The organism is Bradyrhizobium sp. CSA207 (assembly GCF_029051685.1).
GTDB lineage: Bacteria > Pseudomonadota > Alphaproteobacteria > Rhizobiales > Xanthobacteraceae > Bradyrhizobium.
This window is the reverse complement of sequence record NZ_JAACFT010000044.1, coordinates 1-55,523: the sequence shown is the minus strand read 5'-3', so window position 1 is coordinate 55,523 and position 55,523 is coordinate 1. Positions and strand designations below refer to the sequence as shown.

56 protein-coding genes and 2 pseudogenes (1 of these 58 running past the window's edge) are annotated in these 55,523 nt (G+C 63.4%); 29 read left to right on the top strand and 29 right to left on the bottom strand.

Going from position 1 to position 55,523, the window contains the following annotated elements:
- A protein-coding gene (locus GWG65_RS35085; protein ID WP_275199990.1) for a MoxR family ATPase crosses the window boundary here: on the bottom strand, positions 1-504 show its 5' portion. Its footprint begins 495 nt before the window's first position; the window shows 504 of its 999 coding nt (coding positions 1-504); it begins with the start codon at positions 502-504; the stop codon falls past the left edge of the window.
- Between the two features lie 284 nt (positions 505-788).
- Between GWG65_RS35085 and GWG65_RS35080 the strand changes: the two genes are divergently transcribed.
- Genes GWG65_RS35080 through GWG65_RS35060 form a run of 5 tightly spaced genes read left to right on the top strand, consistent with a single transcriptional unit; the run spans position 789 to position 4,362 of the window.
- Positions 789-1,400: a DUF1285 domain-containing protein gene (locus GWG65_RS35080; protein ID WP_275199989.1), complete on the top strand. Its 612-nt coding sequence runs from the start codon at positions 789-791 to the stop codon at positions 1,398-1,400.
- Positions 1,397-2,068 carry a CoA pyrophosphatase gene (locus GWG65_RS35075; RefSeq protein ID WP_275199988.1) on the top strand — a complete coding sequence of 224 codons (672 nt, stop codon included), beginning with the start codon at positions 1,397-1,399 and terminating at the stop codon, positions 2,066-2,068. Before GWG65_RS35080 ends, GWG65_RS35075 begins: the two co-directional genes overlap by 4 nt.
- The gene (locus GWG65_RS35070) at positions 2,065-2,328 is read left to right on the top strand and encodes a DUF6111 family protein (protein WP_275199987.1); all 264 of its coding nucleotides are present in this window, start codon (positions 2,065-2,067) and stop codon (positions 2,326-2,328) included. The genes GWG65_RS35075 and GWG65_RS35070 overlap by 4 nt, the downstream gene beginning before the upstream one ends.
- Positions 2,329-2,338: 10 nt before the next feature.
- Positions 2,339-3,595 (top strand): CCA tRNA nucleotidyltransferase, encoded by a 1,257-nt coding sequence (locus GWG65_RS35065; protein ID WP_275199986.1) that lies wholly within the window; start codon positions 2,339-2,341, stop codon positions 3,593-3,595.
- Positions 3,592-4,362 (top strand): TSUP family transporter, encoded by a 771-nt coding sequence (locus tag GWG65_RS35060; RefSeq protein WP_275199985.1) that lies wholly within the window; start codon positions 3,592-3,594, stop codon positions 4,360-4,362. The genes GWG65_RS35065 and GWG65_RS35060 overlap by 4 nt, the downstream gene beginning before the upstream one ends.
- Positions 4,363-4,512: 150 nt before the next feature.
- Here GWG65_RS35060 and GWG65_RS35055 read toward each other — a convergent pair whose 3' ends face one another.
- Positions 4,513-6,867 carry a tetratricopeptide repeat protein gene (locus GWG65_RS35055; protein ID WP_342760700.1) on the bottom strand — a complete coding sequence of 785 codons (2,355 nt, stop codon included), beginning with the start codon at positions 6,865-6,867 and terminating at the stop codon, positions 4,513-4,515.
- Between the two features lie 316 nt (positions 6,868-7,183).
- Here GWG65_RS35055 and GWG65_RS35050 point away from each other — a divergent pair, with 316 nt between their 5' ends.
- From GWG65_RS35050 to GWG65_RS35030, 5 genes are all read left to right on the top strand, one after another.
- Positions 7,184-7,555: a hypothetical protein gene (locus GWG65_RS35050; protein ID WP_275199984.1), complete on the top strand. Its 372-nt coding sequence runs from the start codon at positions 7,184-7,186 to the stop codon at positions 7,553-7,555.
- Between the two features lie 212 nt (positions 7,556-7,767).
- A complete protein-coding gene (locus GWG65_RS35045) occupies positions 7,768-10,200 on the top strand; it encodes an arylsulfatase (protein WP_275199995.1) in 2,433 nt (810 codons plus the stop codon).
- A gap of 46 nt (positions 10,201-10,246) precedes the next feature.
- Entirely contained in the window at positions 10,247-11,812 is a 1,566-nt protein-coding gene (locus GWG65_RS35040) for a DUF1254 domain-containing protein (protein WP_275199983.1), read from the top strand.
- Between the two features lie 113 nt (positions 11,813-11,925).
- A complete protein-coding gene (locus GWG65_RS35035; protein WP_275199982.1) occupies positions 11,926-12,282 on the top strand; it encodes a hypothetical protein in 357 nt (118 codons plus the stop codon).
- A gap of 81 nt (positions 12,283-12,363) precedes the next feature.
- Positions 12,364-12,618: a helix-turn-helix domain-containing protein gene (locus GWG65_RS35030; protein WP_275199981.1), complete on the top strand. Its 255-nt coding sequence runs from the start codon at positions 12,364-12,366 to the stop codon at positions 12,616-12,618.
- 102 nt (positions 12,619-12,720) lie between these two features.
- Here GWG65_RS35030 and GWG65_RS35025 read toward each other — a convergent pair whose 3' ends face one another.
- The 3 genes from GWG65_RS35025 to GWG65_RS35015 all read right to left on the bottom strand — a co-directional run bounded on the left by GWG65_RS35025 (position 12,721) and on the right by GWG65_RS35015 (position 14,695).
- Positions 12,721-12,951: a DUF3551 domain-containing protein gene (locus GWG65_RS35025; RefSeq protein ID WP_275199980.1), complete on the bottom strand. Its 231-nt coding sequence runs from the start codon at positions 12,949-12,951 to the stop codon at positions 12,721-12,723.
- Between the two features lie 365 nt (positions 12,952-13,316).
- Positions 13,317-13,526 (bottom strand): DUF2158 domain-containing protein, encoded by a 210-nt coding sequence (locus tag GWG65_RS35020; RefSeq protein WP_275199979.1) that lies wholly within the window; start codon positions 13,524-13,526, stop codon positions 13,317-13,319.
- Between the two features lie 113 nt (positions 13,527-13,639).
- Positions 13,640-14,695 (bottom strand): hypothetical protein, encoded by a 1,056-nt coding sequence (locus tag GWG65_RS35015; protein WP_275199978.1) that lies wholly within the window; start codon positions 14,693-14,695, stop codon positions 13,640-13,642.
- Positions 14,696-15,055: 360 nt separating this feature from the next.
- Here GWG65_RS35015 and GWG65_RS35010 point away from each other — a divergent pair, with 360 nt between their 5' ends.
- The gene (locus GWG65_RS35010; protein ID WP_275199977.1) at positions 15,056-15,475 is read left to right on the top strand and encodes an ABC transporter substrate binding protein; all 420 of its coding nucleotides are present in this window, start codon (positions 15,056-15,058) and stop codon (positions 15,473-15,475) included.
- Positions 15,476-15,644: 169 nt separating this feature from the next.
- Here GWG65_RS35010 and GWG65_RS35005 read toward each other — a convergent pair whose 3' ends face one another.
- A complete protein-coding gene (locus GWG65_RS35005; RefSeq protein ID WP_275199976.1) occupies positions 15,645-15,863 on the bottom strand; it encodes a hypothetical protein in 219 nt (72 codons plus the stop codon).
- 306 nt (positions 15,864-16,169) lie between these two features.
- Between GWG65_RS35005 and GWG65_RS35000 the strand changes: the two genes are divergently transcribed.
- From GWG65_RS35000 to GWG65_RS34985, 4 genes and pseudogenes are all read left to right on the top strand, one after another.
- Complete coding sequence (locus tag GWG65_RS35000) at positions 16,170-16,679, top strand: DUF2867 domain-containing protein (RefSeq protein WP_275199975.1); 510 nt, start codon at positions 16,170-16,172, stop codon at positions 16,677-16,679.
- Between the two features lie 148 nt (positions 16,680-16,827).
- Positions 16,828-17,317: pseudogene (locus GWG65_RS34995) on the top strand (SOS response-associated peptidase family protein); the annotation flags it as partial.
- On the top strand, positions 17,314-17,613 hold the full coding sequence (locus GWG65_RS34990) for a hypothetical protein (RefSeq protein WP_247493647.1): 300 nt from the start codon (positions 17,314-17,316) through the stop codon (positions 17,611-17,613). The pseudogene GWG65_RS34995 and the gene GWG65_RS34990, both read left to right, overlap by 4 nt.
- Positions 17,610-17,801 (top strand): hypothetical protein, encoded by a 192-nt coding sequence (locus GWG65_RS34985; protein WP_148738933.1) that lies wholly within the window; start codon positions 17,610-17,612, stop codon positions 17,799-17,801. Before GWG65_RS34990 ends, GWG65_RS34985 begins: the two co-directional genes overlap by 4 nt.
- A gap of 126 nt (positions 17,802-17,927) precedes the next feature.
- Here GWG65_RS34985 and GWG65_RS34980 read toward each other — a convergent pair whose 3' ends face one another.
- Positions 17,928-18,086 (bottom strand): hypothetical protein, encoded by a 159-nt coding sequence (locus GWG65_RS34980; protein WP_275199974.1) that lies wholly within the window; start codon positions 18,084-18,086, stop codon positions 17,928-17,930.
- Positions 18,087-18,372: 286 nt separating this feature from the next.
- Positions 18,373-18,672: a hypothetical protein gene (locus GWG65_RS34975; protein ID WP_275199973.1), complete on the bottom strand. Its 300-nt coding sequence runs from the start codon at positions 18,670-18,672 to the stop codon at positions 18,373-18,375.
- 398 nt (positions 18,673-19,070) lie between these two features.
- Between GWG65_RS34975 and GWG65_RS34970 the strand changes: the two genes are divergently transcribed.
- The gene (locus tag GWG65_RS34970) at positions 19,071-19,271 is read left to right on the top strand and encodes a hypothetical protein (RefSeq protein ID WP_275199972.1); all 201 of its coding nucleotides are present in this window, start codon (positions 19,071-19,073) and stop codon (positions 19,269-19,271) included.
- 32 nt (positions 19,272-19,303) lie between these two features.
- Positions 19,304-19,513: a PRC-barrel domain-containing protein gene (locus GWG65_RS34965; protein ID WP_247384930.1), complete on the top strand. Its 210-nt coding sequence runs from the start codon at positions 19,304-19,306 to the stop codon at positions 19,511-19,513.
- Here the strand turns inward: GWG65_RS34965 and GWG65_RS34960 are convergent.
- Complete coding sequence (locus GWG65_RS34960; RefSeq protein ID WP_256469730.1) at positions 19,510-19,644, bottom strand: hypothetical protein; 135 nt, start codon at positions 19,642-19,644, stop codon at positions 19,510-19,512. The genes GWG65_RS34965 and GWG65_RS34960 overlap by 4 nt on opposite strands.
- Before the next feature lie 1,011 nt (positions 19,645-20,655).
- Between GWG65_RS34960 and GWG65_RS34955 the strand changes: the two genes are divergently transcribed.
- On the top strand, positions 20,656-21,141 hold the full coding sequence (locus GWG65_RS34955) for a hypothetical protein (RefSeq protein WP_275199971.1): 486 nt from the start codon (positions 20,656-20,658) through the stop codon (positions 21,139-21,141).
- Positions 21,142-21,301: 160 nt separating this feature from the next.
- Here GWG65_RS34955 and GWG65_RS34950 read toward each other — a convergent pair whose 3' ends face one another.
- From GWG65_RS34950 to GWG65_RS34925, 6 genes are all read right to left on the bottom strand, one after another.
- Positions 21,302-21,505, bottom strand: a complete 204-nt coding sequence (locus GWG65_RS34950) for a DUF2158 domain-containing protein (protein ID WP_275199970.1) — start codon at positions 21,503-21,505, stop codon at positions 21,302-21,304.
- A gap of 347 nt (positions 21,506-21,852) precedes the next feature.
- Complete coding sequence (locus GWG65_RS34945; RefSeq protein WP_275199969.1) at positions 21,853-22,611, bottom strand: HAD family hydrolase; 759 nt, start codon at positions 22,609-22,611, stop codon at positions 21,853-21,855.
- The gene (gene hemF, locus GWG65_RS34940) at positions 22,602-23,501 is read right to left on the bottom strand and encodes an oxygen-dependent coproporphyrinogen oxidase (protein ID WP_275199968.1); all 900 of its coding nucleotides are present in this window, start codon (positions 23,499-23,501) and stop codon (positions 22,602-22,604) included. The genes GWG65_RS34945 and hemF overlap by 10 nt, the downstream gene beginning before the upstream one ends.
- Entirely contained in the window at positions 23,498-23,872 is a 375-nt protein-coding gene (locus tag GWG65_RS34935) for a 6-carboxytetrahydropterin synthase (RefSeq protein WP_275199994.1), read from the bottom strand. Before GWG65_RS34935 ends, hemF begins: the two co-directional genes overlap by 4 nt.
- A 17-nt stretch (positions 23,873-23,889) precedes the next feature.
- On the bottom strand, positions 23,890-24,522 hold the full coding sequence (gene queE, locus GWG65_RS34930) for a 7-carboxy-7-deazaguanine synthase (RefSeq protein ID WP_275199967.1): 633 nt from the start codon (positions 24,520-24,522) through the stop codon (positions 23,890-23,892).
- A gap of 18 nt (positions 24,523-24,540) precedes the next feature.
- On the bottom strand, positions 24,541-24,999 hold the full coding sequence (locus GWG65_RS34925; RefSeq protein WP_275199966.1) for a tRNA (cytidine(34)-2'-O)-methyltransferase: 459 nt from the start codon (positions 24,997-24,999) through the stop codon (positions 24,541-24,543).
- A gap of 278 nt (positions 25,000-25,277) precedes the next feature.
- Here GWG65_RS34925 and petA point away from each other — a divergent pair, with 278 nt between their 5' ends.
- The 3 genes from petA (at position 25,278) to GWG65_RS34910 (ending at position 28,871) form a co-directional block, all read left to right on the top strand.
- Positions 25,278-25,808, top strand: coding sequence for a ubiquinol-cytochrome c reductase iron-sulfur subunit (gene petA, locus GWG65_RS34920; RefSeq protein ID WP_275199965.1), 531 nt, complete (start codon positions 25,278-25,280; stop codon positions 25,806-25,808).
- 62 nt (positions 25,809-25,870) lie between these two features.
- Positions 25,871-27,943, top strand: coding sequence for a cytochrome b/c1 (gene fbcH / locus GWG65_RS34915; RefSeq protein WP_275199964.1), 2,073 nt, complete (start codon positions 25,871-25,873; stop codon positions 27,941-27,943).
- Between the two features lie 253 nt (positions 27,944-28,196).
- Positions 28,197-28,871 (top strand): dienelactone hydrolase family protein, encoded by a 675-nt coding sequence (locus GWG65_RS34910; RefSeq protein ID WP_275199963.1) that lies wholly within the window; start codon positions 28,197-28,199, stop codon positions 28,869-28,871.
- Positions 28,872-28,906: 35 nt separating this feature from the next.
- Here the strand turns inward: GWG65_RS34910 and GWG65_RS34905 are convergent, their stop codons facing one another.
- Positions 28,907-29,809, bottom strand: a complete 903-nt coding sequence (locus GWG65_RS34905; RefSeq protein WP_275199962.1) for a VOC family protein — start codon at positions 29,807-29,809, stop codon at positions 28,907-28,909.
- A gap of 298 nt (positions 29,810-30,107) precedes the next feature.
- On the opposite strand from GWG65_RS34905, the gene GWG65_RS34900 reads away from it, so the two are divergent.
- The 3 genes from GWG65_RS34900 (at position 30,108) to GWG65_RS34890 (ending at position 34,683) form a co-directional block, all read left to right on the top strand.
- Positions 30,108-31,697 carry a tetratricopeptide repeat protein gene (locus GWG65_RS34900; RefSeq protein WP_275199961.1) on the top strand — a complete coding sequence of 530 codons (1,590 nt, stop codon included), beginning with the start codon at positions 30,108-30,110 and terminating at the stop codon, positions 31,695-31,697.
- 271 nt (positions 31,698-31,968) lie between these two features.
- The gene (locus GWG65_RS34895; protein WP_275199960.1) at positions 31,969-34,134 is read left to right on the top strand and encodes an anthranilate synthase component I; all 2,166 of its coding nucleotides are present in this window, start codon (positions 31,969-31,971) and stop codon (positions 34,132-34,134) included.
- A gap of 9 nt (positions 34,135-34,143) precedes the next feature.
- A complete protein-coding gene (locus GWG65_RS34890; RefSeq protein WP_275199959.1) occupies positions 34,144-34,683 on the top strand; it encodes an adenine phosphoribosyltransferase in 540 nt (179 codons plus the stop codon).
- A gap of 44 nt (positions 34,684-34,727) precedes the next feature.
- Here GWG65_RS34890 and GWG65_RS34885 read toward each other — a convergent pair whose 3' ends face one another.
- The 8 genes from GWG65_RS34885 to GWG65_RS34850 form a co-directional block, all read right to left on the bottom strand.
- Positions 34,728-35,396, bottom strand: coding sequence for a hypothetical protein (locus GWG65_RS34885; protein WP_275199958.1), 669 nt, complete (start codon positions 35,394-35,396; stop codon positions 34,728-34,730).
- Between the two features lie 60 nt (positions 35,397-35,456).
- Positions 35,457-36,209 carry a hypothetical protein gene (locus GWG65_RS34880; RefSeq protein ID WP_275199957.1) on the bottom strand — a complete coding sequence of 251 codons (753 nt, stop codon included), beginning with the start codon at positions 36,207-36,209 and terminating at the stop codon, positions 35,457-35,459.
- A gap of 196 nt (positions 36,210-36,405) precedes the next feature.
- On the bottom strand, positions 36,406-37,629 hold the full coding sequence (locus GWG65_RS34875; RefSeq protein WP_275199956.1) for a M48 family metallopeptidase: 1,224 nt from the start codon (positions 37,627-37,629) through the stop codon (positions 36,406-36,408).
- A 32-nt stretch (positions 37,630-37,661) separates the two neighbouring features.
- Positions 37,662-38,222, bottom strand: a complete 561-nt coding sequence (locus tag GWG65_RS34870) for a LemA family protein (protein WP_275199955.1) — start codon at positions 38,220-38,222, stop codon at positions 37,662-37,664.
- 136 nt (positions 38,223-38,358) lie between these two features.
- Positions 38,359-39,339, bottom strand: a complete 981-nt coding sequence (locus GWG65_RS34865) for a small ribosomal subunit Rsm22 family protein (protein WP_275199954.1) — start codon at positions 39,337-39,339, stop codon at positions 38,359-38,361.
- Positions 39,340-39,488: 149 nt separating this feature from the next.
- Entirely contained in the window at positions 39,489-42,953 is a 3,465-nt protein-coding gene (gene smc / locus GWG65_RS34860) for a chromosome segregation protein SMC (protein ID WP_275199953.1), read from the bottom strand.
- A 218-nt stretch (positions 42,954-43,171) separates the two neighbouring features.
- Positions 43,172-43,843 (bottom strand): DsbA family protein, encoded by a 672-nt coding sequence (locus GWG65_RS34855; RefSeq protein ID WP_275199952.1) that lies wholly within the window; start codon positions 43,841-43,843, stop codon positions 43,172-43,174.
- Between the two features lie 176 nt (positions 43,844-44,019).
- Positions 44,020-44,514, bottom strand: a complete 495-nt coding sequence (locus GWG65_RS34850; protein WP_275199951.1) for a DciA family protein — start codon at positions 44,512-44,514, stop codon at positions 44,020-44,022.
- A 198-nt stretch (positions 44,515-44,712) separates the two neighbouring features.
- Between GWG65_RS34850 and mutY the strand changes: the two genes are divergently transcribed.
- The gene (gene mutY, locus GWG65_RS34845) at positions 44,713-45,828 is read left to right on the top strand and encodes an A/G-specific adenine glycosylase (protein ID WP_275199950.1); all 1,116 of its coding nucleotides are present in this window, start codon (positions 44,713-44,715) and stop codon (positions 45,826-45,828) included.
- Between the two features lie 53 nt (positions 45,829-45,881).
- Positions 45,882-46,301 (top strand): PaaI family thioesterase, encoded by a 420-nt coding sequence (locus GWG65_RS34840; protein WP_275199949.1) that lies wholly within the window; start codon positions 45,882-45,884, stop codon positions 46,299-46,301.
- A 255-nt stretch (positions 46,302-46,556) separates the two neighbouring features.
- Here GWG65_RS34840 and GWG65_RS34835 read toward each other — a convergent pair.
- Positions 46,557-47,837: pseudogene (locus GWG65_RS34835) on the bottom strand (flavin-dependent oxidoreductase).
- 128 nt (positions 47,838-47,965) lie between these two features.
- Here GWG65_RS34835 and GWG65_RS34830 point away from each other — a divergent pair.
- Complete coding sequence (locus GWG65_RS34830) at positions 47,966-48,586, top strand: glutathione S-transferase family protein (protein WP_275199948.1); 621 nt, start codon at positions 47,966-47,968, stop codon at positions 48,584-48,586.
- Between the two features lie 121 nt (positions 48,587-48,707).
- Here GWG65_RS34830 and GWG65_RS34825 read toward each other — a convergent pair whose 3' ends face one another.
- Positions 48,708-49,622, bottom strand: coding sequence for a LysR family transcriptional regulator (locus GWG65_RS34825; protein ID WP_275199947.1), 915 nt, complete (start codon positions 49,620-49,622; stop codon positions 48,708-48,710).
- Positions 49,623-49,713: 91 nt separating this feature from the next.
- On the opposite strand from GWG65_RS34825, the gene GWG65_RS34820 reads away from it, so the two are divergent.
- Together GWG65_RS34820 and GWG65_RS34815 are read left to right on the top strand one after the other, a co-directional pair.
- Positions 49,714-50,157 carry a nuclear transport factor 2 family protein gene (locus GWG65_RS34820; RefSeq protein ID WP_275199946.1) on the top strand — a complete coding sequence of 148 codons (444 nt, stop codon included), beginning with the start codon at positions 49,714-49,716 and terminating at the stop codon, positions 50,155-50,157.
- A gap of 281 nt (positions 50,158-50,438) precedes the next feature.
- Complete coding sequence (locus GWG65_RS34815; RefSeq protein ID WP_275199945.1) at positions 50,439-52,448, top strand: HAMP domain-containing methyl-accepting chemotaxis protein; 2,010 nt, start codon at positions 50,439-50,441, stop codon at positions 52,446-52,448.
- Between the two features lie 69 nt (positions 52,449-52,517).
- Here the strand turns inward: GWG65_RS34815 and GWG65_RS34810 are convergent, their stop codons facing one another.
- The 3 genes from GWG65_RS34810 to GWG65_RS34800 all read right to left on the bottom strand — a co-directional run bounded on the left by GWG65_RS34810 (position 52,518) and on the right by GWG65_RS34800 (position 54,996).
- Positions 52,518-53,204, bottom strand: a complete 687-nt coding sequence (locus tag GWG65_RS34810) for a glutathione S-transferase family protein (protein ID WP_275199944.1) — start codon at positions 53,202-53,204, stop codon at positions 52,518-52,520.
- 132 nt (positions 53,205-53,336) lie between these two features.
- Positions 53,337-53,663: a hypothetical protein gene (locus GWG65_RS34805; RefSeq protein WP_275199943.1), complete on the bottom strand. Its 327-nt coding sequence runs from the start codon at positions 53,661-53,663 to the stop codon at positions 53,337-53,339.
- Positions 53,664-53,865: 202 nt separating this feature from the next.
- Positions 53,866-54,996 (bottom strand): site-specific DNA-methyltransferase, encoded by a 1,131-nt coding sequence (locus GWG65_RS34800; protein ID WP_247391072.1) that lies wholly within the window; start codon positions 54,994-54,996, stop codon positions 53,866-53,868.
- Positions 54,997-55,523: the final 527 nt, after the last annotated feature.

The window sequence follows — 55,523 nt, the reverse complement described above, 5'->3', positions numbered from 1 at the left end:
CAGCGGATTCTGCGTCGCGAGCACGTGGAAGGGCTTGGGCAAATCGTGGCGCGCGCCGGCAACGGTGATGTGCTGCTCCTGCATGGCCTGGAGCAGCGCCGATTGCGTACGCGGGCTGGCGCGGTTGATCTCGTCGGCCATCAGCAGCTGCGCGAACACGGGGCCGGCGATGAAGCGGAACGAGCGCTTGCCCGCGGTGCTCTCGTCGAGCACTTCGGCGCCGAGAATGTCCGACGGCATCAGGTCGGGCGTGAACTGGATGCGCTTGGCGTCAAGGCCCAGCGTGACGCCGAGCGTTTCGACCAGCTTGGTCTTGGCGAGGCCGGGCACGCCGATCAGCAGCGCATGGCCGCCGGAGAGGATGGTCACCAGCGTGTTCTCGATCACCCGATCCTGGCCGAAGATGACGGAAGCGATCGCTTCCTTCGCAGCGCGAATTTGACTGGATACCTGCTCGGCCGAACGGACGATACCATCCTCGAGTTTCTCGACACTCTCCGCCATCCGTCAGCTCCTTCAAGTCCGCCACGCGGTTCGATCGCGTCGTCAAATCATCTCATCGCGTCAGGTCATGGGCCCTATGCTAGACTTGCAGGAAGGCCATGTATTCGTTGAATTAACCTATCCCCACCTTATCGGCTTAAGGATATGTAGGGCATCACGAAGTGGCGACCGCCCACACCGCAATAACCCGGGGGTGGAACCGCGCACCGATGTACAACGTAGACTTACAAATCAGACCTGCACCAATCGTGCCAAATGACCAAATGACAAAGTCAGGGCAAACCATGGCGAACCAAGGGCAGAGTGCCGATCGTGGTCTCGAGGGGCTGACTGCCGCCGCAAAAACTGCTGCCAGTGCCGAAGGCGCCAAAAAGGGCCTGCCGCCGGTGCATCTGTGGAATCCGCCGTTTTGCGGCGATCTCGACATGCGAATCGCCGTCGATGGTACATGGTTCTACCTGGGCACGCCAATCGGCCGGCCGGCGCTGGTTCGCCTGTTCTCGACGATCCTGAAGCGCGAAGGCGGCAAGCATTTTCTCGTCACGCCGGTGGAGAAGGTCGGCATCCGCGTCGACGACGCGCCGTTCATGGCGGTGGAGATGCAGAAGGATGGCGAGGACAATCATCGCGTGCTCCGCTTCCGCACCAATGTCGACGACTGGGTCACCTGCGATGCCGCGCACCGATTGCGCTTCGAGCAGGCGAAGGACGGCGGGTTGACGCCCTATCTGCACGTGCGCGCCGATCTCTGGGCCAAGGTCACCCGCGCGCTCTATTACGATCTGGTTGACATGGGCGAGGAGCGGATGGTCGATGGCCAGCCGATGTTCGGCGTCGAGTCGGCCGGCGAATTCTTCGCCATGGCCGACGCGGAGCAGGTGAGGGCCGCGCTTTGAACAAGCCTATTCTGAAGAGCGACCCCGCCGCGCTCGGCGCGGCCGATTTCTTCGCCCGCTCCAGGGCGCGCCTCGGCTTCGACGTTCCGCTCGGGCTCTACGATCCGAACATCGTTCCGGCCTCGGGCGATCCCGGCACCGACAAGATGCTCGAGATCATCGCACGCGAGCAGCCGGTGCGTCCGGCGGCGGTCCTGATCGCGGTGGTCGACCATCCCGAGCCGACCATCCTCCTGACCCAGCGTTCGGCGCATCTGAACGACCACGCCGGCCAGATCGCCTTTCCCGGCGGCAAGATCGACGCCACCGATGCGTCCCCGGTCGATGCGGCGCTGCGCGAGGCCGAGGAGGAGGTCGGGCTGTCGCGCGATTTCGTCGAGCCGCTCGGCTATCTCGATCTCTACGGCACCGCCTTCGGCTTCCGCATCCTGCCGACCGTTGCCAGGGTGCGGCCGGGCTTTGAGCTGACGATCAACCATTCCGAGGTTGATGATGCGTTCGAGGTGCCGCTATCCTTCCTGATGGACCCGGCGAACCACCAGGTGCACAGCAAGGAATTCCGCGGCATGGAGCGGTCCTACTACGCGATGCCGTTTGCGGAACGCTACATCTGGGGCGCGACGGCCGGGATGCTGCGTGTGCTTTATGAGCGGATCTATTCGTCATGATCCGGCCGGTGCTGACCGAGATCGGCATTTTCCTCATTCCCTTCGTCGTCTATGCATTGTTTCTCGCCGCCACCCGTTCCGGACTGTTCGTCCAATCGTCCTGGCCGATCACCATCGTCGCACGGCTTGTCCTGGCAGCGCTGGTTCTGGTGATCGCGGGCCTGATCGGGCTGGCGCATTTCTCGGGCGCCGCGCCGGATTCGACCTATATTCCCGCCCATATCGAGAACGGCAAGCTGGTGCCGGGCAGAGAAAGATAAGGGCCAACCGATGAGCGCGGAGCCGTTACTTGCCGATGCGCCCTGGCTGACCGCAGGCGGAACGGCGCGCGTCCTGCAGCTGCTCAACGCCAACGGCGAGGAGGCGCGCGTGGTCGGCGGCGCTGTGCGCAACGCACTTCTGGGTTTGGCGCACGGCGACATCGACATCGCGACCACGGCGCTGCCGGAGCAAGTGATGCGGCGCGCCAAGGCTGCCGGCATCAAGAGCGTGCCGACCGGCGTCGACCACGGCACCGTCACGCTCGTCATCGACGGACAGCCCTACGAAGTCACCACGCTGCGCGAGGACACCGAGACGTTCGGCCGCAAGGCCAAGGTCGCCTTCGGCCGCGACTGGGCGAGGGATGCCGAGCGGCGCGACTTCACCATTAACGGGCTCTCGGTCGATGCGGCCGGTGTCGTCTACGACTATGTCGGCGGGATTGCGGATGCCGCCGCGCGCCGCGTGCGCTTCATCGGCGATCCCGACCAGCGCATTGCCGAGGACTATTTGCGCATCCTGCGCTTCTTCCGCATCCACGCCGCCTTCGGCGCCGGCGAGCCCGATCGCGACGGCTATCTCGCCTGCATCCGCGGACGCGCCGGTCTTGCGAACCTGTCGGCCGAGCGCGTGCGCATGGAGATGCTGAAACTGCTGGTCGCCGGCGGCGCATCCGCAGCCGCGCTGGCCATGGCCGAGGGCGGGTTGCTGCAAGCGCTGATCGGCGGCGTCGCCTATACCGGGCCGCTGTCGGCGATGATCGCGATCGAGCGCGCGCTCGGCCTGCCTGCGAGCGTCACCCGGCGCCTGGCCGCGTTGACGGTGGCGGTGACCGAGGATGCAAAGCGCGTCGCCGCGCGCTTGAGGCTCTCCAACGCAGAAGCCAAGGCGCTGGATTCGATGGGGCATCGCTGGTGGCGCTTTGCCACCAAGGACGAGGCCAATGCGCGCCGGCTGTTGTACCGGCTGGGCGTCGAGCGCTATCACGATCGCGTGTTGCTGGCCTGGGCGAGGAGCGGCGGCGACGTCACGTCCTCGCGCTGGCGCGAGCTCGCGGAGCTGCCGCAGCGCTGGAGCGCGCCGAAATTTCCGCTGAAGGCGGCCGATTTCATCGCGCGCGGCATGGCGGAAGGACCTGCGCTCGGACATGTGTTGACACTTGCCGAGGACGCTTGGCTTGCGGCCGATTTTCCCCTAGAGGAGGCGGCGCTCGCTTCCATCGCAGATCAAGCTGCGGCACGCGTCAGCCGCGATCAGAAAAATTGAACATCGTCTCTGGCTTCGCCGATATCTCGCTTCTGCAGCTTCTGCTGGTCGCGTTGATGGCGTTGTTTGCGTCCGTTATCGGTGGTCTGGCCGGCTACGGCACCGGCGCGTTGATGCCGCTGGTGCTGGTGCCGCTCGTCGGTGCCGAACCGGTGGTGCCGATCATTGCGATCTCCGCGATCTTCACCAATTCGAGCCGTGCGGCTGCCTATCTCCGCTATGCCGATCGCCGCCGCGCGCTGATCGTGCTCGCCTGCGCGGCGCTGACGACGGCGCTCGGCGCCTACGGCTATACGCGCCTCACCAATGCCGGCGCAGCGCTCGTGATCGGCACCATGCTGATCCTCAGCGTGCCGCTGCGCCGCGTGCTCCGGCGCCGCCAGGTCAAGATCGGCGACTCCGGCCTTGCGGCCGGCTCGGTCGGTTACGGCGTGCTGGTCGGCGGCACGTCCGGCTCCGGCGTGATCCTGCTCTCGCTGCTGATGGCCGCCGGCCTCGAAGGCGCCGCCGTGATCGCGACAGATGCGATGATCTCGCTCGGCACCGGCCTCATCAAGATTTCAGTGTTCGGCCTCGCCGGCGCAGTGACCGCGCAGGTGCTCGCCTTTGCGCTTCTGATCGGCGCAATCGCGATCCCCGGCGCGTTCCTCGCCAAGGCGTTCGTCGAGCGGATGCCGGTGCACATCCACACCGCGATCCTCGATGTCGCGGTAAGCACCGGCGGGCTGGTGATGATCTCGGCGTCAGCAAGGCAGCTCATCGCCTAGATGACCCCGGCCCACGAGGCATTCGCGCCAGGACCGCGGATCGAACCGCGTCCAGGGCGTGTACTCACTAACGTCGGCTTCCGAGCCCAAAGGTCGGCCTGAAAACCGAGGTTCCAGCTGAGGATCGCAAGGGCCTGTTAATTTTAGCGATTACCGGGCGGAAGGGTTAGCTCGTTGCCGAAGTTCTTGAATGACTTTCGCAAGGTTACGGTCGTCCGGCGTGATGGCGGCCAGTTGCTCGGCAAAACCCAGCGCCGCGGTGGTATCGCCTGCCTGACGACTGAACGAAATGAGCGCCGAGAAGATTTCTCGATTGCTGGGATGCTTCGCCAGGGCTGCCTTGAGCACCATCATGGCTTCATCGCGCCGCCCCCCGGAATGCAGCGCGACCGCGTAGACATATGCATATTGCGAACCGTCCGGCGCGAGCTCGGTTGCCTTGCGGAATTCGGCGATAGCCTCCTCAGGCCGCCGGAGGCGGGTCAATACCAGCCCAAGTGCTTGGTATAGTTCTGCGTCGCGCGGAGCGACGGCAAGTGCGTTGCGAAGGATGGCTTCTCCTTCGCCGTCGTGCCCAATCTGGCGATAGAGGTCGGCTAGATTGACCGCGGCCGGCGTATATTGCGGGCTCAGCCGCAGTGCAGCCTTGTACTCGTTTTCGGCGTCGACGGTCTGTCGGCGCTGCGCCATGAAATTGGCCAGGGCCGTACGCGCCTCCGGACGGTCGGCGTTCAGACGTTGGGCGGCCACAAACTCCTCGGCTGCCGCCTCGAACCGCTCGCGATCCGCCATAGGTCTGCCAGCCATCGAGATGGGTGCGAGCAGCGATGCCGCCCTGATCCTGACGCCGCGCACCGGATCAGCGAGAAGCGGCGATGCCAATGGCCAGACTTGGCCAACCGGCAGGTTTTCCAGCATGTCGAGGGCGCCGATACGCACCATGGGATCAGGGTCGGCGAGCGCGATCGGCGCTATCTCGATATTTTGCGGCGAGACGCGGGAGGCAAGTTCGGACAGGGCGCTCACGCGGGCTACGCCCGGTGCGCTCTTGTCCGCTGCAACGACTGCAAGCAGCGCAGCGGCATCGGCCGCGTCGTTTTGGGCGGCGTGGAATGCCGCCGCATAGGTCTGAAACCCTTCGCGCTTGGGACCGAACCATCGTTCGATAGAAGCAGCCGCCCATTGCGGCGACCTGTCACGATGGCAGCCATTGCATGCGTTCGGGGTGCCGAGTGCCACGGAAAGATCTGGCCGCGGGATCCTGAAGGAGTGATCGTGCCTGACATCGACGACCATGTAGCTGCGCGTCTGCATGTGGCAGGAGATGCACGACGGGGCTGGATTGGCGTCGGCATGACGGTGATGATCGGCGACGGCGTATTTTTCGGCGGAATGACATTGCAGGCAAACCCCTTCTCCCGAGGCACGCAGTTTCGTGCTGTGCGGGTCGTGGCAGTCGCTACAGGAAACGCCTGCGGGAAACATCTTGCTTTGTTTGAATGGCGCATAATTGTACGACTCTTCCACATCTCGAATCTGGCCGTCGGCGTGGTAGGCCGTGGTTGTGAGTGCTTCGACTTGATGGGTCTGCGACAGCCATCGGCCAGGCGTCCAATTCTCGTCGAAGCCAGTCCGGCGCGCGTGGCACAGCCCGCAAGTCTCCACTTCCTTGCGAAGCGTCGCCGGCGCGAGCGAACGCCGTGCAGTTCCTCCCTTGGGATCGATCGGCCAAGCCACGTTCTGACGCTCGTCGAAGCGGACTGGCAGTCCGCGGCTCCGGTCCTCGCCCTTGCCGAACGGCCACCAGCTCTCTTGCTGGTGTGCCCAGGCGACGTGCCGTGAGCCCTGTCCATGACAAGCCTCGCAACCTACGCTGATTTCGGCCCAGGTCGTCGCAAAGCGGTCTGTTTTCGCATCGTAGTTCTTGTGCAAGCCTGTCGAATGGCACTCCGCGCACATGAAATTCCAATTCTGGTTCAGCTTGGTCCAGTGCAGGACATCATCGTGCTTGATCTGCTCGTTTGGATAGAGATGGGTCCAGCGCTGGCCGCCGTTGGCCTGCGGCCGGCTGTCCCAGGCCAACGATAGCGCCTGGATACGGCCATCGGCGAATTCGACGAGGTATTGCTGCAGCGGGTCGATGCCGAACGTGTACTTGACCTCGAACGTGGCGAGCTTGCCATCGGGCCCGTCGGTCTCGACCAGAAACTTCCCGTCCTTGCGGAAGAAGCGGGAATGCACGCCATAGTAATCGAAGCGCGCGTCGCCGAAGTTGCCAAGCACCGTTTTGCCGGTCGCGCGCTGCATCGCGGCCTTGTGCTGCGATGTGCTCCATGATTTCGCTTCCGCGCGATGGCACGCCGCACAGGTCTCGCTGCCGACGAAGGTCGCGGGCGAGAGATTTTGCGCGATGGGTTCGCTGCTGTCGCGAAAGTGAAGGCGGATACTGGCAGCCGCGATGACTGCGGCAAACAATGCCGCGACTGCGACGGCTCCCAGCAGCAAGCCGGAGGGTTTCTGACTCGGGCGCTCGAACGACTTGTCTCGAGCTGGTTGGCTCGCGCGGCCAGAGCGCGATGCATGTCCGGCTTTCCGTCGCTTGCGTGCCACCGGTTACCTCTCGGCGCTGGGGTCGGAAAAATGCAAACGTAGGGGAGGCATCAGTTCAGCGGCGCCAGATGGCCAGGCGTCGCAGGTTGTGATCACGTCGAAAACGCGTCCGAGGAAGTCAGGCGCCCTTGATCCAAATCAACACCGAACACGGACGGTGATCCAATGTTGCCTTTCAGCTTCGGTAAGATCTCACCCGGGGAGTTCTACCATGAAGATAGCATTGCTATCGTTGGCAATGATGGTCGGCCAACCGACCATTTCCGTCAGCGACCGCGTTCCTCACTTCGATGTCGAGGCGCTGTGCAAGGCGACCGTAGCCACCGATAAGGCAATGGGTCTGGCTTTGCCGGAGAGCTACGACAATTGCATGCGCGACGAAAATACCGCGCTGCAACAGCTCAAGACTGTGTGGCTCCAGAATTCCGACACCCTTCGAAACCAATGCGAGGGCGAGGCGACGGCTGGCGGTAGTGACAGCTATGTCGACCTGCTGACCTGCATCCAAATGGCAGATTGGGCGAAATCGGCGCCGGACGCTCCAAAATTGAAGGGAGCGAGCAAGAACCGAAACAAGCTGTGAGACGACCCCGACTTATTATTCGAATTTGCCTGCTAATTGACCGAATAGCGCCGAAAGTCCCCTCCTAAGAGCGGAGGAGAGGTCGATTTATCTTTGAAGCGCGTCAGCCTTCTCTCACATAATGGGAGACTTGCGTCATGAACATCGTCTGCGGCCTGCTTGCAGGCGCGGGTCTTCTTGTTCTTATTTGCCCGCCGGTATCGGCTCAGCAGATGACAGGTGTTCCGGGCGCCCCCGGCGCTACCACCACCATCGACGGTAAGCAGATTCCGCCGCCTGACCCGAAGTTCGGGGGTGTCATCAACGAGAAAGCCGCGGAATCGAAGCCGTGGTGGGCGCCGCGCGTCGTGCCGCCGAAAGGCGCGCCCAACGTGCTGCTCATCATGACAGACGACCAGGGGTTCGGCGCACCGAGCACCTTCGGTGGCGTGATCCCCACGCCCTCCATGGATCGCATCGCGAAAGCGGGCCTGCGGTTCACGAACTTCCACTCGACGTCTCTCTGCTCGCCCACGCGGGCGGCACTGATTACCGGCCGCAACCATCACTCGGTAGGCAACGGAGTGGTCGGCGAAATCGCGACGGGTTTCCCGGGCTACGACTCAATCATCCCGATCGAGAAGAGCACGGTCGGCACGATCTTGAAGGAGAACGGGTACGCCACTTCGTGGTTCGGCAAGGACCACAACACACCTTCGTTCCAGTCGAGCCAGGCGGGGCCGTTCAATCAATGGCCGAACGGCATGGGCTTCGAATATTTCTACGGCTTTGTCGGCGGCGATGCCAGCCAGTGGCAACCGAACCTGTTCCGCAATACCACCGCCATCTATCCTTTCCAGGGCAATCCCGGCTGGAACCTGGAGACGGCAATGGCCGACGATGCCATCCAGTACATGAAGCAGCTCAAGGAAATCGCGCCCGACAAACCTTTCTTTATCTACTACGTGCCTGGCGCCACGCACGCACCCCATCACCCGACGCAGGAGTGGATCGACAAAATCAGCGACATGCACTTGTTCGATGACGGGTGGAATAAACTGCGGGAAACGATTTTTGCCAACCAGAAGCGCTTGGGCATCATGCCTGAAAACGCCAAGTTGACACCTTGGCCGAAAGAACTGCCGCTGTGGGATTCCCTCGATTTTGCCGAGAAGAAGCTCTTTATCAAGCAGGCCGACGTCTATGGCGCTTACCTTGCCTATGCCGACCATGAGATCGGACGGGTGATCCAGGCCGTCGAAGACATCGGCCAACGCGACAACACCCTGATCATCTACATCGGCGGCGACAACGGCGCGAGCGCCGAAGGCATGATCAACGGCACTCCCAACGAGTTCACTACTTTTAACGGCATCCCCGTGCCGGTTAAGGCGCAGTACCTCTGGTACCCGTTCTGGGGATCGGACAAGACGTTCCCGCACTTTGCGGCAGAATGGGCGTGGGCGATGGACACCCCGTTCAAGTGGGTCAAGCAGGTGCCGTCGCACTTCGGCGGCACCGCCCAGGGCGTTGCCATGTCCTGGCCCGGCCACATCAAAGACGTCGGCGGCATCCGCCGCCAATTCTCCCATGTCATCGACATCGCTCCAACCATCCTCGAAGCGACCGGCATTTCGCAGCCCGATACGGTGAGCGGCATCAAACAGAGCCCAATGGAAGGGGTAAGCATGGCGTACACGTGGGATAGGGCGAACGCCAACGCTCCAACCCGACACACCACGCAATACTTCGAGATGCTCGGCAATCGCGCCATCGTTCACGACGGGTGGATGGCATCCACGACGCCGGTGACGCTCCCGTGGGAACTGAGCAGCGACCCGCCGCCGGACGTCATCACCGGGTACAGGTGGGAGCTCTATAACCTCCAGGAAGATCCCACCCAGTTCAACGACCTGGCCGCCACGATGCCGGACAAGGTCAAGGAAATGCAGGCCATCTTCGATTCCGAGGCGAAGAAGTACAACGTGCTGCCGCTCGATAACACGACGCTCCCGCGCTGGAATACGCCGCGCCCGAGCCTGACGGCGGGACGAACGGACTTCAACTATTCGGGCGGACTGACCGGTGTGCCGGCCAGCGCTGCGCCGAGCATCCTGAACAGGTCCTATACCATCACCGCCGAAGTCGAAATTCCCGATGGCGGTGCAGAGGGCATGATCGTCACCCAGGGCGGTCGCTTCGGCGGCTATGGTCTGTTCCTGAGCAAGGGTGTGGCAGGCATTCGCTCGGGCAAGCCGGTGTTCCTCTACAACCTGCTTAACCTCAAGCGCACGATTTGGTCGGGGCCGGAGTTGGGCGCCGGCAAGCACACCATCGTCTTCGACTTCAAGTCGGATGGTCCGGGCCTGGGCAAGGGAGGGACGGGCGTGCTCTCCGTGGACGGCAAGGAAGTGGACCGAAAATCTATTGAACACGGCACGCCGATCACGTTTCCGGAGGACGAAACCTTCGACATCGGCGAGGACACCCGCAGCGGGGTCGCGATGCTGGAGTATCGTTACGACCCGCCGTTCAAGTTCACCGGCAAGATCAACAAGCTGACGTTCAAGCTCGAACCGGAGTCCAAGGCAGCACCGGAGCTCAAGGCAGAACTTGCGCCTATGGCTGCACCGGATCCAGATCCAATTGAAGAATCGAAGCCCTAGCAGTTCGCCGCCATCATTGAATTCGAAACGACCCGATGAGGCGGCAATGATCGAACAAAACAAGCGGGTGAGGTCGAGTGCTCAGGACCTCAACAAGGAGGATGCCATGACCTCGAACTATAAGATTGATTGGTCTGCGCTCAGCCGGCGAGATATTGGATTGGGTGTTCTGGGATTAGGTGCTGCCGCTTTTCTCACGCCCAGGTCCGGCCTGGCCGAGGGAGTTCTGCAGGCGTGGTGGGACGACGCCACCCGGCATTTGAAGGACATTCCGGACGATGCCCGTGAAGCTGCCGCCTATTTCCTGGGGATGGAGTCGTATGTGTACGGCTACCCGCTGGTCACGATGGAAGTAACCCGTGATGTACTGACCGCGGCTCCGGCCCCGAATGTGGATGGCACGGCAGCGCCGATCAACCAACTCGCCAAGATGCCGGCCTACGTCAGTCCGGATTTCAAGAATGTCGTGCGGATCAGCTTGAACTCGCTGTGGACGACCGGTTGGGTGGATTTGGAAAAGGAGCCGATCGTGCTTTCGGTTCCCGACACCAAAGACCGCTACTACGTTTTCTCGGTCATGAACATGTGGACGGACGTCTTCGGTTCGGCTGGCAAGCGGACGACGGGGACGTCGCCCGGCAATTTTCTGATCGTTGGGCCAGATTGGAAAGGAACCGCACCGGCGGGCATCAAGGAGACGTTCCGCTCATCAACGCGATATGCGTGGGCGCTCGGCCAGACGCAGGCCAACGGGCCTGATGATTTCGCAGCGGTGAATGCGATCCAGGCCGATTACAAGCTGACGCCGCTGAGTGCATGGGGCAAGGCTTACATGCCTCCAACCAATGTACCCGTTGACAGCACGGTCAATGTCAAGATCACGCCGCCCGACCAGGTGGCGCAGATGGATGCCGGGACATTCTTCAACCGCCTTGCGATCGCGATGAAGGACAATCCACCCTATGCGGAGGATTCACGTGCGCTTGCAAGATTGAGGAGATTGGGCATCGAGCCCGGCAAGCCGTTCGATATCAGCAAGGTTGACGGCGGCATCGCCGCGGGCCTGAACAAGGCCGTGAAGGAAGTGCAGATCAAGATGGCCGAAGAGGTCACCAAACTTAAAAACGTCAACGGCTGGATCAACCTGACCAATATCGGCCGTTTTGGCACTGACTACAACACCCGAGCCGGCATCGCCTATATGGGTCTCGGCGCGGATATGCGCGAAGACACGGTGTACCCCACGGCCTACCTGGACGCCGGCGGTGAGCCGTTCGACAGCTCCAACAGATATGTGATGCGGTTCGAGAAAGATCAGCTCCCGCCAAGCGACGGCACTTGGTCGGTGTCGCAATACAAGGGCAATTTCTACGAACGGAACATTCTCAATCGCTACGCCATCGCCCCATGGATGCCGCTCAAGTTCAACTCCGACGGATCGTTGGACATCTACTTGCAGGCGACCTCGCCGGGAAAGGACAAGGAGTCGAATTGGCTGCCGACGCCCCTTGGTCAATTCAACCTTACACTCCGCAATTACTTCCCGAAGCAGGCTGCTTACGATGGCAGCTACAAGATTCCCCCCGTCAAGAAGGTGCGTGACGCAACTTGATCCGGTCGGAGCTACAGCTGGCCTGAGCGCTGGGAGCGGAGCGCCCGAACTCCCGCTTTCGAAAGCGTAGTTCCGCTGTTGATTGTTGGGCAATTGCCTTGAGGTAAGACACCATGAAATGGGTCACGACTGCCGTAGCCATCGAAATCGCTGCCACCGGCCTGATCCTGGTCCTCAGCCCGCTCCTATTTGGGCGCCTGGTCTTCGGAGGCGAATTGTCCGAACCGGGGCAGGCGCTCGGCCGACTCGCGGGCATTGCTCTGCTGGGTCTTGCATCAACGTCTTGGCCGGATCGCTCTGCCAGACCTGTCGCTCGGGCAATGCTCGCCTACAATCTACTCGCGGCCGTTTATCTTAGCTATCTGGGAATCATCGGGACGTTGGTGGGTGTATTGCTATGGCCTGCTGTTGTCCTGCACTTGCTTTTCACTGCTCTGCTGGCTGCTGAGCGTTCGGCTGCACCAGCCTGAGATTTGCGGTGACAGTGCTGGACTGCACCCTTAGAATGAGACACGATAATTGCAGTGACAGGCTCATTTTGAGGATGACCTGTGGCAGCGAGAGGAACGAACCGTCGGTTTCCGACGGCGTACAAGTTGAAGGCGATCAAGCGTGCCGAGGGGGGCGAAGGCGTTCTGCCGGTGGCCCGCAAGCTTGGGATACCTCGCAAGATCCTGCATGACCGGATCAAGGCATGGAAGGCCCACGGGCCCGATGGGTTGAACCGCAAGCCCGGGCCGAAGCCAGGCCCGCGCAAGCTTAAACCGCCGCAAGCGGAGGAGACGAAGCTGAGCACTCCGATCTGACCTGGATGCGGTCTTGGGAGAGCCTCGCTCGAAAACGCTCTAGCGCGGATGCCTTGGTCGCTTGAGTTCGGCCGTGCTGAGCGCGTGGCAGCGTTCCTGTGGTCAGCGCAGCCGGTACGGAGCCGGCTGTCTGAACCTCACGCGCGGGTTCACATCGCAATAGGTGTTCCACCGCCCGGATGCCGAGGCCAGGCACTGTTGTCGCGTCTCATACATGCATTCGCCGGAAGCGCCGAGCTCTCCGCCAAAGACGCACCAGGGATAGTCACGCTCAGCGTGTGCTGCGGGAGAAAGCCCCGCCACCATGAAGATAACCAGCACGGCGATTCGCATGAGACCCTCCATCATGTCAGCCGAACGGCGCCGGAAAAAGCTGGAGCCTGGAAAAAGTAGCCGGTCGCTGAATGTGCTAAAGAACTGTTGCCTCAACGACAAGCACCAATCCGGCGTTACGCGGCATCGTTCCTAACGAATTGCGAAAGCTTATCATCAGCTCTTAGGAACGTCCAAAATCTGAAACATCGGAGTCCATCCGCGTCGCTAGGATCGGACAAAACTAGCTACCCAATTCTGCGAAGCTACGTCTCTTGTTCGCCCTTCTGCGACATGCAGCGATGTCCGCTATTGGCAGAGTAGCGAAACTCAGGCGCGCCGGAGCCGAGCACTCCGATCTAACCAGGATGCGGCCCTAGGGGTGCCTACTCCTCGTCATCATCGTCCTCTTCATCCTCTTCATCCTCATCTTCCTCTTCCACCTGATCGAGCACGGCGAGCGGCAGCGTCTCGCGGAACAGATCGCCTTCCATGCCCATCCAGAGGCAGAGCACGTCGTCGCCTTTCACCTCCGCGACGGTCAGCGGATGGCCGCCTGATTTGAGCATCACGACGTCGCCGGCTTTCAGTTCCATGGGTTGTCCCTTCGAGTTGATCGACCGAATGCGACGCTAGCAAGCCGTCATGACACGCCGATCACGCTGGCCGGCCGGACCAGGAAATTCCGCCGGCGCGTTGCGGAGCGGTGTCAGGTGCGCTCGTTCGTGACCGGCTGGTTCGGCAGGCATTCGTTGCTGAAATAACTGACGGCATCGCGCACCACCGGAACGTGGCAGACGAAGCCGGTGGGACGGTATCGCACCCTGATACGGTCCAGCTGCGCCATGGTCAGCGTCATGAAGGCATCCAGCCGGCGGGCCTGTAGCTGCAATCTGTGCTCGCTGCTGTCCTGCGGCTTCATGGTCTCGAGCTTGCGGTCATTGGGGACATCGCTGCCCGATGCCGGGGCTTGCAGGGTACTCGGTTGGCCGCGGAGCACCTCGAAGCAATGGTGCATCACCAGAACGTGGTGCTTGGCGCTCCACCAGTTGATGGTAACGACCTTCTGCAACGGATCGATCGCACCGCCTGGCAGCCTGGCACAGAGATCGACATAGGACTTCAATCCGTTGGCCGTTGGGTCGTTACAGAGTTCTTCGCTGGGGCGGCCGGCATCGCCGCCGTTATAGATTGCCCCCTTGAACTGCGGAAGATTGGCTTCGGAGTCGCAATCGAAATTGTACTTCGTGAGCAGCGTTGCCGTTAGGGGATCCTGATCGAGGCTGTGCTCTGCTGCTGCATCGCGGCCAAGGTCGCTGGGCCAATCGATGTAGATCTCCGCCTTGCGTGCGAAGATGGCGCCGTTCCGCCGCAAGGATGTGCGTGCCTTCCAATAGTCCGAGAGCGGTTCGAGTGTCTTGGAGTCCACCGGGATGAAGGCGGGGCTTGCCTGCGCCTTCATCGAACCGAACTGTTCGCGCAGCATCGTCTCTTGCTGCATCTGAACGTCGGCGAACGCGTCCGAAATTTCAAGGAAGGTTTTCGTGGCCATCTCCATGTCCGCCTTCGCTTGCTCACCGATCTTCTGCTCGTAGGAATTCAGATACTGGAAGTATCCGCCCAGGAAGCCGGTCAGCAAGGTGACGGCCGTTAACCCCTTGGTCACCGACAGGCGGCTATCCCAGGACTGGATTCTCTGCCACACGCCCGGCGCGTCGGCCGGGGACTGCGCGCGCGCTGTTTCCTTCGGAAGATCCTGCTCCATTGTCGCCTCCAACTCACCACGCCCCATGGCGCGAGACTACCGCAATCCCGGATTGCGGATTGTGAGGCATTTCACTTCAAGTGGGGCAGGGGAGTTGTCAGATCGCGCGCGGCAGCGGCTCGCCGAGCGGATGTAGCTCACGCAGAAGCTTGATCCTAATGGGTGTCTGGCGCGATCCGTGATGCGGACGCAGCCATCAACCGAAGAAACGGACGCGATTCAAACACGGTAGCTGGAAGCGACGACTGAATAGATTGGCAGCTCGCGCTGCCAAAAAAACTCTGCGCTCTTGACGAGCGGGGGTGTCACCGTAATTTCAAGTTTGATCCATCTCGGAGCTCCGCGGTCGGCCGCGCCGGCTTGCTCAATGGAATCGAAGCAAGGCTGGTCGAACTTCATGCACGTTCGCAGATTGAAAGCGCGTTAGGTGAAATATTGGCCGATCGGCCCGATGCCGTACTCATGATCTCGGATCCGATCATATATAACTTTCGCGAGCAGATTGCGGCGTTCGGAATCGCAAACAAGCTTCCTTTTGCAACCGAATACAGCTTGTACGCGAAGATTGGCATGTGCCTCTCGTATGGCCCGAAAGGCGCGGCGCTGCTGCAGAGGGGCGCGTATTACGTGGACCGGATCCTCAAGGGGGCAAAACCGGAGGACCTGCCGGTCGAGTTGCCAACCGAGTTTGAACTCGCCATCAATCTCAAGACCGCGAAGGCTCTTGGACTGAACGTGCCCGAAGCGCTGCTCGCAACGGCTGATTCGGTCCTCGAATAGCATTGCCTTTGCCGTGCTGCAGGAGTCTGCGTTTGTGAATGAGCCGAACATCGCGCCGCCGCCACGTCTGCACTCGAGGGCGGAGCGGAAAACTGTCGAAATGCGGTCAAACCGACGCGAATGACCCAACTGAGACACTGGCGCGGGGCTTCTGTCCCGCGTTTTGCGTTTAGGACCACGGCGGCTCTTCGCTCGCCCCGGCTGCCTCCTGGTGGGTCGCGACACCCGCCGAACGCAACCCAGTCAGCAATACAGTTCTTACAGAGGCAGGATCAAATCCAATATCCCTGGCGTTTGGCGGATGTGCCTCGCTGTCCTTTAATCGGAGCGCCAAGTGCAAATGCTCGCAAAGGTGCTGAACGACGAGATTGACCTGATCGTCAGTCATGATCGGTTTCTCCTGACCATTGCTACCGAACTAGGTAGCACACATGAAAATAGGGCGGGACGCGATTGGACCGCCCCAAGGATCAACCCCACGCGATTGCCCATGGGCGGGCCCCCAATCGTCTGTCAATCGGAGCAGACCGGAAGTGACTAGCGGCGACTAGGACGACGCTTTTGACCCAACTGAGACATGTGCGCCGCAGGATTGTTGCGATCCAGAGCGCGTGGATATAAAAAAGGACTACGGCGGCAAGATCGTCCGCAACGCCAACTGCGCTACGCTCCCTAGCATCCGGTACCTAATCCCATGACCAAAGCGCGCGCCGTGCCCATGCCCAGCAACAGCGTGCTTGCGCCGCTTTACGCGGGCGCGGACCTTTTGGACGCCTTTGCAATTCAACTGCCGGCGGGCGCCAGCGATGATGTAGAGGTGCTGGCACGCGCCGCGCTCGAGCGACAGACGTGGTGGATTCGTGCGCTCACGCGTGTCCGCGATGTGGTGATGGCGACAGTCGCCGTCAAATCGTCGCGCGCTGTCGGCCTTGCCGCAGCGGCGCGTGGGCCGGTTATCGGCTTCTTCCCGGTGCTGTCAAAGAGCGCGACGGAGTTGGTAGTGGGCGCGGATGACTGGCATCTCGACTTCCGCGTCACCATTCAACTTCGCGCCGATGCAGCAAATGGGCGCGAACTGGTCGCGGGTACCGTGGTGCATTGCCATAACCGACTGGGGCGTATCTATCTTACGACGATAGCACCGTTTCATCGCGTGATTGTGCCGGCCAGTTTAGAACAGGCGGCAAGAGCAATGAAGATTTAAGGATGCTTTGGTGGTCGCGACTGGCTGCGGTCGACGAACGAGTCTGCTTCTGGCACAAGACGGACATCCAACGCGCAGCCGTGAATGTCTGTTGCCAAAGGTAAACCGGACCTAATCTCCGGTGTGAGCGTTTCCCTATGCCATGAATGGCATGCCACCGCCGCGCACAGGCGGCCCACCTGTCACCAACATCCGCAACACATCCTCGCCGCACTGGCGCGGCTGGCTCAAGCCGGAAAACCGGTGTCTTGTCCCGGCGAACAGTTTCGCTGAGTACGCGCCGGAGCCGAACCCAGAGACCGGCAAAAAGGACGTGGTTTGGTTTGCGCTGAATGATAACCGACCGCTTTTCGCCTTCGGCGGCATCTGGACCGAGTTCAAAGGCGACCGGGGCACCAAGTCGAAACCGATCCCCGGACCGCATTTGGTCTATGGCTTTCTGACGACCGCGCCGAACGCGGTGGTCGCACCGATCCATCCGAAAGGCGATGCCCGTGATCCTAGCGACTGACGAGGAGCGCGACGTGTGGATGCACGCGCCGTGGGATGAGGCTAAGGCGTTGCAGCGACCGTTGTCTGATGAAGCACTGAGGATCGTCGCACGGGGCGAGGATAATGAAGACAAGGCCGCCGCGTGACCGATAGCGGCTGGCAGCGCGCTCTCGACGACCCGATCCAGTTACACGACGGCCGAGCGCTGGTCACGTTGCATGACGCGGCAACCTACATCACTGCACTACCGAAAAAGGAGGCCGCAGAGCCGGAATGGCAGGCCGCGATTGCGGCGTTGATGTTGGTGGTCGAACTGAGAGGCCCGACGATGTTTGCCCGGATCGGCGTCATGAAAGCATTGAACCGGGGACACGTTCGGGAGTTTAACCTATCTCGCAAGGAACCCCGCTGGGGACGCCGCAAGCCGGCGCGAGATCGATGAAAACGGTCTGGATTTACGTTGATACAAAGAAACAGGTCGGCGACCGTGACCATCTCAGGGTGTTTGCGAACTCGGACCTTGCCGATGAGTGGTTCGTGGTGAACGATCCCGAAGGCGTCGTGTTTGAGTACGAGGTCATAGGCGTTGCAGACGACGAAACCGGGTCAGGACGTCAACGGCATCGCTAGGGACCGAGGCCGACCACCACATGAAATGCCCGGCGTGCGGGCAGTGGTCGACATGCGTGATTTGGCGGAGGTGGTGACCCACATCCACGATCAGAACATCGAGGAACGGCAAGGTCGGCTACGGATTTACAGTGACGTTCCGCCCATGGTGAAGCGCTCCGGGCAACGCCGAACGCCTTCCGGCAGCTTGATGTTGCCCTCGATCCATTCAGACAGCGCGATGCGCGGCGGCGGGATCCCGATGCCCGCCAGGAAGGCTGGCTGATTTACTACGGCGATATCCACGTCGGCAGCATAGGCCTGCGCAGCGGCAATCCGGTCGAGAGTGATCCGTGGCAGTGGCGCTGCGGCTTCTATCCGGGATCGGAGCCCGGCGAGTGCACCACGGGCACCGCAACGACGTTCGAACAGGCCCCCGGGCCCCTGCGCCGATCCTGAAACCGCGTGGGTGTCCCCCAATTTGTTGGGAACTAGCGTTCGTTCTGTAATTTAGTATGTCTAGCGGTGACGGGGTGGTTTCGTCTGCGGTGGAGCGGACGATGAACTCTTCGAATGGCAATGAGCTCCCACCTCAGCAGGGGCAGGAAGATCGTCGCTGCCCTCGGTGCGGCGGGCCTTCGCCAGCACATCGCACCTCGACGAGATACACCGGGCCGCGCCCGACGGTGCCCGCTTCGGCGCGCTGCTGCACCGATCGGATATCGCAGTTATAGCCGGGTTCATGATAGGTGCGCGGGCCGATCACGATGCCGGTGATCTCGACATCACCGTTATCGCTTGTCCAATTGCCCAAATAGGCTTCGGGCAATTCGGCAGCGTGCGCGGCGATGGTGCTGGCGAGTAATGCGAGCGCGGCCATGATGCGTTTCATGACTTTGCCTTTCCTATGATCGACATCTGCTGATAGGTCAGGTCCGGTTCGCTATTTCAATTCCGGAAGAACACTGAGCAACGTCTCCCGCGCTCCGGTAGGGTTCCCACTTCCCGTCCAACTGAAACATCGCCGTCGCGCTCAGAGGTCCGGAACGAAACCACATGGCCGCACTTGAGAAAGCATGAGACCGCCGCTCGCCGGTACTAACACGGCGCATGTCGCGGATAGCCAAAGGTCGCCGACCCGCTTTTCTCTACAAGCGCTCGCGCAAGATAGCCAAAAGCGGCGGTCTCCGGTTCCATTCAAAATCGCCAGCCGCGCCCCGATCGGTTGCGGGGGAGCACACTGGGCTGATGTCGGCCTGCCGGTGGCGTTGTTCTTACCGAGGCTCCGTCATGCGCAACCATATCGACATCGACTACGTACACAGCCGGGCCATCGTTCGAGAGATCGGCGAGAGGCTACGAGCGTCGCTGAAACCAGAGCGGGAATTACCGGCGAGCCTTAGAATGCAAATCGATCGGCTCCGCGAATTGGAAGAGCAGTCATCATCGATCATTCCAGCGGCCAAGCGCTGGAAGAAGCCGCGCGGTTGAGCCGCAGACGGCTCGGCCGGCATGGACGAGCGATGCCACCGGTGAAGCTTCGTGCAACAAGGATTTTGAGTGAGTACGGTGAGGCGCAATCCGAATTGATCGGAAAAACCGTCGTCCTTACCGACGGAAAGGCAGGCACCGTCGAGAACGTTTGGCTGGATGAATTGCACGGGCTCCGGATTTCGATCAAAGGCCATGATGGAAGATGGCCGGTCTCAACCATTAAGTTCGCGGAGAACTAGACCTTCGCATCCGCTGCGGACCACCCAGAGCGCGCCCTTCCGAGCAGGATGAAGAACCCGATCTCGATCAGGAAAACGACGCCCGCGATGGCGAATACGAGGTACAGGTCGCCCGAGGATGGCAGTCGCATAGTGTGCCTCGCGGCGTTGCGAAGCCCCGAGGTCAATGATTGAAAGCTGGCTTGAGTTGCGGTTCCAGCGCCGACGCCAATCGCGGGCCCTCGGTTCCGATCAGGCGGGCCTACCGTTTGCTAAGGTACTTTGGGATGGGCGGCACGCGGCGGGGACGCGCGCGACAGCAGCCCTTGCGGACATTTGGCGGCGGCCTTTTCCGACTTTACTTGCCCCGGTAATCTCGCGAATTCAACGGGATAGGCCGATGACCGAGTTAGAACGGGCGTGGCGAGCTTGGCGGGTGCTTTCGCGGGCCGATCGCGCGCGGTTCTTGGTCATGTTCCGCGAGCAGTGTAGCCGTGAACGCGAAGCGGCGGTGCGGCAGCACGGCGGCGGCGCACATGGCGTGAGGGTATCGCGGCTCGCGGACTTGGTGTTGAGCGAAGCAGACATCCAGCGGCTCAGGCCATAAATCGCCGCCTGTGCGCCGATCCTTGGGGGCTAGTCCCGGTCTAGCCGCACCCGAGAACGCCGGTAAGCGATCCGCTGCGATTTACCGGGGCTGGCAACATGTGGTGCCGGATCGCTCCGCTAAGAGCTCATACAAGCTCGGACTGAGACGAGCGCCAGCGTGGCCCCATTAGCGATGTGGCTGCACACTCATGAGGTCCGCTCAGTGGACCGTAGCGGACTTGATGTGCTCAGCCTGAGTTCTTCGCATTTTGACCCGAACCGGTCATTGCGTAGGTAGTAAACCCCGCGGGTCTACAGGCCACCACTCGTCTTTGGTGGGGCGGCTGATGGTGGTACTCTGCAATAAACTGCCCCTGAACGACGGCAGGAGCCGATCTTGCCGTTCCGGCGAACGAGCAGCGATCATGCCATCGGCAAGCATCGCACTGTCAATTGACCGACATTCATTTTTTGTCGCTGTTAGCAGATTCGCAATCCGCACGTCCTCCGGCGCATTGAAGCATCGCGCATGCGGGGGAGGTGATTCCATAGGAGGATCGCAAATGAGAATTCACGTGGCAAAACTGCTGGTAATCGCAGTGATAGGTGCCGGCATGACATCGTTTGCAGGAGCAGAACCCGTCAAGTTCGATGCGCTGGTCACTCAGAAAGAAGCAATTCGACTCGACTTCGCCGATGCCAGCAAGCACTTCTTCCTTCTCGTCCGGCGGGAAGGCAAATCCGAAGGTCAGGGTGCGCTTGCTGGGACGGCCGTTCAGGAATATGGCGCTCACGATATCGTGCCCGGCGTTGGCGGCGAGCCGCGCGGCTATCTTGAATTCACCAAAGGGGATGGAGACAAAGCCTACATCAAATGGACGATCCAGGCAGTCTTCGTCCCTGGTCCCGACGGCAAGCCAAAGCTCCTGGATAACGGCGTGTGGCAGGTCGTGGGCGGGACAGGCAAATTGGAGAAGCTCAAGGGAGCCGGCACGTTTCATCTGGTTCCGACAGGACCCACGGAGCGCCGTTTTGTGATGGAAGGCGAGTTGGTCCAATAAACGTGGTCCCAATCAGCAATTCAGTTGGTCGGGAGTCCGGTTGTGGCCCTTCGCGACATTCAGCGATGCCCGCTATTGCGGTGTTGTTGGCAGAGTAGCGGACATCAGGTGCGCCGGAGCCGAGCACTCCGATCTAGCCAGGACGCGGCCTTAGGCGTGCCTACTCCTCGTCGTCGTCATCCTCATCTTCGTCTTCATCGACCTCTTCCAGCCGTTCGAGCACGGCGAGCGGCAGCGTCTCGCGGAACAGGTCGCCTTCTGCGCCCATCCAGAGACAGCTCACGTCGTCGCCCTTCACGTCCGCGACGGTGAGCGGCTGCCCGCCGGATTTCAGCATGACGATATCGCCGGCTTTCAGTTCCATGGATGGTCCTCTTGGGTTGATTGACGAGAGAAGCTAGCAAGCCGGCATGACACGCCGATCACGGGATGCTGGATTGGTGGATGTGCTGCGGCAGCCGCATCCGCTGCCGGACTGCTGAAACGCCGATGACGGCGTTTCAAGCCGGACCGGACGCGTGACGAGAGCATGGACGCCTGTTCGATCGGTTGCGCAAGGACGTTTCCATCCCATGCGCCGCGATGATGACATTATACCCCTGTTTTGCCCGACGGATCAACGGCTTTTCGTAAAATCCGTAAGTCGTTGAATTTGCAGCAGCGGTCTACTGTGCATGGGGTTGTTTTGCATAATTTTGTTTTTGCGTCTGGCTACGGCGGGCTCGGCACGAGCTCGGTCAGTGAGCGGATGATGCGGTCTGGCTTCACGGTCGAGCCTTCGGGCAGGCCGTCGCCATGCACGTCGATCCAGATGCCGTAGATGCCGAGGCGCTGCGGCGTCACGACCTCCCACTCCAGATTGTCGCCGATCATCCAGGTGTCCTTTGCGGTGACGCCGAGCGCGTCCATCGCATGCAGATAGGCGCGCTCCTCGGGCTTGCCGAAACCGTGCTCGCCCTCGATCTGGATGTGGTGAAAGCGATGCGCCAGCTCGAAGCGCTCGACCTTGGCGCGCTGGGTGTCGGCGGCGCCGTTGGTCACCAGCGCGAGCTTGATGCCGAGCGCCTTGAGCCTGTCGATGGCATCATGCGCGCCTGGAAAGACGAACATCTCCTCCTCGCGGTAGGCGGTGAAGCGGTCGGCGAGGCGAATGGCAAGATCGTCGGGCAGGGCGCGGTGACCGGCCGCGGCGAGCGCGGCGAAACCGCCCTTGACCGTCAGGTGCCGGGCCTCGGCGAGCTTGAGCCGCCATGCGGCTTCCGCATTGGCCCAGAAGTTGCGCGCGAACGACAGCACCGCGGCTGCGACTTCGTGCGGTGGCAGTGGCGCAAGCTCCGCGGCGAACTCGTTCGCGATCGTATTCCAGGCGATCTCGGGCCGGGCATAGGCTGAGAGAATTGTGTCGTCCATGTCGATCAGCATGGCGCGCGGCAGTGGCCTCGATGCGGGCTTCATCGTGGTCATGGCCATTTCACCTCCGGCGGCAGCGACGACAGGATGGAGTCCACATTGCCGCCGGTCTTGAGCCCGAAGATGGTGCCGCGATCGTAGAGCAGGTTGAATTCGACATAGCGCCCGCGCCGGACCAGTTGCTCCTCGCGATCCTCAGCCGTCCAGGCGATCGCGAAATTGCGGCGCACGATGTCGGGGTAGACTTTCAGGAAGGCGCGGCCGACATCCTGGGTGAAGGCCAGATCCGCATCCCAGTCGCCGCTGTCGTGCCAGTCGTAGAAGATACCGCCGATGCCGCGCGCCTCTTTCCGGTGCGGCAGGTAGAAGTACTCGTCGCACCATGTCTTGTACTTGTCGTAGTCGGCGACGCCGTTCGGCTGGATGCAGGCCTGCTTCATCGCGGCATGGAAGGCGATGCTGTCGGCGTCCTCCTGGGTGCGCCGGCGGTCGAGCACCGGCGTGAGATCGGCGCCGCCGCCGAACCAGGCCTTGGTGGTGACGACGAAGCGCGTGTTCATGTGCACGGTGGGCACGTTCGGATTGCGCAGGTGCGCGATCAGCGAGATGCCGGAGGCCCAGAACCGCGGATCCTCTGCCGCGCCTGGGATCTGCGCGCGGAACTCGGGAGCGAACTCGCCGTGTACGGTCGAACAGTGCACGCCGACCTTCTCGAACAGTCGGCCGTACATCATCGACATCACGCCGCCGCCGCCGGGTGCGCCAGAGTGGTCGGTGCGCTGCCAGGGCGTGCGTTTGAAGCGGCCGGCTTCGCCGGGATAGAGGCTTTGCGGCGCGTCGTCTTCCAGCCGCTCGAAACTGGCGCAGATGTCGTCACGCAAGACTTCGAACCAGGCGCGGGCGCGGGCCTTGCGGTCGTCGATCAGGCTCGGGTCCATCGTGGATGTCATTGCCTCAACCCTTCCGGACCGTAATAGGTGCAGCTCTCGTTGCAACTGTCGCGGTGGACGCTGACGCGGGTGAGCTTGCCGATATGGGCCAGCCGCTCCCAGACGAAGCGCGAGAGGTTCTCCAGCGTCGGGGTGCCGAGCCCCTCGATCTTGTTGAGGAACTTATGGTCCAGCATCAGCCGCACGTCCTCGATCGCGCGCTGGAGAAGGCCGAGATCGACCACCATGCCGGTCGCGGGATCGGGCGTGCCGCGCACCGTCACCTCGGCGCGGAAGGAGTGGCCGTGAATCTCTTCGCTGGCGGCGCCAAACGTCGTTCCCGACAGTGAATGCGCCGCCTCGAAGCGGAACGATTTCGTCAATTCCCACATCTGTTCGAAAACCAATCCTATCTGATGCCGAGCGATTTATGCGTTTGCACGCTGAGCCGCCATTGCGGATGACGCAGGCAGTAGTCGATGGCGCGTGCGGTGTTTTCGGCGACGTCGGGCCCGTCCATCGGTTGCAGCGAGAAGCGCTCGAAGGCGAGGCCCTCGAAGGCCTCCGGCGCGGCGAGCGCCTGCGGATAGACCAGCTTCAGCTCATGGCCGCGGCGCAGCACCAGCTCGCTTCCGCCCTTGGGGCTGACGCAGATCCAGTCCAGCCCCTCGGGCGCAGCGATCGTCCCGTTGGTCTCGACGCCGATCTCGAAGCCGCGGGCATGGAGCGCGTCGATCAGGGCTGCGTCCACCTGCAACAGCGGCTCGCCGCCGGTCAGCACCGCGTAGCGGTTGTCGGCCGCTCCCGTCCATTGCGCGGCGATGGTGCCGGCAAGGTCTGCGGCCGAGGCGTAGCGCCCGCCGAGCGTGCCGTCAGTGCCGACGAAATCCGTGTCGCAGAACTTGCAGACGGCATCGCCGCGATCGGCCTCGCGGCCGCTCCAGAGATTGCAGCCGGCAAAACGGCAGAATACGGCGGCGCGCCCGGCATGGGCGCCTTCGCCTTGCAGGGTCAGGAAGACCTCCTTGACCGCGTAACTCACTCGTCTCTCCTCAACATATCAAACTGGCTGGTTGCGGACCTGCCGCACGGCTTCGCCTGCGGCCATCGCCGCGGTCATCGCCACATTGAGCGACCGCAGCCCCGGCGTGATCGGGATCACCAGCCGCGCATCCGCGGCCTCGACCACCGCGTCGGTGACGCCGGCGCTCTCGCGCCCGAATAGCAGGATGTCCGACGTCTGGTAACGGAAATCGCGATAGTCGGTCGCGCCCTTGGTGGTGAACAGCAGCAGCCGGCAACCCTGCGCCGCCCGCCATTCCTCGAATTTCGGCCAGGAGTCGTGGCGGGTCACGCTGACGTGGTTGAGATAGTCCATTCCCGCCCGGCGGAACAGGCGGTCCGAGAACGGGAAGCCGGCGGGTTCGATGATATGGGCCGATAGTCCCAGGCAGGCGCAGAGCCTGAGAATCGTGCCGGTGTTCTGGGCAATATCGGGCTGGAAAAGTGCGATGTGCATGACGGGGCAGTGGGCTGGTGTGGATCGAAAATGTCTCAATAAAACATCGCTAGCGCGGGAATTCGTGCATTGCACGCTCCCGCGCCGATAGCGGGCTTGCGCTCGTCCGGCAAGGGTGCGAATAGAACGATTCTGGACTGCTGTTTTCGCCCTTTTTGGCGGGACATGCGAAGTTCTGCCGCCGCGGGGGGTCGCGGGCGCCGGCAGGCTGTTCTGGGGACGTTTGGGCGCCCCCTGGAGCGGTTCCGCCGGGAGCATAAGAAGAAAGGGTTGGAATCGTGACGACAGCGTCTTCGGCGGACCATCCGACACGCCGTGATTTCTTATTCGTTGCAACCGGGGCAGCCGCAGCAGTAGGGGGCGCGGCCGCGCTCTGGCCCTTCGTTTCCCAGATGAATCCGGACGCCTCGACCATCGCCGCAGGTGCGCCGATCGAGGTCGATCTCAGCCCGGTCGCCGAGGGGCAGGACATCAAGGTGTTCTGGCGCGGCAAGCCGATCTATATCAGCCACCGCACCAAGAAGCAGATCGACGAGGCGCGCGCCGTCAACGTGGCGAGCCTGCCCGATCCGCAGAGCGACGACGCCCGGGTCAAGTCCGGCCATGAGCAGTGGCTGGTCGTGATCGGCATCTGCACCCATCTCGGCTGCATCCCGATCGCTCATGAGGGCAATTACGACGGGTTCTTCTGCCCCTGCCATGGTTCGCAGTACGATTCGTCCGGCCGCATCCGCCAGGGGCCCGCGCCCGCGAACCTGCCGGTGCCGCCGTACCAGTTCGTTTCCGACACCAAAATCCAGATCGGCTGAGCTTCGGATCCGCATCCGAAGCCTCGCGTCGTCTCGTCGTCTTATTTCCTCAGGATCGCATCATGAGCGGACCATCCGACTACCAGCCGAGCAACCCGGCGCTGCAATGGATCGAGCGGCGCCTGCCGATCTTTGGTCTCATCCATTCCTCCTTCGTCGCCTATCCGACCCCGCGCAACCTGAACTACTGGTGGACCTTCGGAGCCATCCTCTCCTTCATGCTCGGGATCCAGATCCTGACCGGCGTGATCCTGGCGATGCACTACACGCCGCACGCCGATCTCGCCTTCAAGTCGGTCGAGCTGATTGTTCGTGACGTGAACTACGGCTGGCTGCTCCGCAATATGCACGCGGTCGGCGCATCGATGTTCTTTGTCGCCGTCTACATCCATATGTTCCGCGGCGTCTATTATGGCTCCTACAAGGAGCCGCGCGAGGTGCTCTGGATTCTCGGCGTCATCATCTACCTCTTGATGATGGCGACCGGCTTCATGGGCTACGTGCTGCCGTGGGGCCAGATGAGCTTCTGGGGCGCCACCGTCATCACCAATCTGTTCTCCGCCATTCCCTATGCCGGCGAGAGCATCGTGACGCTGCTGTGGGGCGGCTACTCGGTCGGCAACCCGACGCTGAACCGCTTCTTCTCGCTGCATTATCTGCTGCCGTTCCTGATCGCGGGCGTGGTCGTGCTGCACGTCTGGGCGCTGCACGTCGCCGGCCAGAACAATCCGGACGGCGTCGAGCCGAAGACGGAAAAGGACACCGTGCCGTTCACGCCGCACGCAACAATCAAGGACATGTTCGGCGTCGCCTGCTTCATGCTGCTCTACGCCTGGTTCATCTTCTACATGCCGAACTATCTCGGAGACGCCGACAACTACATTCCCGCGAACCCGGGCGTGACGCCGCCGCACATCGTGCCGGAATGGTACTATTTGCCGTTCTACGCGATCCTGCGCTCGATCCCGAACAAGCTCGCCGGCGTCATCGCGATGTTCTCGGCGATCATCATCCTGTGCTTCCTGCCCTGGCTCGACAGCGCCAAGACCAAGTCGTCGAAGTACCGTCCGCTGGCCAAGCAGTTCTTCTGGATCTTCGTCGTGGTCTGCGTCCTGCTCGGCTATCTCGGCGCGCAGCCGCCGGAAGGCATCTACGTGATCGCCGGCCGGATCCTGACGTTCTGCTACTTCGCCTACTTTCTGATCGTGCTGCCGCTGCTCTCGCGCATCGAGACGCCGCGGCCGGTGCCGAACTCGATCGCCGACGCGGTGCTCGCCAAGACCGGCAGCAAGTCGACGCCGATGGTGTCGACCGCGATCGTGCTCGCGCTGGCGGGTGCCTTGTTCGCGGGCTCGATCGACAGCGCGAGGGCGTCCGAAGGGAACGACAAGCCGCCCGGCAACAAGTGGTCGTTCGCGGGCCCTTTCGGCACGTTTGACCGCGGCGCGCTGCAGCGCGGCCTGAAGGTCTACAAGGAGGTCTGTGCCAACTGCCACGGCCTGTCCTACATCGCCTTCCGCAACCTCGCGGAAGCCGGCGGCCCCGGCTATTCGGTGGCGCAGGCGACGGCGTTTGCCTCCGACTACAAGATCAAGGATGGCCCGAATGATGCCGGCGACATGTTCGAGCGTCCGGGCCGGCCGGCCGACTATTTCCCCTCGCCGTTCCCGAACGAGCAGGCGGCGCGTGCGGCAAACGGCGGCGCGGCGCCGCCCGATTTGTCGCTGATCGCCAAGGCGCGCTCCTACGGCCGCGGCTTTCCCTGGTTCATCGTCGACTTCTTCACCCAGTACCAGGAGCAGGGTCCGGACTACGTCGCCGCGGTGCTCCAGGGGTTTGAGGACAAGGTGCCGGAAGGCGTGGCCATTCCGGAAGGCTCCTATTACAACAAGTACTTCCCGGGCCACGCCATCAAGATGCCGAAGCCGCTCAGCGACGGCCAGGTGACCTATGACGACGGCTCGCCGACCACGGTGGCGCAATATTCCAAGGACGTCACCACGTTCCTGATGTGGACCGCCGAGCCGCACATGGAAGCGCGCAAGCGCCTTGGCTTCCAAGTGTTCATTTTCCTGATCATCTTCGCGGGCCTGATGTACTTCACCAAGAAGAAGGTCTGGGCCGACTCGCACTGAGCGGTGCGAAAACGACAATGAGAAAGCCCCGGCGAGGGGGCTTTTTTTGTTGGCTCGTCGTCATTCCGGGGCGATGCGACGGGACCGCGCAAAGCGCGGCCCGGAGCATCAAGCCCGGAATCCATTGCTCCACCAACTCCGTCGCCCGATGGATTCCGGGCGCCCCGGAATGACGAGAGTGTGGATTGCGCCGCGCGCTCGCTGCGGCCAAAATGACCTCCAACAGCTCCCCAGAAACTCATCGGAGGACACCATGGGAACCGCGATCACCTTCAAGCGTCCGGACGGCAAGGACGCCTCGGGCTATCTCGCCAACGCCGCGCGCGGCAATGCGCCGGGCGTGGTCGTGATCCAGGAATGGTGGGGCCTGTCGGACCAGATCAAGGGGCTGTGCGACCGCTTTGCGCTGGCCGGTTTCGATGCGCTGGCGCCCGATCTCTACAAGGGCAAGGTGGTGCCCTATCACGATACGGATTCCGCCAATAAAGAGATGAACTCGCTCGACTTCATGGATGCCACCACGCAGACCGTGCGCGGCGCCGCGCAATATCTGTCGCGCAACGGCGCCAAGGTCGGCCTGACCGGCTTCTGCCTCGGCGGCGCCGTGACCATCATCGGCGCCACCAAAATCCCGGAGCTTGCGGCCGGCGTCGTGTTCTACGGCATCCCGCCGGAGCAGGCGGCCAAGCCCGCCGACGTCCGGATTCCGCTCCAGGCCCACTTCGCCAACAAGGACGATTGGTGCACGCCGGAGCTGGTCAACGGCTTCGAAAAGGCCATGAAGGCCGCCGGCAAGTCGCTCGAGCTGTTCCGCTACGACGCCGAGCACGCCTTCGTCAACGAGCAGCGCCAGGCCGTCCACGACCGCGAAGCCGCCGAACTCGCCTGGGGCCGCGCGACGGAGTTTTTTCGGAAGCATTTGGGGTAGGGGCATCGCAGATCGTTCGATCGCTGGAGGCGGCATCAGTCGTCGCAGGTCACGATGACGCTGTTTCCATCGGGATCGTTGGCCTGCACAGCATTTGTGGATTCGAGAAAGCGAAAGCCGCCGGCGGCCAGACGTCCCGCCACGCCCTCGATCACACCCGGTGAGGGAACCGAGATTGTGAACCACTTGAGGCCGGCCATAGCAGGGGATGCATCCGGAGCATCCGCAGCAGTCCAGTTGCTGAAGGCGACAAGATGCGGTCGTGTGGCGGTCCCCACGTCGTACATACCGAAGGCCGGGACCTGCAGCAGCGGCAGGAAGCCGATAGTATCCGCATAAAATCGATTGGTCAGATCGAGATCCCGAACGCGCAGGTGGATGTGGCCAAGCTCGGTCCCGCCTGGAAGCGGATGGGCAAGTCCCGCAGCATCGATGAAGTCCCCAACCATCGGCCGGAGATCAAGAGGCAGAGCGGCAGGACGGATTTCGCCACCAACTGATACCGCGCGCAGTCCTCCGCCGACGACTTCCAGCCGACCGCGATGCGGCGTCTCCAGTACGAGTTCAATTCCGATTCCGTCGTCGTCTGACAGGTAGATCGCCTTTGCCACGGTGCGGTCTACGGCACGAAAACTGCGGCCCACAGTGCCAAGCCGGGCGGCAACACGCGCGAATTCCCGGTCCGATGGAATATGCAGGGCAACGTGATGAAGGCCAAGGGATGCCTCCGAGGCCTCGTCGCGCGCGGAGGCACAGAACGCCAGGAGCACCCGACTTCCAACGCCCATTTCCATACTATCGCTGTCGCGCGAAAGTATTGAGAGGCCAACGAGGTCCCGCCACACCGCAGCCGTCCGCTCAAGGTTCGTGACCTTGAGATGAGCGCGGCCGAGCCGCGTGCTGTCGGGAAGCTTATGGGTGAGGGTGGGAAGAGCCATAGTCATCTGCCTCTCCTTGGCAACGTTTCAGGAGTGCCAGAGGGCGGCGGCTATCGTGCCCAGCGCAACCACCAGAAGTGCCACACCGAATGGCCAGGGGAGGCGGGCCGGCGACGACACGACTTTCGGGGGAATACGGTCGCTTGCAGCCGAACTGTTCCTTCGTGCGGCCTCGATTTCCATAAGGCAAAGATAGTAATAGTCCCAATAAACCATCGATCTCTCCCGCCGAATTGCGGTGTAAAACATCCGTGACGCGGGAGACTGTGCAGGCACGGAAAGCGCTTGTATCGAAGGTTTGCCGAAGGAGTTCCGAAAAGACGTTGAAGCAGCTAATCTCCTTGCCGTGCAGGATCGTGGCCTGACCTTTGGACCCTTTCGTCTCGACTGCGATAGCGGTGCGCTTTCGCGGGACGGGGAGCACGTTCCCATTGGAGGACGGGGCGCGCGCCTGCTGAGGGCTCTGCTCGGGCGCGCGGGCGAAGTCCTAACCAAGTCGGAACTTCTCGACGTGGGGTGGCCTGGTCTTGCCGTTGAAGAGAGCAACCTCTCGGTCCAGATCGCGCAGCTTCGCAAGGCGCTGGGGCCCTCGCCCGAAGGCGGCGAATGGATCATCACCATTCCGCGCGTTGGCTATCGCTTCAGGCCTCCGGCCCCCGAGAAAGCCGGCGCGACACCCCCGCGAAACGGCGAAAGGCCCTCGATCGCGATCCTTCCCTTCGCGCATCTCGGCCCTGAACCGGACCGGGAGCTCTTTGCCGACGGGCTGGTGGACGACATCATCAACACCCTTTCGAAACTCTCCGGTTTGACGGTCATCGCCCACAACTCATCCCTTTTTTACAAGGGACGCGAGACGGATATCCGGGAGATCGCGCGTGACCTCGGTGTGCGCTATGTGCTGCAGGGCAGCCTGCAGAAGAGCGGGGATCGCATTCGAATTTCCGTCCGCCTGAGCGATGTCGAACGCGCTGCCGCCATTTGGGCCGAACGCTACGATCGCGGGCTTTCCGATCTCTTCGCCATACGGGATGAGATCGCGCTACGCCTTGCGACTGAAATGCAGGTCATCTTCATGCAGGGCGAGGAAGCGCGGCTTCAGTACTACACCACGACGACCAACGTCGAGGCCTGGGCGTGCTACGTGAAGGGGCTCGCCACTATCTTCTGGCCCGACCGGCAGACGAAGCCTGGCGAGGACATGGCGATCGCCTGCCGCCATTGGGAACGGGCGCTGGCGCACGACCCTCATTCCGCAGCGCTTCACGCGATGTTGGGATTTGCGCATACGTGGAATGCGCGGTTCGGGTGGTGGGGCGATCGGAAGGCCTACCTCGCAAGCGGAACGATGCACATCGAGAAGGCTCTGTCGATCGACCCAGCAAATGCGGAAGCGCTGGTCAGCTCGGCGATCGCCTGCCTCATGGAAGCCCGTTTCGATGAAGCGGTGGGCAAAGCCCGAAGAGCCGTTGACCTGGCGCCAGGCGCGCCGAAGATCGCAACCTTCGCAGGCTACGTTTTCACGGCGACTGGGCTTGCGCAGGAAGCGATCGCCCAGATTGAGAAGGCGATCCGGCTGAACCCGCATTTCCCGCAGCTCTACCTCAGTTTTCTGGGCAATGCCTACCGCCTCGCTGGACGCACGGACGAGGCGATCGCGACGTTGGAGGAGTACTCTGCCCGGATGCCGGGCTTCGGAGGCAGGGACTTGGTGATTGCCTATGAGCGCAGCGGCCGGCACGACGAAGCAAAAGGTGCCGCAGCCCGCCTCCTCAAGGCGGTGCCGGACTTTACCATCAGCGGGTGGATCGCGACGCAGTTTCGCAGCGATACCACCGAATTCGAAGCCGACATCGCGGCCCTTCGTGCGGCTGGCCTGCCGGACTGAGAAGAAACGCCCCGGCGTCTCGGCGCCAGGTTCTTGGGAGCCAGGTCTCTAAGTCTTGCCCTTGACGCCGCCGCCGCGCCATGGTGTTAGTTCCCCATGAGCATCGCCGTCCGCCCAGCCCGTCTTTGGTGGCGCACCTCCTAACGAGGTGACCGGTGCGATTTTCCTTTCTCAAATCGTCTGAGGTCGCCAACGCAGTGCGGCGGCCTGATCGTTTGTCCTGTGTGGCGTTCCCTCGGCAAGTCTCGTAAGAGGACCCCAAGAGGATTACATGAACAGGACCGTCTTTGCCCTCCCCGCCAGAAGCGACTATGTGACCCGCGCAGGTCTTGCGATCACGCGCGTGGCGGAGCAGTTTTCCGGCGGCGCCAACCGGCTCGACGATCTCGTCAGCCTGCTCGACCGCCGCCGCGGCGTGGTGCTGTCGTCAGGCACGACCGTGCCCGGCCGCTACGAGAGTTTTGACCTCGGCTTTTCCGACCCGCCGCTCAAGCTCGAGACCACGGGCTTCAATTTTACGCTGGAGGCGCTCAACGAGCGCGGGCAGGTGCTGATCGCCTTCCTCGCCGACGTCCTGCGCGAGCCCTGCGTGGTGATCTCCGAGACCACCGCTTCGCGCCTGTCGGGCCACATCATCCGGGGCGATGCGCCGGTCGAGGAAGACCAGCGCACGCGGCGCGCCAGCGTGATGTCGCTGGTGCGCGATCTCGTCGCCGCCTTCTCCGCCAATGACGACGGGCTGCTCGGCCTGTTCGGCGCTTTTGCCTACGACCTCGTCTTCCAGATCGAGGACCTCGTGCAGAAGCGCGCACGAGAGAGCGACCAGCGCGACATCGTGCTCTACGTGCCGGATCGCTTGCTCGCCTATGATCGCGCCACCGCCCGCGGCGTGGTGCTGAGTTACGATTTTTCTTGGAAGGGCAAATCCACCGCGGGCCTGCCGCGCGAGACGGCCGAAAGTCCTTATCTCAAAACTCCGCGCCAGGGCTTTGCCGATCACGCGCCCGGCGAATATCAGGCCACCGTCGAGACCGCGCGCGCCGCCTTTGCCCGCGGCGATCTGTTCGAGGCGGTGCCCGGGCAGCTCTTCGCCGAGCCCTGCGACCGCTCGCCGGCGGAAGTGTTCCAGCGGCTCTGCGTCATCAACCCGTCGCCCTACGGCGCGCTGATGAATCTCGGCGACGGCGAATTTCTGGTATCGGCTTCGCCCGAAATGTTCGTGCGCTCGGATGGACGCCGTGTCGAAACCTGCCCGATATCAGGCACGATCGCGCGCGGCACGGATGCGATCGGTGATGCCGAGCAGATCCGCCAGCTGCTGAACTCGGAGAAGGACGAGTTCGAGCTCAACATGTGCACCGACGTCGACCGCAACGACAAGGCGCGCGTCTGCGTCCCCGGCACGATCAAGGTGCTGGCGCGCCGGCAGATCGAAACGTACTCAAAACTGTTCCACACCGTCGACCACGTCGAGGGCATGCTGCGCCCCGGCTTCGACGCGCTCGATGCGTTTCTCACTCACGCCTGGGCGGTGACGGTGACCGGCGCGCCAAAGCTCTGGGCGATGCAATTCGTCGAGGATCACGAACGCTCGCCGCGGCGCTGGTATGCCGGCGCGATCGGGGCGGTGAATTTCGACGGCAGCATCAATACCGGCCTCACCATCCGTACCATCCGCATGAAGGATGGTCTCGCCGAGGTGCGCGTCGGCGCCACTTGTCTGTTCGATTCAGATCCCGCCGCCGAGGACCGCGAATGCCAAGTCAAGGCTGCGGCCCTGTTCCAGGCGCTGCGCGGCGATCCGCCAAAGCCGCTGTCGGCCTTTGCGCCCGACGCCACGGGCTCGGGCAAGCGGGTGCTGCTGATCGATCACGACGACAGCTTCGTCCACATGCTGGCCGACTATTTCCGTCAGGTCGGTGCCAGCGTCACCGTGGTCCGTTACGTGCACGCGCTCGACATGCTCAAGCAGAGGACGTGGGATTTGCTCGTGCTGTCGCCCGGCCCCGGACGCCCTGAGGATTTCGGAATCAAGAACACCATCGATGCGGCGCTGGAGAAGAAGCTGCCGGTGTTCGGCGTTTGCCTTGGCGTCCAGGCGATCGGCGAATATTTCGGCGGCGAACTCGGGCAACTCACCCATCCCGCCCATGGCCGGCCCTCGCGGGTTCAGGTGCGCGGCGGGCGGCTGATGCGCAATTTGCCGAACGAGATCGTGATCGGCCGCTATCATTCGCTCTATGTCGAGCAGGGCAGCATGCCGGAGGTGTTATCCGTCACCGCCAACACCGAGGACGGCGTCGCCATGGCGATCGAGCACAAGACACTGCCGGTCGCCGGCGTGCAGTTCCATCCGGAATCGCTGATGTCGCTCAGCGGTGAGGTGGGTTTACGAATTGTCGAGAACGCATTCCGGCTGGATGCGCGCGTCGATTGAGAGGTACCAATGATGTTTGACCACGATCTGAAGGCGAGCGTTCGCACCATCCCGGACTATCCCAAGCCCGGGATCATGTTCCGCGACATCACCACGTTGCTCGCTGACGCACGCGCGTTCCGCCGCGCGGTCGACGAGCTCGTCAATCCCTGGGCCGGCAACAAGATCGACAAGGTTGCCGGCATGGAGGCGCGCGGCTTCATCATCGGCGGCGCGGTGGCGCACCAGGTCTCGGCCGGCTTCGTGCCGATCCGGAAAAAAGGCAAGCTGCCGCACACCACCGTGCGCATCGCCTATTCGCTGGAATACGGCATCGACGAGATGGAGATGCATGTCGATGCCATCCAGCCCGGCGAGCGTGTCATCCTGGTCGACGACCTCATCGCCACCGGCGGGACCGCGGAGGGCGCGGTCAAGCTACTGCGGCAGATCGGCGCCAATGTCGTGGCGGCCTGCTTCATCATCGATCTGCCCGAGCTCGGCGGCGCCGCCAAGCTGCGCGCAATGGACGTACCGGTGCGCACTCTGATGACGTTCGAGGGGCATTGAGCGGCGACGGGCGGAAAATATCGCCCGGGTATAATTTTGTAGCCTCAGGACCGTTGCAAGATCAGGCTGAGCTCAAGCTCGCGGAAGGCGAGATAGTTGCGCCGAATCCACTGGTGCAGCTCGGTGGACGAGTCCTTCTCCTGGCGGAGGTAGCCGGTGAAGGAGAAGTTCAGCCGGTCGATATAGGTCTTCAGGAAGCCGGGCAGTGCCGGCAGGCGCAACAGCCGGCCGCCGGCCATCGCAGGCGGCAACTCGCCGCGGATGATGAATTCGTTGTCGACGGTGATCAGGTTCATCCGTGGGATCTGCCCGCGCAACATCTCATGGGCGCGGGCCGAGATGCGGTCGGTATCGGCGACGAACAGGATCATTGGCGCGACATGGCGGCGCGCCGCCTCCTTCAGCAGGCCAATCTCGTCGGCCATCTTGAAAAACTCGTCGAAGGCGTGGAAGCCGAGGTCGATCACCTTGGCGAGACCGTCGTCGACGATGACGCGGTCCATCAGCTGCATCTTGCCGAAAGTGTCGATCACATCCGCTGTTTCGGTGATCTTCGGCAGGAAGTCGACCAGCGACGGTTCCTTCAGGTTGACGTCGAAGGCCGCGACGTCGCCGTTCTTGAGCAGCAGAAACTCACTCAAAAGCCGCGCCAGCAGCGTCTTGCCGACCTGCGGGCGGGGCGAGCAGATGATGTACAGGGACGTCGCGGGCATCGACAGCTATATCGGCGCAGATTCACGCTCAATCCAGCCGCATCCGCCCGAGTTGCGCAACTATTTTTCGCTGTTGCGGCCGCCGGACTTCGAGCCGACGACATCGGTCAGCCGAATCCGGTCGAACTCGCTCCAGACGTTCGCGAGCCAGTGCCGGACATAGCCGCGTAGCACGAAGGAGTAGTTGGCCGCTTCGTCGTTGATGCCCTTGTTGGCGACGAATTTCAGGAACGGAACGGAGGAAACCTCGACCTGCTCATAGGCCATTTCATTGAGCTTGGGGATGGTCAGCTCGGTCGCGTCCTTGATGCGGTGGAAGTAGGAATTGTAGGTAGCCTGGTCCCACTGGAAGAACTGGGTGTCGTTGATGAAGTTCTTCACCAGGAAATATTTTGCACCGGTCATGAAGCCCGCGGTCTCGGCGATCTCGTCCAGCGAGGCAATCGAGGGCCCGAGGATGTGGAACACCGCGAAAGTGATCTGGCCGGCCTTGGCCGCGTCAAGGAAGCCGATGTCGCGCAAGGAGGCCAGCGCCGGGGACAGCAGGCCGGCGCGGACGTCGATCACCGTTACCGAAGGGCTCGTCGCATTGAGCGTATCGAAGATCTTCATCTGATCGGCGGTCGTCGTCATGTCGACGATCTCGGTGATTTCAGGGTGGAAGCGCTTCAGCGTTCCCCGCGGCGACTCGGTGTCGAAGGCGCGCGTCGGCACGTTGTTGGCGGAAAAATAATCGAGCAGGGTACGCGAGACCGTGGTCTTGCCGACCCCGCCCTTGTCCGCGCCCACCACAACCACTGCCGGCTTTGCCATTGCTGTCCCCTAACGCGCGCCCCCGATCGCGAGGTCGCAATCGGCCGGGCCCCAAATCGATGTCCCGAGTCTGCTGTTGGGCGCGAACATGGCAGAAACAAGGGAGAATTCAATTCCTCGGCACGTCGTTGCGGCAATTCCCGGGGTTTTTCTCAATCGCCGCGAAACCGGTCGCGCTTCGCATCAAATCATGCGCTCAATGGCGGCCCCAGGGACCGATAGGATTCCCCATCGGATTGCCAGTTGCGGTTCCGGAGGGCCTTGGCGCGGGTAGCGGCGGTGGACTGGCCGGGCCGCTTGCGTCGTTCCACGGCCCCTGGGACAGCGGCGGCGGGGCATCCTGCTGGTCGGCCTGCGCCTCTGCCTCTTCCATTTCGTCGGCGGGTGGCGGCAGCGGGCCGGGATCGTGGCCGCCGGCAAACTTGACCAGCGCGTCGACCCGGGACTGCACCGACGGGTGGGTCGCGAACAGATCGGCAAAGCCCTCGCGGGGATTGTCGACGCAGAGCTCCATCACCGCCGAGGTCGCGCCCGGCAGCTCGCCGCGGTTCTCGATCTTGCGGAGGGCCGAGATCATGGCATCGGGATTTTTCGTCAGCTCGACCGAGCCGGCGTCCGCAAGATATTCGCGTGACCGCGACAGCGCGAGCTTCACCACCTGCGACAACAGCCAGGCCACCACGATCAATACGACCGCGATGATGATGACGATCACCGCGCCGCCGCCGGAGCTCTTGCTGTCGCTCGATGACGAGGACGATCGCGACGACGAGGAGGAGCTAGAGGACCACGAGCCGCCGGAGCCGGAGCTCCAGTTGAAGCTGGTGAACAGGCGGAAGAACAATTCGCCGAAGAAGCCGACCACGCCGGCGATGATGACGGCGACCACCATGAGCTGCACGTCGCCGTTCTTGATGTGGGTCAGCTCGTGGCCCAGCACCGCCTCGATCTCCTTGTCGTTCAGCGCATTGAGCAGGCCCGTGGTGACGGTGACCGAATATTGCCGCGGGTTGAGGCCGGTCGCGAACGCATTCAGCGCCGGGCTCTCCATGATCTTCAGCTTCGGCATGGCGATGCCGCGCGAGATACAGAGATTCTCGAGCAGATTGTAGAGCCGCGGCTGCTCCTGCCGCGTCACGTCGTGGCCGCCGGTCACCGCGTCGATCATCGACTGGTGGAAGAAATAGGCGATCACGATCCAGGCGGCCGCGGCGATCGTCGCGACCGGCGCGGCGACGATCAGGTCGTGGAAGGCGCGGCTCAGATAATAGGCGACGGTTCCATCGCCGTTGATGACGACCTCGGCAACCAGCGCGCCGGCATAGACCAGCACGTAGACCAGCATGAACAGGCCGGCGAGCAGCAGCATCGAACGAAACTTGTTCGAGGCGATGTGCGTGTAGAGACCATACGCGGCCATGACGCGCTGCCCTGCCGGCCCGGCGGCTTAAATCAGAACTTCACCTGCGGCGTCGCCTCGACGTCGGTGCGGCTGGCGCCGAGATCGAAGAAGTCCTTTTTGGTGAAGCCGAACATGCCGGCGAACAGCGCGGCGGGCATCTGCTGGATGCCGGTGTTGTACTCCTGGACCGCGTTGTTGAAGAAGCGGCGGCTGGCCGCAATCTTGTTCTCGAGGTCGGAGAGCTCGCCGGCGAGCTGCTGGAAGTTGGCATTGGCCTTGAGGTCGGGATAGGCCTCCGACAGCGCGATCAGCCGGCCGAGCGCGCCGGAGAGCTGGTTCTCCGCGGCGGACACTTGCGCGGGGCCCTGCGCCGACATCGCCGAGTTGCGCGCCTTGATGACGTCGTCAAGCGTGCCGCGCTCATGCGACGCATAGCCCTTCACCGTCTCGACCAGGTTCGGGATCAGGTCATGACGCTGCTTGAGCTGCACGTCGATATCGGCAAAAGCCTGGCCGACCCGCTGGCTCAGCGCCACCAGCCGGTTATAGGCGCTGAAGGCGAACAGCACGAGGACGACGATAACGCCGAGAACGATCCAGCCGGTCGACATGGAGAACTCCTGAAGGGGATTGAGGCGGCGCAGCCTAGACCAAATTGGCGCGGAGCGAGAGCCCCAGCGCAAAGGGAAGGTTAGACTTGGTCGGATCGGGAGCCATCCGAGTTCAAGGCAAAAGCGGGGAACGAGGTTAACTTTCGGACATGACGGCGTCGCCCCAGCGCCAGCGCCGCGCATTCGCATAGGCGGGCTTGTCGCGGCGCGGCACCTTCGCAAGTTCGACGCTCCGCTCAGTACAGAGCTTGGCCGTGATCTCGGCCTTGCCGATGTCCGGCGGCGCGAGCACGCGCGAGACGCGTGTCCCCGGCGGCGTGCGGGTCAGGGCGACGTAGATGAACCTCTCGTCCTCGAACGGCACCTCGGCGCCCTTGATCTGGCGGTGCGCCTGCGAGCGCGGCAGGCGCTGGGAGAAATGGCACCAATCGGGCGCAATGAGCGGGCATGGCTTTTCATGCGGGCAGGGTGCGGCGACGAAGGCACCTGCCGAGATCAGCTGCTGGCGTAGAGCGAGGATACGGGCATAGCCGGCGGGCGTGCCGGGCTCGATCACCACAAGCGTGTGGCGTGCCTTGGCCCACATCGCCTCCGTCAGCGTGATCCGATCGCTCTCGCCGAGTTCGCCGATGACGTAGCTCGCAACGATGAGATCGGCTTGCGAGACCTCGGCGAGGTTCGTGCCGGCGTCACCCGGCAGGTAGCGGCACTGGGCCAGCCGCGTGCTGTCTTGCGCGAGCTCGAGCGCCAGCCGGCTCAGGGTGGCGTTGGCATCGAGCAGGGTGAAGGATTGCAGCGAGCCAAACGCCTCCGCAGCGGCCCAGCTCGCGGTGCCCGGACCTGCGCCGACATCGAGCAGTGTTTCAGGGGCGAAGTCCGGCGCGATTTCGGTCAGCGCATTCAGGCTCGCGGCCACCGCCGCATAAGTTGCCGGCATCCGCGCCAGCGCGTAGGCGAGTGCATCCGCCTCCGACTTGATCGTGCCGGAACCGCCGCCCGCGCGATAGGCGTTCGTGATCTTCTGCGATCGCTGTGCGGCGTCGCTGCGCGAAAAGCCCTGGAGCCTGGCGTCGAGCGCGGCTTTGAGTTCGGCGGGAAGGGAAGGAGAGATCATCATCCGTTGTCATGCCCCGCGCAGGCGAGGCATCCAGTAATCCGAGACAGTGCCGTTAACCTAAGAGCCGCGGCGTACTGGATCATCCGCTCCAGTGCGCAATTGCGCACAAGGCGGATGATGACGTCAATGGGTGCGGAACGAGTTCGGCCTTACGCCACGTTCTGGTCGAGGATGTCCACCGCCTCTTGCAGGTTCACCGACACCAGCTGCGAGACGCCGCGCTCGGCCATGGTGACGCCGAACAGCCGGTTCATCCGCGCCATCGTGATCGGGTTATGCGTGATGATGATGAAGCGGGTGTCGGTCGAGCTGGTCATCTCGTGCAGCAGATTGCAGTAGCGCTCGACATTGTGATCGTCGAGCGGTGCGTCGACTTCGTCCAGCACGCAGATCGGCGAGGGGTTGGTGAGGAACACCGCGAAGATCAGCGCCATCGCGGTCAGCGCCTGCTCGCCGCCCGAGAGCAGCGACAGCGTCTGCGGCTTCTTGCCGGGGGGCTTGGCGATGATCTCGAGCCCGGCTTCCAGCGGGTCGTCGCTCTCGATCAGGTGCAGCGCCGCCTCGCCGCCGCCGAACAGCTCGACGAACAGGCGTTTGAAGTGGTTGTTGACGACCTCGAAAGAGGTCAGCAGCCGCTCACGGGCTTCCTTGTTGAGGCTCTGGATGCCTTGGCGCAGCCGCTTGATGGCTTCGACGAGATCGTCGCGCTCGGTGGTGAGGCCGGTGTGCTGGGTCTCGACCTCGCGCAGCTCTTCCTCGGCGCGCAGGTTCACCGCACCCAGACGGTCGCGGTCGCGGCGCAGCTTCTCCAGCTCCTCCTCGGTCTCGCCAAGCGGCGGCAATTCCGCGCCGGGCTCGATCTCGGCGAGACCGGCGACGGCCTGCGGCTCGATTTCGAGCATGTCGCGGATTTCGCGCTCGATGTCCTCCAGCCGGCGCCGGGCGCCTTCCATGCGTTCTTCGGCGCGTGCGGTCGCCTCGCGCGCGCTCGACAGCGCTTCGAGGGTCAGCTTCGCCGCGCGATCGGTCTCCGCCATCGCGGTCTCAGCGGCGGCGAGTGCATCGGCGGCGACGCGGCGGTCGTTCTCGGCATATTCGATCTCAGTGATCAGCGCGCTGCGCTTCTCGGCGAACACGGCCGGCGCGTTCTCGAGATCGCTGCGCTCAATCGAGACCTCGGTGATGCGGGCCTGGATGGTGTCGATATGGGAGGCCGCGCTGCCCTTGCGGTTCTGCCACTCGGTACGCTCGGCAAGGATCGCCTGCACGCGGCGGTCGGCGAGTTCGGCCTCGCGCGCCAGCGCCTGCGCTTCGGCGCGGACCTGGGCGGCCATGCGGCGGTGGCCTTCGATGTCGCTGCGGACTGCGGCGAGACGGGTCTCGGTGTCTTCGCTCGGCGGCAACTCGGAGATCGCGGCGGCGGCGTATTCGTGCGCGGCCTCGGCCTCGGCGCGGTCGGCGGCGAGGCGGGTATGCGCTTCGATCAGCGCCGATTTGCGGGCGGCGCGGCGGTTGATCTCGCGCTCGGCGGTGGCGTGGCGCTCGCGGGCCGCATTGAGCTCGCGCTGCGCGGCGCGCCAGGCTTCGCGGCTGGCAGCTTCCGTGCTGGCCGCCATCTGCAGCTCGGCTTCGGCGTTCTCCAGCGCCTGGCGCTTGATTTGCGCGTCGATGCGGGCCTGCTCCAGCTCGTTCTCGATGTCGACGAGGCGCGCGCGCTCGGCAAGACGCCGTGCCGCGCCGGTCGGCGCGTGAGCTGCGGCGACAAAGCCGTCCCAGCGCCAGACGTCGCCTTCGGGCGAGACCAGCCGCTGGCCGGTCTTGAGCTGCGACACCAGCTCGGCGCCGCGCTCGCGCGGCACCACGCCGATCTGCGCCAGGCGGCGCGCCAGCTCGGTCGGCGCCTGCACGTGATTGGCGAGCGGGACGACGCCCTCCGGCAGCGCCGGATCGCCCTCGGTGACACCGGCATTGGTCCAGCGCATCGGCGCCGACGGGTCGACCGGCGCGTCGAGATCGTCGCCGAGCGCGGCGCCGATCGCCTTTTCAAAACCCTTGTCGACGGTGATGCCGTCGATGATCGGCGGCCACAGATTCTTGGTCTCGCCGTTGACGATCTTGGAGATGGTGCGCGCTTCGGTCTCGAGCCGCTGTACGCGCTTGTCGGCTTCGTTCAGCGGCGAGCGCGAAGATTCCAGCGTCTGGCGCGCGGCGACGTGGGCGGCCTCGCTCGCCTGAGCTGCGGCTTCCGAAGCGGCGAGCGTCTGTTCCGCGTTCTCGACCGTCGCAGTCAGCTCGTCGAGATCGCCGAAGCCGCCGGTCTCGTCCGCGAGCTTCTGCTCTTCCGCGGCGACATTCGCGATCTCCTGGTCGAGCCGCGCGAGCTTATCGCTGTGGGTGCGGACATTGGCCTCGAGCTGGTTGCGCTTGGCGGTGAGGTCGGCGAGCTCCGTGGTGAGCTCGGAGAATCGTTGCTCGACTTCGGTCAGCGTTGCCTCGGCCTCAGCCACGCGGTCGTCGACGCCGGAGCGCTTCTCGACGCGCGACTTGATCTCGTCCTTCAGCTCGGCATCCTCGGTGTCGAGCCGCTCGAGTGCGACGTCGGCATCCATGGTCTGCTGCTGGGCGCGGGAGATGTCGCCTTCGAACTGCGCCAGCCGGCGCTCGAGCTCGGCGACGCGCTCCTTGGCGCGCTCTTCCTCGCGGTCGAGCAGTTCGCGGGCGTTGGTCAGACGTTGCAGGCCTGCGGCTGCGCGTGCTTCTGCATCGCGCAGCGCAGGCATTTCGGCGGCGCGGATCGCCTGGATGCGCGCGGCCTCGGCCTGGTGCTGGGTGCGCTCGGCCATCTCGCGCACGGCGAGATCATGGGTCTGGCCGGAATCGTTGACCTCGGCATGGGCCCCGACCCAGCGCAGATGAAACAGGGTTGCTTCAGCCTTGCGGACCTTGGACGCGACCTCGCGATAGCGCACGGCCTGGCGGGCCTGCTTCTTCAGGCCTTCGACCTGCCCGGCGAGCTGGCCGATCACGTCCTCGACGCGGGTGAGGTTGGTCTCGGCCGCTTTCAGCCGCAGCTCGGCTTCGTGACGGCGAGCGTGCAGGCCGGCCACACCGGCGGCGTCTTCAAGCACGCGGCGGCGCTGCTCGGGCTTGGCCTGGATGATCTCGCCGATCTTGCCCTGGTGGACCAGCGCCGGCGAGCGCGCGCCGGTGGCGGCGTCCGCGAACAGGATCTGCACGTCGCGAGCGCGCACGTCGCGGCCGTTGATGCGGTAGACCGAGCCCGCCTCGCGCTCGATGCGGCGGGAGATTTCCAGAAGCTGGCTGTCGTTCATCGCCGCCGGCGCGGTGCGATCGGCATTGTCGATCGTCATCGTCACTTCGGCGTGGTTGCGCGCCGGGCGGTTGCCGGAACCCGCGAAGATCACCGCGTCCATGTCCGCGGCCCGCAGCGATTTGTACGAAGTTTCGCCCATCGCCCAGCGCAGCGCCTCGACCAGATTCGACTTGCCGCAGCCGTTGGGGCCGACCACGCCGGTCAGACCGGGCTCGATGACGAAGTCGGTCGGCTCAACGAAAGACTTGAAGCCGTGAAGGCGCAGGCGGGTGATCTTCATAAGCACGCATCTCTGTTGGCAGGCGCGAATCCCCCTGCCCGGACAATACCATGGAAGGCAATGTCGCTCTCTGGGTGAGTCGCGCGAGGCGGCTCATGCGGCTGGACAATGGCCGTGGTGCGCCGTGAGGGCAACCGGCGAAAGCCGCTTTTCCCAAGGGATTTATGCCGGGAAAGATACGGCTTTGGAGCCCGCAAATCAGGAGCGAGGCGTGAGAATCAGCTCTTCAGCAGCGGGCTGATCTTCTTCGCGAATTCCTCGAACGAGGTCTCGCCCTTGATCTTCTCGCCGTTGATGAAGAAGGTCGGTGTCGAATCGACTTTCAGAACGTCGCTGGCATATTTCTGGTCGGCGGCGATCTTGTCGAGCAGCGCCTGGTCCTTCAGGCAGGCCTCGACCTGCTGCTGGGTGAGCCCGGCCTGCTTGCCGATCCGCGTCAAGGTCTCCGTGGTGTTCTTCATCACCCAGTCGTTCTGCTGGCGGAACAGCATGTCGGTGACCGCAAAGTATTTCGGCGCGTCGCCATTGGCGATGCAGCGCGACAGCATCGAGCCGGCGGCGGCCTTGATGTCCAGCGGGAACTCGCGGAAGACGTAACGCACCTTGCCGGTGTCGATGTATTCCGACTTGATCTTGGGGAACACCTGCTCGTTGAACGCCGCGCAGTGCGGGCAGGTCATCGAGGCGTATTCGGTGATGGTGACGGCGGCGTCCTTCGGGCCGAGCGCCATGTCGGGCAACGACACCGGCTTGGCCACATCGCCAGCCGCCTGCGCCATTGCTTCCGGGATCATGGCCTCGGAGATGAACCGCAGCGGAGAGAGCCCGGCGAGCGCGCCAAGCCCGGTCAGCGACAGCATCGTGGTGAAGGCGCGGCGGGTGATGATCAAGGTCGGCTCCCGGATTGATGTGGTCTCGCCCCCAAGGATATTATCAAGGATATTATCAAGGATCCTATCAAGGATCCTATCAAGTTCCCGCTCGGGCGGCCTGTCGCTAGCTTGAAACGTCGTTTGAGGCAATGGCGAGGCGCAAGGACGGGTCCAGATTGGCGCCGGAATGAGGCTCAATTTCGCTTGATTGCGGCGCCGAGGCGCGCCAGCGCCGTCTTCAATTGTTCATCTTCGATATCGCCCAGGCTCTCCGCCACCTTGGCGACGGTCTTGGGGTCCGGCGGGGCAGGGCGCGCCTGCCGCCGGGCGCGAGACAGGGGGGCTTGGCGGAAGGCGAGCTTGCCGACCGCGCTCCAGCCGAAGAAGCGGTTGACCCGTTCCAGGATCACGTGGGCAGAGTGCTGGATCTCCAGCGCCATCGGTCCTTCGACCCGCAGCACCAGCGTCGCCGGTTCCTGCGGCTGGCCCTCGACCGGCCTCGGCCATTGCATCTTGAGCGGCTCGGCATGGGCCGCGATCTCCGGCCCGGCAATTTGCGCCCAGCGCGTCACCAGTTCGCGTGCGGCAAAGCCCTGCTTGGCATAGGCCTCGGCAAAGACATCGTTGAGCAGCAGCGAGAGCGGCTTTGCGCTGATCGGGCCGGGTTTGATGGGGCGAAGCTTGGACATGGGGCCCTTATAGCACTCCAGGGCGCGGACCACAGGCTCTCCCCGTCATGGGCGGGCATGGCCGTCCGAAGGACGGCGTCGCTTCCGCTCGCCCATGTCCCGGCCATCCACGTTCTTCCGCGAAGAAAGACGTGGATGCCCGCGACAAGCGCGGGCATGACGTGGAGAGGTCGGTGCGTTGTCGTTACAGTAAAGAGCATGAGCCCCAAATCCGCCCTCAAGGCCAAGACGGAACCTGGTCTGCCGGAAACATCGTCGCGTCCGACAGTGCTTCTCCAATGGTACGACCGCCATCGCCGCCGACTGCCCTGGCGCGCGGCGCCCGGCGAGATCTCGGACCCCTACCGCGTCTGGCTGTCGGAGATCATGCTGCAGCAGACCACGGTGAAAGCGGTCGGGCCCTATTTCGAGAAATTCATCGCGCGCTGGCCGGATGTCACGGCACTCGGCCGCGCGTCACTGGATGACGTGCTGCGGATGTGGGCCGGGCTCGGCTATTATTCGCGCGCGCGCAACCTCTATGCCTGCGCGGTCGCGGTGACGCGCGAGCATGGCGGCGTCTTTCCCGACACCGAGGAAGGGCTGCGCGCGCTGCCCGGGATCGGGCCCTACACGGCGGCGGCGATTGCCGCGATCGCCTTCGATCGCCGCACCATGCCGGTCGATGGCAATATCGAGCGGGTGGTGTCGCGGCTGTTCGCGGTCGAGGAGGAGTTGCCGCAGGCAAAACCGCTGATCCAGCAATTGGCGGCAACGCTGCTTGCCGAGTCCCGCGCCGGCGATAGCGCGCAGGCGCTGATGGATCTGGGCGCCTCGATCTGCACGCCGAAGAAGCCGGCCTGCTCATTGTGTCCGCTGAACGAGGACTGCACGGCGCGCGCGCAGGGCACCCAGGACAGCTTTCCGCGCAAGGCGCCGAAGAAGAGCGGAATCTTGCGGCGCGGTGCTGCCTTCGTCGTCACGCGCGGCGACGAGCTTCTGGTCCGCTCCCGCCTGGAAAAGGGCCTGCTCGGCGGCATGACCGAGGTGCCGGGCTCGGACTGGCTCGCCGGCCAGGACGATGTCAGGGCAAGGCAGCAGGCGCCGGAGCTGAAGGGGCTCTCGCGCTGGCAGCGCAAGTTGGGCGTCGTCACCCACGTGTTCACGCATTTCCCGCTGGAGCTGGTGGTTTACACGGCCAAGGCGCAAGCCCGCACGCGGGCACCGGAGGGCATGCGCTGGGTGCCGATCGCGACCCTTGCCGACGAAGCACTGCCCAACGTCATGCGCAAGGTGATCGCGCACGCGCTGAGCTCGCGGGCCGCATCCTCCTGACACTATGCTGGCAGCAGGGCTGCGCTAACAGCGGGGCGAAACGGAGATTTCGCATGGTCAAGACCGCTCTCGACAACTTCCGAAGGCCGCCCTGCGCCGAGCTGCTCGGATGGCGATTGCTCGATGCGCGGCCCGAGGACGGTTGGATCAAGCTCGGCTTCGAAGGCAAGCCCGAATTCTGCAACCCGGCGGGCTTCATCCAGGGCGGCATGCTCTCGGCCATGCTCGACGACACGATGGGACCGGCCGTGCTGGTGATGAGCGAGGGCCGTCTCTACACCACCACCATCAGCATGACGGTGAACTTCCTCAGCCCCGCTAAACCCGGCCCAATCATCGCCGAGGCGACGGTGACGCAACTCGGCAAGACGATTGCATTCGTCGAGGCCAAGCTCACGAGCGAGGACGGCACAGTGCTGGCGACGGCAACCGCCAGCGAGCGTTTGCTGGAAGCGGCGAGGGTGGTGCGGTAGGTTTCCGATCTTGCCACGCGCTCCACTTCCCTTCTCCCCCTGTGGGAGAAGGTGGCGCGAAGCGCCGGATGAGGGGTTGGTTCAGCGAACTCAATTGCCAGAGATGTATTTGCGGAGAGAACCCCTCACCCGAGTGAGTCTGCGTCCACCAGCGTCGCTGCCCTCTCCCACAAGGGGCGAGGGCACATCAACATGCATCTCGCCCCGGATATGCATTGCATATATTGAGCCGAGCGATGCTGGTTTTCTAGAACCTCAAGTCCCCATCCGCCTCGCATCCGCGCTCACAATCGCAGGCTTCGCATTGAGCGCCTCGACCTGGAAACCCGCGACGCGCTTGTAGTTCGCGGCGATGTCCTCAAGCTCCTGCTGCGATAGCACGTCGGTGACGACGTCGTAGCCGCCGGGCGCGCGCTCCTCGACCAGTTGCATCACCTGTTCGGGGCCGTTCTTGCGGTTGAGCAGGACGAGACTGGTGGTTGCAGGTCTCCGTTCGGCCTCATAGGCCACGAGCGCCGCATGTGTCGGTCCGTGTGCAAGGATCTCGCGGGTGATGGCGCGGGCGTCGAGGATCGCCTGCGAGGCGCCGTTGGAGCCGATCGGATACATCGGATGCGCGGCGTCGCCCATCAGCGTGACGCGGCCGAAGGTCCATTGCGACACCGGATCGCGGTCGACCAGCGGATATTCGTAGGCGTGCGGGCAGTTCTTGATCAGGCCGGGCACGTCGAGCCAGCCGAACTGCCAGCTCTCGAACCACGGCAGAAACTCATCGAGCTTCGCGGTGCGGTTATAATCCTCGCGCCGCCACTGGTAGGTCGGCGGCATGTGGCGCTCGGCGACCCAGTTGATGAGGTGATTGCCTGCCGCATCCGGCGCCTTGCTGATCGGATAGCAAACGAATTTCAGGATCTCGTGGCCGGCCATGATCATGGTGCGGCCGGAGAGGAAGGATTTTGACGGCGTGACGCCGCGCCAGAGGATGCGGCCGTTCCAGATCGGCGGTCCCTCCTGCGGTTAGAGCTTTTCTCGCGCGGCGGAATGAATGCCGTCGGCCGCGATCAGCAGCGCGCCGTCATAAGTCCCTGCGGCCTCGCCGGTTGCCTTGTCGATGAAGTCGGCGCGCACGCCCTCGGCGGTCTCGGTCCAGCCAGTCAAATGATGGCTGGTGAGAATGTTGTCGCGGCCGAGCCGTTCGATCGCGGTATCGAGCAGGAGCTGCTGCAGCGTGCCGCGATGGATCGAGAATTGCGGCCACTTGTACCCAGCTTCCAGCCCGCGTGGCTCGTTCCAGATCGGCTTGCCGTGCTTGGAGAAATAGGCGAGCTCGCGGGTGCGCACGCCGCTGGCGTCGAGCTTGTCCATCAACCCGAGCTCGATCAGCTCGCGCACCGCATGCGGCAGCACGTTGATGCCGACGCCGAGCGGCCTGAGCTCGGAGACGCTCTCAAACACCTTTGCCGGGATGCCGATCTGGTGCAGGCTGAGCGCAAGCGTCAGCCCGCCGATGCCGCCACCGGCGATGAGTACGGTCATGTCAGAACCCCTCCGATTGCAGGCGTCTTGGCACAGGCGGGCCGCGGTGGGCAACTGCGAAGAGGAGATCGTGCTATGGACCTTCGGGCCGACAGCCGTTAAATTCCAGCTTTCCCATGAGGTCCGACATGTTCAAGCTCTACTACGCCACCGGCACCTGCGCGCTCGCCACCTACATCACCCTGGAGGAGGCCGGCGCCGACTACACGGCCGAGCGGCTGAGCTTCAAGACCAACGAGCAGAGCAGCCCGGACTATCTCGCGATCAACCCGAAGGGCCGCGTGCCGGCGCTGGTGACCGATCGCGGCGTCCTGACCGAGACGCCGGCGATGCTCGCCTTCATCGCGCAAAGCTTTCCCAAGGCGAGGCTCGCGCCGCTCGACGATCCCTTCGACTTTGCCCAGGTGCAATCGTTCAACTCATACCTCTGCTCGACCGTGCACATCAACCACGCCCACAAGGTGCGAGGCGCGCGCTGGGCGAGCGAAGAGAGCTCGTTCGCCGACATGAAGGCGATGGTCCCGAAGACCATGGGCGCCTGCTTCGCGCTCATCGAGCAGAAGATGTTCAAGGGCCCATGGGTGATGGGCGAGCAGTACACAATCTGCGATCCCTATCTTTACACCCTGTCGACCTGGCTCGAAGGCGACAGCGTCGACATCAACGCGACGCCGAAGGTCGCGGATCACTTCAAGCGCATGTCGGATCGCCCCGCCGTGCGCAAGGTGATGGACGCGCAGAAGGCGTGAGGCTTTTCGTCTGTAGGGTGGGTTAGCCCTGCGACCGCGCGAAGCGCAGTTCGCTGGCGTAACCCACCGCTTCGTTCCACAGTCGCGGAAGCATGGTGGGTTACGCTTCGCTAACCCCGCCCTACGAACTTTTCTGCTCCAGCCCCCGACCCGTCTCCAGCATCAGACGCCTCAGCCAGATCGAGCCGGGGTCCATCTGCGCGCGGGTCGGATAGAACATGAACTGCTCGTCGATGCCGGGATCGAGCGGCGGCGTCACCGTGGCAAGCCCGAGCTGTTTTGACAGCGCTGCGATCAGCCGGCGCGGGACGAAGGCGACGAGGTCGGTACGGGCGGCGACGTGCAGCGCTTCGAGATAACCGGGGACGACGAGAGCGATGTGCCGCTCGATGCCCTTGGTGCGCAACCAGGTGTCGATCAGGTCCTCCGGCTGGCCGCGGATGATCACGCCGACGTGGCGCGCGGCCAGGAAAGTCTCGCGCCGCTTCAGCCTGGCGCCGGCGGGATGGCCGCGCCGCACCGCCAGCGCGTCGCTGTCGGTGTAGAGCAGCTGGCGGTGAAATCCCTTGAACGCGTTGCCGATCGAGATCACGAGGTCGATGGTGCGGGCGAACTCGGCGTGGAAGATCGCCGGTCCCCGCCACGGCACGACGTCGATGCGGACATTGGGCGCGGCCTGCGTCACCTTCTCCATCAGTGGCGGCATCAATAGCTCGACCGCGAGGTCCGGCATCATCAGGCGGAACTGCCGCTCGCTGCGCGCCGCGTCGAATTCATCCGATACGAACAGTCCGCGCACCTGATCGAGCGCCTGCGCCAGCGGCGCGCGCAGCGCCAACGCCCGCGGCGTCAGCTCCATGCGCGCGCCGGTGCGCACCAGCAGCGGATCGCCAAAGATGTCGCGCAGGCGCTGCAGCGCGTGGCTCGCGGCGGGTTGCGACAGGCCGATCCGCAAGGCGGCGCGGCTGACATTGGCCTCCCGCAGCAGCGCGTCGAGCGCGGTCAGGAGATTGAGGTCGAGCGAATTCAAATTCATGGGGTGAATAGATAGCATATGACCTATCGATTTGAAGAATTCTCGTTCGGCGGCGATGATCTGCGTGATGTCACCACACGGAGATGCCGCCATGAGCGCGAGCGCCAACAAGAAACTGCTGCAGGATATTTTCGCCACCGCCGCCAACCCCGATCCGGCCGCACGCGACCGGGGGCTGTTCACCACAAGCCTCGCCGACGACGCCAAATGGATCGTGACCGGCCAGTATTCCTGGTCGCGCACATTCTCGGGCAAGGAGTCGATCCTCAACGACTTGCATGGCTATGTGCGCACGCGGCTGCGCGACCGGACCCGAACGGTCGCCCACCGCTTCATCGCCGACGGCGACATCGTCGTCGTCGAGGCCAAGGGCGACAACGTCACGCCCGAGGGCGTGCGCTACGACAACGATTACTGCCTCGTGTTCCGTCTGGAGGACGGCAAGATCAAGGAGATCCGGGAATATTGCGACTCGGTCCTCACCGAGAGGGCGCTGGGTGCATTCCCGCAAGCGGCCCTCAGCACCACGAACTGATCGCGCCGAAGAGCAACGCGGTGGCGGCCGGCACCTGCGGCCGGCCGCCGCGATGACGCGAGATTCCTGCGCATCTGCTTACAAAATCAGCAGATTTCGTCTGCTTTCCAGAAGTTCGTGCGAACAAAAGAAGGATACGATTAAGAAGTGTCGACCATTGTGTGCTCCGCAGCATGAGTGATCCCAGGGGCGATCCTGATGGCTGCAAGGGTGACCGATGGCGAATTACCGGAAGGCATTCGGCTGCCCTAATTTTCTTGCTTCTGGGGTGGACAGTGGGAATGCCGAACTTTCGTTTGCGGATCAGGGGTCGTCTTTATGCCGGGTTTACGGCGCTCGTAGCGGTCGGACTGGCCATGGCCGTGACCGCGGTCTGGAATCTCTGGGCGGTCCAGGATCAGGTCGCAAGACAATCCGCCCTTTCGGACAGCACCGCGCGGGTCCTGGAGATATCGACCCATCTGCAGGCGATCCAGCGGGCCAATCTGCGATACATTTACGACGGCAGCGAGCCTGCGATGAAGGAGGCTGCCGAACGCGAGACCGCGGCGACCGAGCTGTTGCAGGTCGGGGCGAAAGGCACGGCTTCCGAGGAGCGGCGGAGGCTTTACAACGGTCTGATCGACGACATCGCGAAAATGCGAAGCCTGCGTGACAATCTCGGGGACGCCGTCAACGAGGCGAGAACGGGCAAGGCGACGCTGCTGCCGAGTGGCGACGAATTGACCGTCAAGATGGGCAAGCTGGTCGATGTGGCGCGCGCAGCCGTCGATGAAGATACCGCTGCCCTCGTCGCGGACCTCGAATCCAGGCTCCTTCTTGTTCAAATCGCGAACTGGCGCTTCCTGGCCATGCGCGACGTCAAGGGGCCTGCCAACTTCAGAACGAATGTGGACAGGGCGTCACAGCGGCTCGCAGCGCTCGAAAAGAGCCCACAGGCGGCGGAATTGCGGGCTACGCTCGCGCCGGTGAAGACCTCACTCGGAATCTACAAGTCCGCGTTCGAGACGACATCCGCCGCGATGCTTCAGGCCGAGGAGATCTACCACAAGAACCTCGCGCCTCTCATCGTCGACAGCATCGGCAGGCTCAAGGCTGCGGAAACCACTTTGAAGAAGGACTACCGGGATTCACGCAGCACCGCCCAAGCCGCGATCGCCGGCACGACGTCGGTTCAGGAGATCGCCGGCGGCCTTGCCATCCTGTTCGGCAGCATCGTTGCCTTCCTGATCGCCCGCAGCATCGTCGGGCCGCTCGCCGCGATGACGCGCGCGATGGGGCTGCTTGCCGGCGGCAATCTCGAAGTCGAGATTCCCGGACGCGGCAAGGCCGACGAGATCGGCGACATGGCGAAGGCGATCCAGGTGTTCAAGGAGAGCATGGTCGAGACCGAGCGTCTGCGCCACGAGCAGATCGAGGTCGAGGCGCGGCAGGCGGAGAGCCGCAAGGCCGACATGGTCAGGCTCGCCGATCAGTTCGAGCAGGCGGTGGGCGAGATCGTCAACACCGTGTCGTCGGCTTCAGGCGAACTCGAAGCCTCCGCCGGCACGCTGACCGCGACCGCGGCGCGGGCCCAGGATCTGTCGGCGGAAGTCGCATCGGCTTCCCAGGAAGCGAGCGCCAACGTCCAGGCGGTTGCGTCCGCGACCGAAGAGCTCTCCTCCTCGGTCAGCGAGATCGCGCGCCAGGTGCAGGAATCGGCGCGTATTGCCAACGAGGCCGTCGGTCAGGCGAGCCGGACCAACCAACGGGTCGGCGAGCTCTCCAAGGCGGCCGCGCGGATCGGCGACGTGGTCGAGCTGATCAGCACGATCGCCGGCCAAACCAACCTTTTGGCGCTGAACGCCACCATCGAGGCGGCGCGCGCGGGCGAGGCCGGCCGTGGATTTGCCGTGGTGGCCTCGGAGGTCAAGGCGCTGGCTGAGCAGACGGCAAGAGCCACGGGCGAGATCGCCCAACAGGTCTCCGGCATCCAGGCGGCAACGGAGGAGTCGGTCGGCTCGATCCGGGAGATCAGCGGCACCATCGAACGGTTGTCGGAAATCGCCTCGACCGTTGCGGCCGCCGTGGAAGAGCAGGGCGCCGCCACGCAGGAGATCTCCCGCAACGTCCAGCAGGCAGCCCACGGCACCCAGCTTGTGTCGACCAATATCGGCGACGTGCAGCGCGGCGCATCCGACACCGGCTCGGCCTCCTCGCAGGTGCTGTCGGCGGCGCGCTCGCTGTCGGCCGACAGCAACCGTCTCAAGCTCGAGGTCGGCAAGTTCCTGAACTCGGTCCACGCCGCCTGACGGCGCAGACGTCTCAAAAGCAAAAGTCCACGCGCATGCGCGTGGACTTGAAATCGTGGCGTCGCGGGATCAGGCCACTTTGGTCGTCATGTGCCTGAACATGTTGCTGCGGGCCTCATCGTCCATCTCGGCCTTGAAGATGAACTTGTCCTTCAGGGCGATCGCGCGTGCTGCTGCCGGCCGAGCCGAAATCTCGTCGACCAGTCGCTTCACGTTTGGGTACCGCGCAAAGGCATCGTCGCCGAGCTTGAACGGCACCATCCGCGCCCAGCCCCACAGCGCCATGTCGACGATCGAATAATCATCGCCGACCATATAGCGGCGGCCTTTGAGGCGACCGTCGAGAATCTTGTAGTGGCGATCGGTCTCGTATTGGTAGCGGTTATGGGCGTAGTCGTGGTTCTGGTCCTTGGGTGCAAAATGCTTGAAGTGCACGGCCTGACCCGAATACGGCCCGACGCCCGTGGCAACGAACATCAGCCATGACAGCGTCTCACCGCGGATGGCGGGAACAGGCAGGAACTTGCCGGTCTTCTCGGCGAGATAGAGCAGGATCGCGTTCGAGTCGAAAACGATGGTGCCGTTGTCGTCGATCGCCGGCACCTTGCCGTTCGGATTGATCTTGAGGAATTCCGGCGCGAACTGCTCGCCCGTGCGGGTGTCGATCTTCACCGGCTCGAACGGCAGGCCGGTCTCTTCGAGATAAAGCGCGACCTTGGTCGGGTTCGGCGATCCGTTGAAGTAGAATTTGAGCATCGTTTGTCTCCCCAATTCCTGTTGCCGGGCGCGAACGCAGCATCATAGCCGCGCAGGCGGCCCCTCTTGCCAAAAGCTTGTCCGGGGGCGCAACCGGCGAGTTTGCTGGGTGGCATCTGCGCGCCGCGCAGATCAGCCGGGATAGGCGAGGCCGATCGCCGCCGCGATGACCATGGCAGCGCCGAGAGCCTCGAGCCGCAAGGCCAGCCGCGTCGCCGTGTGCATATTGGACGCTTGCGTGGCGCGTTCCGATCCCCGCGCATAGCCGTGAACGATGACGTCGTGATTGAAATTGTCGTGGGCTTCGTTGCTGCTGGCCAGTCCGACACAGACCACGAGCACGCCGAAGAGGGCGAGGCCGAAAAATCCGAGCAGGCCGATCAGGAACATCGGAAACATGCCGACGAGGAAGATCGGCAGCAGCGGCACCAGCAGCAATGTCTCGGACTGTCGTCGCATGGGAGCCGGCCGGTCGGGACGGGAGCTATGATGCTATCGCAGTTCCGGCGGCGGCGGTGTTCAACAAGTCGTCATTCCGGGGCGCGAGCAAAGCGAGCGAGCCCGGAATCCATCGAACGTCTGAACATGTGGCCCAATGGATTCTCAGATGCGCAATTGCGCATCGTAGTTCTCGCTTCGCGAGGCCGGGAATGACGGGACGCTACTCCGCCGCCATGCCGGCGCGAATTTCGGCGCGCAGTTCGTCGATCAGCTTGAGGCCCTTCTTGGTCTCGACGTGCCAGAAGGTCCAGCCGTTGCAGGCGGCCGAACCCTGCGCCACTGCACCCATGCGGTGGATCGAGCCGACCTTGTCTCCGAGCATGATGGCGCCGTCGGCGCGGACCAGCGCCCCTAACTTCTTCTTGGCGTCGAACAGTTTCGTGCCGGGCATGATCATGCCGCGCTCGATCAATTCGGAGAACGCGACCCGCGGCGCTTCGCGCGCGGTCATGAACGGGGCGAGGCTGTCCTCCGGCAGCGGCTCGACCGCGGCGATGCGCATCTCCGCGGCCTTGGCGTAGGCCTTGTCGCGTTCGAAGCCGATATAGGAGCGGCCGAGACGCTTGGCGACCGCGCCGGTGGTGCCGGTGCCGTTGAAGGGATCGATCACGAGATCGCCGGGTTTTGACGACGACAGCAGCACGCGCGCGAGCAGGCCTTCCGGCTTCTGCGTCGGGTGAACCTTCTTGCCGTCGGCACCCTTGAGGCGCTCCTCGCCGGTGCAGAGCGGAATCAGCCAGTCCGAGCGCGCCTGCACGTCCTCGTTGGCCGCCTTCAGCGCTTCGTAGTTGAACGTGTAGCCCTTGGCCTTCTCGTCGCGCGCGGCCCAGATCATGGTCTCGTGCGCGTTGGTGAAGCGGCGGCCGCGGAAATTCGGCATCGGGTTGGTCTTGCGCCAGACGATGTCGTTCAGGAGCCAGAAGCCGAGATCCTGCATGATCGCGCCGACGCGGAAGATGTTGTGATAGGAGCCGATCACCCAGATCGTTGCCGATGGCTTCATCGCGCGGCGGGCGGCGAGCAGCCAGGCTCGGGTGAAATCGTCATAGGCGGAGAACGAATCGAACTTGTCCCAGTCGTCATTGACGGCATCGACGTGCGATTCGTCAGGACGTTTGAGATCGCCCTTGAGCTGGAGATTGTAGGGCGGGTCGGCGAACACGAGGTCGACCGAACCGGCCTGAAGCTTCGACATCTCGGCGACGCAATCGCCGAGGACGATGCGATGCGATGCGGATTCAAAATTTGTGCGGGGCGCCCTTGCAGACGCCCCGCGACGCGACTCTACCATGACTCAAGAACTCTGACTCAGGCGACGCTGTCGGCGACGCGGGACCAAACAACCGACTGACCGTTACATTGAAGCGGCAAAGTAAAAATCGACTTAATCCGCTACTTTTGTGAGCAGGCATCGCATCGCGCGTCGCGCCCGGTTTGTTGCGCGCATTCTCCGTGTTTTACAGTGTGTTTCGCACTTCTTCGCGTTGCGGGAGCAGCTCGAGCCCTAAAAAGAGTGCAATTTCTCTCGGAAAAAATTGCACGACCCTCGGAAAATATTGCTGGCATCGGCACGCTGTCGCACTAGGCAATTTTTGCCGAGCACGATATTGATGAATGCAACGGAAATTTTACATGTGTGGCCGTTGGGCTTTCGCACTTCTGCACCCAGATGATGCCGGCAAGGACTGAGGGAAACCGCCATGCGCTACGATGATTTCCGCCGCAGCGACGACATCGAGGATCGTCGCGACGATGGCGGCGGAAATCATCGTAGCGCATGGCGGTTTCCCTCAGTCCTTGCCGGCATCATCTGGGTGC

Bases quoted from the DNA above. Each gene is read 5' to 3' on its own strand.
- GWG65_RS34975 (WP_275199973.1), bottom strand. From the start codon at position 18,672: ATGAAACGCATCATGGCCGCGCTCGCATTACTCGCCAGCACCATCGCC.
- GWG65_RS34885 (WP_275199958.1), bottom strand. From the start codon at position 35,396: ATGCCCGCGACGTCCCTGTACATCATCTGCTCGCCCCGCCCGCAGGTC.
- GWG65_RS34805 (WP_275199943.1), bottom strand. From the start codon at position 53,663: ATGCGACGACAGTCCGAGACATTGCTGCTGGTGCCGCTGCTGCCGATC.
- GWG65_RS34810 (WP_275199944.1), bottom strand. From the start codon at position 53,204: ATGCTCAAATTCTACTTCAACGGATCGCCGAACCCGACCAAGGTCGCG.
- GWG65_RS34960 (WP_256469730.1), bottom strand. From the start codon at position 19,644: ATGCGACTGCCATCCTCGGGCGACCTGTACCTCGTATTCGCCATCGCG.
- GWG65_RS34895 (WP_275199960.1), top strand. From the start codon at position 31,969: ATGAACAGGACCGTCTTTGCCCTCCCCGCCAGAAGCGACTATGTGACC.
- GWG65_RS34870 (WP_275199955.1), bottom strand. From the start codon at position 38,222: ATGTCGACCGGCTGGATCGTTCTCGGCGTTATCGTCGTCCTCGTGCTG.
- GWG65_RS35005 (WP_275199976.1), bottom strand. From the start codon at position 15,863: ATGACTGACGATCAGGTCAATCTCGTCGTTCAGCACCTTTGCGAGCAT.
- hemF (WP_275199968.1), bottom strand. From the start codon at position 23,501: ATGACATCCACGATGGACCCGAGCCTGATCGACGACCGCAAGGCCCGC.
- GWG65_RS34800 (WP_247391072.1), bottom strand. From the start codon at position 54,996: ATGGTAGAGTCGCGTCGCGGGGCGTCTGCAAGGGCGCCCCGCACAAAT.
- GWG65_RS34905 (WP_275199962.1), bottom strand. From the start codon at position 29,809: ATGGCTCTTCCCACCCTCACCCATAAGCTTCCCGACAGCACGCGGCTC.
- GWG65_RS34830 (WP_275199948.1), top strand. From the start codon at position 47,966: ATGTTCAAGCTCTACTACGCCACCGGCACCTGCGCGCTCGCCACCTAC.
- GWG65_RS34965 (WP_247384930.1), top strand. From the start codon at position 19,304: ATGCCACCGGTGAAGCTTCGTGCAACAAGGATTTTGAGTGAGTACGGT.
- mutY (WP_275199950.1), top strand. From the start codon at position 44,713: ATGAGCCCCAAATCCGCCCTCAAGGCCAAGACGGAACCTGGTCTGCCG.
- GWG65_RS34865 (WP_275199954.1), bottom strand. From the start codon at position 39,339: ATGATGATCTCTCCTTCCCTTCCCGCCGAACTCAAAGCCGCGCTCGAC.
- GWG65_RS34840 (WP_275199949.1), top strand. From the start codon at position 45,882: ATGGTCAAGACCGCTCTCGACAACTTCCGAAGGCCGCCCTGCGCCGAG.
- fbcH (WP_275199964.1), top strand. From the start codon at position 25,871: ATGAGCGGACCATCCGACTACCAGCCGAGCAACCCGGCGCTGCAATGG.
- GWG65_RS35015 (WP_275199978.1), bottom strand. From the start codon at position 14,695: ATGGAGCAGGATCTTCCGAAGGAAACAGCGCGCGCGCAGTCCCCGGCC.
- GWG65_RS35020 (WP_275199979.1), bottom strand. From the start codon at position 13,526: ATGGAACTGAAAGCCGGCGACGTCGTGATGCTCAAATCAGGCGGCCAT.
- GWG65_RS34945 (WP_275199969.1), bottom strand. From the start codon at position 22,611: ATGGCCATGACCACGATGAAGCCCGCATCGAGGCCACTGCCGCGCGCC.
- GWG65_RS34935 (WP_275199994.1), bottom strand. From the start codon at position 23,872: ATGTGGGAATTGACGAAATCGTTCCGCTTCGAGGCGGCGCATTCACTG.
- GWG65_RS34950 (WP_275199970.1), bottom strand. From the start codon at position 21,505: ATGGAACTGAAAGCCGGCGATATCGTCATGCTGAAATCCGGCGGGCAG.
- GWG65_RS35080 (WP_275199989.1), top strand. From the start codon at position 789: ATGGCGAACCAAGGGCAGAGTGCCGATCGTGGTCTCGAGGGGCTGACT.
- GWG65_RS34880 (WP_275199957.1), bottom strand. From the start codon at position 36,209: ATGGCAAAGCCGGCAGTGGTTGTGGTGGGCGCGGACAAGGGCGGGGTC.
- GWG65_RS35025 (WP_275199980.1), bottom strand. From the start codon at position 12,951: ATGCGAATCGCCGTGCTGGTTATCTTCATGGTGGCGGGGCTTTCTCCC.
- GWG65_RS35050 (WP_275199984.1), top strand. From the start codon at position 7,184: ATGAAGATAGCATTGCTATCGTTGGCAATGATGGTCGGCCAACCGACC.
- GWG65_RS35045 (WP_275199995.1), top strand. From the start codon at position 7,768: ATGACAGGTGTTCCGGGCGCCCCCGGCGCTACCACCACCATCGACGGT.
- GWG65_RS34875 (WP_275199956.1), bottom strand. From the start codon at position 37,629: ATGGCCGCGTATGGTCTCTACACGCACATCGCCTCGAACAAGTTTCGT.
- GWG65_RS34815 (WP_275199945.1), top strand. From the start codon at position 50,439: ATGCCGAACTTTCGTTTGCGGATCAGGGGTCGTCTTTATGCCGGGTTT.
- GWG65_RS34825 (WP_275199947.1), bottom strand. From the start codon at position 49,622: ATGAATTTGAATTCGCTCGACCTCAATCTCCTGACCGCGCTCGACGCG.
- smc (WP_275199953.1), bottom strand. From the start codon at position 42,953: ATGAAGATCACCCGCCTGCGCCTTCACGGCTTCAAGTCTTTCGTTGAG.
- GWG65_RS34925 (WP_275199966.1), bottom strand. From the start codon at position 24,999: ATGCACATCGCACTTTTCCAGCCCGATATTGCCCAGAACACCGGCACG.
- GWG65_RS35065 (WP_275199986.1), top strand. From the start codon at position 2,339: ATGAGCGCGGAGCCGTTACTTGCCGATGCGCCCTGGCTGACCGCAGGC.
- GWG65_RS35070 (WP_275199987.1), top strand. From the start codon at position 2,065: ATGATCCGGCCGGTGCTGACCGAGATCGGCATTTTCCTCATTCCCTTC.
- GWG65_RS34850 (WP_275199951.1), bottom strand. From the start codon at position 44,514: ATGTCCAAGCTTCGCCCCATCAAACCCGGCCCGATCAGCGCAAAGCCG.
- GWG65_RS35035 (WP_275199982.1), top strand. From the start codon at position 11,926: ATGAAATGGGTCACGACTGCCGTAGCCATCGAAATCGCTGCCACCGGC.
- GWG65_RS34985 (WP_148738933.1), top strand. From the start codon at position 17,610: ATGAAAACGGTCTGGATTTACGTTGATACAAAGAAACAGGTCGGCGAC.
- GWG65_RS34970 (WP_275199972.1), top strand. From the start codon at position 19,071: ATGCGCAACCATATCGACATCGACTACGTACACAGCCGGGCCATCGTT.
- GWG65_RS34890 (WP_275199959.1), top strand. From the start codon at position 34,144: ATGATGTTTGACCACGATCTGAAGGCGAGCGTTCGCACCATCCCGGAC.
- GWG65_RS34910 (WP_275199963.1), top strand. From the start codon at position 28,197: ATGGGAACCGCGATCACCTTCAAGCGTCCGGACGGCAAGGACGCCTCG.
- GWG65_RS35000 (WP_275199975.1), top strand. From the start codon at position 16,170: ATGACCAAAGCGCGCGCCGTGCCCATGCCCAGCAACAGCGTGCTTGCG.
- GWG65_RS35040 (WP_275199983.1), top strand. From the start codon at position 10,247: ATGATCGAACAAAACAAGCGGGTGAGGTCGAGTGCTCAGGACCTCAAC.
- GWG65_RS34820 (WP_275199946.1), top strand. From the start codon at position 49,714: ATGAGCGCGAGCGCCAACAAGAAACTGCTGCAGGATATTTTCGCCACC.